The 44,850-nt window shown below is 42.0% G+C and carries 29 protein-coding genes and 1 pseudogene; 23 read left to right on the top strand and 7 right to left on the bottom strand.

The window, feature by feature from the left end; all coding sequences use genetic code 11:
* The first annotated feature begins 7 nt into the window (after positions 1–7).
* Positions 8–4,396 (top strand): Ig-like domain-containing protein, encoded by a 4,389-nt coding sequence (locus RHS_RS31220; RefSeq protein WP_395022717.1) that lies wholly within the window; start codon positions 8–10, stop codon positions 4,394–4,396.
* Positions 4,397–4,626: 230 nt separating this feature from the next.
* On the opposite strand, the gene RHS_RS16725 is transcribed toward RHS_RS31220, so the two are convergent.
* Both RHS_RS16725 and RHS_RS16720 read right to left on the bottom strand, forming a co-directional pair.
* Complete coding sequence (locus tag RHS_RS16725; protein WP_044293241.1) at positions 4,627–6,231, bottom strand: CTP synthase; 1,605 nt, start codon at positions 6,229–6,231, stop codon at positions 4,627–4,629.
* 247 nt (positions 6,232–6,478) lie between these two features.
* On the bottom strand, positions 6,479–7,957 hold the full coding sequence (locus RHS_RS16720) for a DUF1846 domain-containing protein (RefSeq protein WP_027293252.1): 1,479 nt from the start codon (positions 7,955–7,957) through the stop codon (positions 6,479–6,481).
* A gap of 196 nt (positions 7,958–8,153) precedes the next feature.
* On the opposite strand from RHS_RS16720, the gene ftsH reads away from it, so the two are divergent.
* The 4 genes from ftsH to RHS_RS16700 all read left to right on the top strand — a co-directional run bounded on the left by ftsH (position 8,154) and on the right by RHS_RS16700 (position 14,105).
* On the top strand, positions 8,154–10,235 hold the full coding sequence (gene ftsH, locus RHS_RS16715) for an ATP-dependent zinc metalloprotease FtsH (protein WP_081998763.1): 2,082 nt from the start codon (positions 8,154–8,156) through the stop codon (positions 10,233–10,235).
* Positions 10,236–10,317: 82 nt separating this feature from the next.
* Complete coding sequence (gene uvrC, locus RHS_RS16710) at positions 10,318–12,165, top strand: excinuclease ABC subunit UvrC (RefSeq protein WP_027293253.1); 1,848 nt, start codon at positions 10,318–10,320, stop codon at positions 12,163–12,165.
* A gap of 59 nt (positions 12,166–12,224) precedes the next feature.
* The gene (gene hprK / locus RHS_RS16705; RefSeq protein WP_027293254.1) at positions 12,225–13,166 is read left to right on the top strand and encodes an HPr(Ser) kinase/phosphatase; all 942 of its coding nucleotides are present in this window, start codon (positions 12,225–12,227) and stop codon (positions 13,164–13,166) included.
* 6 nt (positions 13,167–13,172) lie between these two features.
* On the top strand, positions 13,173–14,105 hold the full coding sequence (locus RHS_RS16700; RefSeq protein WP_044293240.1) for an ROK family glucokinase: 933 nt from the start codon (positions 13,173–13,175) through the stop codon (positions 14,103–14,105).
* Positions 14,106–14,210: 105 nt separating this feature from the next.
* Here the strand turns inward: RHS_RS16700 and RHS_RS16695 are convergent, their stop codons facing one another.
* Positions 14,211–15,266 (bottom strand): BtrH N-terminal domain-containing protein, encoded by a 1,056-nt coding sequence (locus RHS_RS16695; protein ID WP_047833822.1) that lies wholly within the window; start codon positions 15,264–15,266, stop codon positions 14,211–14,213.
* Between the two features lie 219 nt (positions 15,267–15,485).
* On the opposite strand from RHS_RS16695, the gene RHS_RS16690 reads away from it, so the two are divergent.
* The 5 genes from RHS_RS16690 to RHS_RS16670 all read left to right on the top strand — a co-directional run bounded on the left by RHS_RS16690 (position 15,486) and on the right by RHS_RS16670 (position 22,318).
* A complete protein-coding gene (locus tag RHS_RS16690; protein ID WP_027293257.1) occupies positions 15,486–17,015 on the top strand; it encodes an ABC transporter substrate-binding protein in 1,530 nt (509 codons plus the stop codon).
* A 124-nt stretch (positions 17,016–17,139) separates the two neighbouring features.
* On the top strand, positions 17,140–18,009 hold the full coding sequence (locus RHS_RS16685) for an ABC transporter permease subunit (RefSeq protein ID WP_044289842.1): 870 nt from the start codon (positions 17,140–17,142) through the stop codon (positions 18,007–18,009).
* 19 nt (positions 18,010–18,028) lie between these two features.
* Entirely contained in the window at positions 18,029–18,922 is an 894-nt protein-coding gene (locus RHS_RS16680) for a carbohydrate ABC transporter permease (RefSeq protein ID WP_027293259.1), read from the top strand.
* 80 nt (positions 18,923–19,002) lie between these two features.
* Complete coding sequence (locus RHS_RS16675) at positions 19,003–20,757, top strand: sensor histidine kinase (protein WP_047833821.1); 1,755 nt, start codon at positions 19,003–19,005, stop codon at positions 20,755–20,757.
* A complete protein-coding gene (locus RHS_RS16670) occupies positions 20,735–22,318 on the top strand; it encodes a helix-turn-helix domain-containing protein (protein ID WP_047833820.1) in 1,584 nt (527 codons plus the stop codon). The genes RHS_RS16675 and RHS_RS16670 overlap by 23 nt, the downstream gene beginning before the upstream one ends.
* An 82-nt stretch (positions 22,319–22,400) precedes the next feature.
* Here the strand turns inward: RHS_RS16670 and RHS_RS16665 are convergent, their stop codons facing one another.
* A complete protein-coding gene (locus RHS_RS16665) occupies positions 22,401–25,241 on the bottom strand; it encodes a transglycosylase domain-containing protein (RefSeq protein WP_395022710.1) in 2,841 nt (946 codons plus the stop codon).
* Between the two features lie 288 nt (positions 25,242–25,529).
* On the opposite strand from RHS_RS16665, the gene RHS_RS16660 reads away from it, so the two are divergent.
* The 3 genes from RHS_RS16660 (at position 25,530) to RHS_RS16650 (ending at position 27,576) form a co-directional block, all read left to right on the top strand.
* Positions 25,530–26,180 carry a YigZ family protein gene (locus tag RHS_RS16660; RefSeq protein WP_047833819.1) on the top strand — a complete coding sequence of 217 codons (651 nt, stop codon included), beginning with the start codon at positions 25,530–25,532 and terminating at the stop codon, positions 26,178–26,180.
* A gap of 108 nt (positions 26,181–26,288) precedes the next feature.
* Positions 26,289–27,113, top strand: coding sequence for a glutamate racemase (murI, locus tag RHS_RS16655; protein WP_027293263.1), 825 nt, complete (start codon positions 26,289–26,291; stop codon positions 27,111–27,113).
* Between the two features lie 10 nt (positions 27,114–27,123).
* Positions 27,124–27,576, top strand: coding sequence for a DUF1934 domain-containing protein (locus RHS_RS16650; protein WP_027293264.1), 453 nt, complete (start codon positions 27,124–27,126; stop codon positions 27,574–27,576).
* 73 nt (positions 27,577–27,649) lie between these two features.
* Here RHS_RS16650 and RHS_RS16645 read toward each other — a convergent pair whose 3' ends face one another.
* Positions 27,650–28,132, bottom strand: coding sequence for a hypothetical protein (locus RHS_RS16645; RefSeq protein WP_027293265.1), 483 nt, complete (start codon positions 28,130–28,132; stop codon positions 27,650–27,652).
* Between the two features lie 221 nt (positions 28,133–28,353).
* Between RHS_RS16645 and RHS_RS16640 the strand changes: the two genes are divergently transcribed.
* Positions 28,354–29,811: a polysaccharide deacetylase gene (locus tag RHS_RS16640; RefSeq protein ID WP_044293234.1), complete on the top strand. Its 1,458-nt coding sequence runs from the start codon at positions 28,354–28,356 to the stop codon at positions 29,809–29,811.
* A gap of 71 nt (positions 29,812–29,882) precedes the next feature.
* The gene (tig, locus tag RHS_RS16635) at positions 29,883–31,241 is read left to right on the top strand and encodes a trigger factor (protein WP_395022706.1); all 1,359 of its coding nucleotides are present in this window, start codon (positions 29,883–29,885) and stop codon (positions 31,239–31,241) included.
* An 84-nt stretch (positions 31,242–31,325) separates the two neighbouring features.
* Here tig and RHS_RS16630 read toward each other — a convergent pair whose 3' ends face one another.
* Positions 31,326–32,327: an AraC family transcriptional regulator gene (locus RHS_RS16630; RefSeq protein ID WP_027293268.1), complete on the bottom strand. Its 1,002-nt coding sequence runs from the start codon at positions 32,325–32,327 to the stop codon at positions 31,326–31,328.
* Positions 32,328–32,584: 257 nt separating this feature from the next.
* Between RHS_RS16630 and RHS_RS16625 the strand changes: the two genes are divergently transcribed.
* The 8 genes from RHS_RS16625 (at position 32,585) to RHS_RS16590 (ending at position 44,270) form a co-directional block, all read left to right on the top strand.
* Positions 32,585–34,312, top strand: coding sequence for an ABC transporter ATP-binding protein (locus RHS_RS16625; protein ID WP_027293269.1), 1,728 nt, complete (start codon positions 32,585–32,587; stop codon positions 34,310–34,312).
* Complete coding sequence (locus RHS_RS16620) at positions 34,312–36,072, top strand: ABC transporter ATP-binding protein (RefSeq protein ID WP_047833817.1); 1,761 nt, start codon at positions 34,312–34,314, stop codon at positions 36,070–36,072. Before RHS_RS16625 ends, RHS_RS16620 begins: the two co-directional genes overlap by 1 nt.
* Positions 36,073–36,168: 96 nt before the next feature.
* Entirely contained in the window at positions 36,169–36,723 is a 555-nt protein-coding gene (locus RHS_RS16615) for a TetR/AcrR family transcriptional regulator C-terminal domain-containing protein (protein ID WP_047833816.1), read from the top strand.
* A 172-nt stretch (positions 36,724–36,895) separates the two neighbouring features.
* Positions 36,896–38,629: an oleate hydratase gene (locus RHS_RS16610; RefSeq protein ID WP_044293231.1), complete on the top strand. Its 1,734-nt coding sequence runs from the start codon at positions 36,896–36,898 to the stop codon at positions 38,627–38,629.
* A 486-nt stretch (positions 38,630–39,115) separates the two neighbouring features.
* The gene (locus RHS_RS16605; RefSeq protein ID WP_047833815.1) at positions 39,116–40,837 is read left to right on the top strand and encodes a B12-binding domain-containing radical SAM protein; all 1,722 of its coding nucleotides are present in this window, start codon (positions 39,116–39,118) and stop codon (positions 40,835–40,837) included.
* A gap of 114 nt (positions 40,838–40,951) precedes the next feature.
* Complete coding sequence (gene nth / locus RHS_RS16600; RefSeq protein WP_027293274.1) at positions 40,952–41,605, top strand: endonuclease III; 654 nt, start codon at positions 40,952–40,954, stop codon at positions 41,603–41,605.
* Between the two features lie 154 nt (positions 41,606–41,759).
* Positions 41,760–42,473 (top strand): DNA polymerase III subunit epsilon, encoded by a 714-nt coding sequence (locus RHS_RS16595; RefSeq protein WP_047833823.1) that lies wholly within the window; start codon positions 41,760–41,762, stop codon positions 42,471–42,473.
* A gap of 129 nt (positions 42,474–42,602) precedes the next feature.
* Complete coding sequence (locus RHS_RS16590; RefSeq protein ID WP_052430666.1) at positions 42,603–44,270, top strand: VanW family protein; 1,668 nt, start codon at positions 42,603–42,605, stop codon at positions 44,268–44,270.
* Positions 44,271–44,615: 345 nt separating this feature from the next.
* On the opposite strand, the pseudogene RHS_RS16585 reads toward RHS_RS16590, so the two are convergent.
* Positions 44,616–44,850 (bottom strand): annotated as a pseudogene (locus RHS_RS16585) (transposase); the annotation flags it as partial.

Below are 44,850 nucleotides of genomic sequence, written 5' to 3'. Positions count from 1 at the left end.
AGCACCAATCGAAATCGGTGAAAGCGGACAGATTAAAGAATGGTACGATGAAACTACCCTGGGAAGCATTGGTGAAAGAGGACATCGCCATATGTCACATTTACTGGGACTGTTCCCGGGAGATTTGATTTCCGTAGACAATGATCAGTATATGGATGCAGCAATCGTTTCCTTAAAAGACCGTGGTATGAAGAGTACCGGATGGGGAATGGGTCAGCGTATCAATTCCTGGGCAAGAACAGGACAGGGAAACAGTGCTTATGATTTAGTGAAGACACTGTTCAACGATGGTATCAATCCAAACCTTTTTGATTCCCATGCTCCTTTCCAGATCGATGGTAACTTTGGTTATACCTCCGGCGTTAATGAAATGTTAATGCAGAGTAATATGGGTTACATCAATGTACTTCCTGCACTTCCGGATGCATGGTCCAGCGGATCAGTAAAAGGAATTGTAGCAAGAGGAAACTTTGAGACAGATATTAACTGGGAAGATGGAAAAGCAACCAGTGTGAAGATCCTGTCAAAGAATGGTGGAGATTGTGCGGTACAGTATACTGGAATCAGCCAGGCAAATGTAGTGGATTCTAAGGGTAAGCAAGTAGAATTTACAAAATTGTCCAGAGACAGAATCCAGTTTGTATCAACACAGGGTGAAACATATACCATTACTAATTTCCCGGAACTTGCAAAGGGACCGGAAAATCTGGAAGCAGTTTATACCGGAGCAGCAGGGGTAGAATTAACCTGGGATAAAGCAGCTTCCGAAACTGCAACTTACAATGTATATCGTAAAGAAGATGGTTCTTATGAAAAAGTCGCAGAAGGTCTGACAAAAGCAAACTATACAGATAAAACAGCGGTAAAAGATATTACGAAGGTTCGATATAAAATAACCTCTGTAGAAAATGGTGTGGAAAGTCTGTATTCGGAAACCGTCAGTGCACTGGATATTACGGTAAGAGGAATGGTAGATGATACGGATTCCAGAATTGAATATAGTTCCAGATGGACTATATATAAGGATGCTGCGCATTACGGCGGTGGAATTCATTTTGTAGAAACCAGCAGTGCAGATGATACAATTTCCTTTGTATTCTCGGGTAAAGGTATCCGCGTGTATGCAACTAAGAATGCCACCTGGGGAATCATGGACGTTTACATTGACGGAGTAAAAGCAGATTCTATTGACTTCTACGATCCGACACCACAAGGCCTGAAGCAACAGATGGTTTATGAAAAAGCAGGTCTTGAGGATACGAAACATACCATTAAATTGGTGGGAACAGGAACCAGGAATCCAGCCAGTACAGGAACGAAATTAGAATTTGATGCATTCCAGGTATTAGGCGACCAGCACACCATTACTTTTGAAAGTAATAAAGAAGGAGAAGGAAATCTTCCGGAGTCTATTACAGAATATGAAGGCAGCGCGATTACATTGCCGGAATGCGGTATTACAATTGACGGTATGACTTTTGCAGGATGGAGTGACGGAGAAACCACATATGCTGCAGGTTCTAAGTATCGTATTGAGAAGAGTGATGTTACGTTAACTGCTTTATGGGAAGAAACATCCAACAAGATAGCATCCAATAAAATGACGGCAGTAGCTGACAGCCAGCAAAGTGATACACCTGGAGCTTCCGATGGTCCAGCTTCTAATGCGGTTGATGGAAATGAAAGTACTATATGGCATACTGCTTATACACATGAACCAATGCCAGATATTGAAAATGGTGTAAATAACACTTTTACAATAACACTAGACAAATTATATCAAATCAACAAATTAGAATACGTAACTCGTTCACAAGAAAATGGAAGAATATTGGGTTATGATTTGTATTATAGCACGACAGAAGATGGAGATGATTTCCAGAAAATAGAAGGCGGAAGTGGTGAATGGGCTAATAATGTAAACAAAAAAATAGCTAAGTTTACACCTGTAAGTGCAAAAAGAATTCAAATCAGGGCAACAAAGACAGCAGGTACACCAGCAAATGACTTTATTTCAGCAGCAGAATTCTACTTATATGAAACAGGTCAGACAGTCACAGACCCGACAGCAGTAACCGGAGTCAGACTGACACCGGAAGAAGTTACATTAGTAGAAGAAACCACAGCAACATTAACAGCAGCGGTAATCCCGTCTAATGCAACAAATAAAAATGTTACCTGGTCATCAAGTGATGAAGAAGTGGCAACTGTAGTTAATGGTGTAGTGAATGCACTGAAACCAGGAAATGCGACTATCACCGTAACCACAGCAGATGGAAACAAAACGGCACAATGTGCAGTAACCGTTACGGAAAAAGTAGTGATTCCGGTGAGCTCTATTACCGTATCACCAAAAGATGCAACTGTTAAAACAGGAGCAAGTGTAACTTTAACCGGGGAAATACAGCCGGAAAATGCATCTAACCAGAATATGATCTGGACTTCTGATAATGAAGGCGTAGCAACGGTAGCAGGTGGTGTTGTAACCGGTGTGGCAGAAGGAACTGCTACAATTACAGTCACATCAGCAGAAAATGATACCATACGTGATACCGCTACAATTACAGTAGAAAACGGAGAACCTGAAATTGTAGAAGTAGAAAGTGTCAGTGTTGAGCCGGCAGAATTATCATTAATAGAAGAAGGAACAAAAAAATTAACTCATACAATTACACCTTCAAATGCAACAAATCAGAATGTAAGCTGGAGTTCTGATAATGAAGCAGTGGCGACCGTTTCCCAGGCAGGAGTCGTAACCGCAATAAAAGAAGGTACTGCAAATATTACAGTTACCACAGAAAGTAACAACAAAACAGCAATCTGTAAAGTAACCGTATCAAGAAAAGATATAGCAGTTACAGGGGTAACATTATTGCCTGAAGCACTGCAAATGAAGCTAAAAGAAACAGCAACACTAACAGCAGCTGTTCAACCAGCAAATGCAACGAATCAAAACGTTTCCTGGACATCAAACAATGAAGCTGTTGCTACTGTAGATGGCGGTATAGTTACAGCAGTTGCAGATGGTAAAGCTACGATTACAGTAACCACAGAAGAAGGCGGATTCACAGCAACATGTGAAGTAACTGTAAAGAGTGAACCAGAACCGGAAATCATAAAAGTAACTGGTGTAACCCTTGATAAACAAGCAATTAATATTGAAGTAGGCAAAACAGCTGTCATTAAAGAAAGCGTTCAGCCGGAAAACGCAACCAATAAAAATGTTACCTGGGATTCAAACAACAAAACAGTTGCAAGTGTTGACAAGGGTAAGATCACAGCATTAAAAGAAGGCATCGCAGAAATCATTGTTACTACAGCGGATGGAAATAAGACAGCTACCTGTACGGTAAATGTAATACCGAAGCAGATACCGGTTGAATCCATTAAGATAAACCCATCCAGTGCAGCAATGCAGACCGGAACGAAGGCTACCTTAAGAGTAGGATATACACCGGAAAATGCAACAAATAAAGCAGTAGTGTGGGCTACGGACAATGAAGCAGTGGCAAGTGTGAGTAATGAAGGTGTTGTAACGGCGAAAGCAGCAGGAACAGCTAATATTACAGCAACAACTGTAGATGGACAGAAGTCCTCATCCTGCACCGTAATTGTTACAGAAGCACCGAAACCAACACCGGATCCGGAAGTGAAAGAGTACACTGTTATCTTTGATACAGATGGCGGATACGTTTTACCGGCAGAAATCAAAGTACAGGAAGGCAAACCTTATGGTAACCTGCCTACACCGAAAAAAGGAAGCTACAAATTCCTTGGCTGGTATCTGGGAAATACACAGGTAAAATCAACGGATATCTGTAAGGGCGATGTGACCCTGAAAGCAAAATGGAAGCTGATGGAACCTGGAAAAGTAACTGGTGTAAAAGCATCGAAACAGACAACAAACAGCATTAAAATATCATGGAAGAAGGAAACAGGAGCAAAATCATATATTGTCAGCAGTTATAACTATTCGAAGAAAAAGTGGGAGAAAATTGCAACCACCAAGAAAACTTCTTATGTAGACAAAAAGAATAAGGCTGCGACAAAATATAAATACCGTGTAACTGCTGTAAACAAAGCTGGCAGCGGTTCTGCTTCTAAATCTATGATTACAGCAACACAACCTGTAAAACCGACCATATCCCTGAAACAGTCAGGAAAGAAAGTGAAATTATCCTGGAATAAGTTTAAGGCAGATAAGATTGAAATTTTCATGAAGACAGGAAATGGAAAATATAAGAAAATTTCCACAAAACCTGGTAAAAATACAGCTTACACGAAAACCAAACTGAAAAAAAGAACCTCATACAGATTCCGTATCCGTGGATACATGGAAAGAGGAGAGAAGGTTTATGGTGCATACTCTGCATCCAAGAGAATTACAATAAAGTAAGCAGAATACGTACAAACAGATCATAGAAAAAGCCGCTTCAGCAAAGGGAACTGCACCCGTTAGTCAGACCAGAGAGTTTAACTAGTGGGTGCGGACCGAAATTGCTGTGCGGCTTTTTCTACCTATATAAATGTAGTTCCAGACAGGGATAATCGTGATAATACATCTTTATATGCTAGGAATCCAAACAGATCTGTGCGTTACAGAAATTTATATAGACGCTGTTTTGCTTATTTTTGATAGCGCAAAGCAGCCTCAACCAATCCGCGAAAGAGCGGATGCGGCCTGTTTGGACGTGACTTCAACTCCGGATGTGCCTGGGTGGCGATGAAGAACGGATGATCTTTGATTTCAACCATTTCCACAATGCGGCCGTCGGGTGAGATTCCGGAAAGGGTTAAGCCATTGTCGGTCAATGCCTTACGGTAGTCGTTATTCACCTCATAACGGTGTCGGTGGCGTTCCTGTATAGTTTCTTCACCATATAGCTCAAATGCTTTCGATGACTTGTCCAGGATACAGGGATAAGAACCAAGTCTTAAAGTGCCCCCGATGTCTTCAATACCATCCTGGTCCGGCATCAGGGAAATCACGGGATGGGTAGTGGAAGCATCCAGTTCGATGCTGTGTGCATCATGGAAACCAACCACATTTCTGGCAAATTCAACTATGGCAAGCTGCATGCCCAGACAGAGCCCAAGGAAAGGGATCTCATGTGTTCTGGCATATGCAATCGCCATAATTTTTCCTTCAATTCCCCGGTTGCCGAAACCTCCGGGAACCAGAATACCATCCACATCTCCAAGGAGATCTGAAATATTGTTCTCATTTAATAATTCTGAATCAATCCAGCGTATATTAACTGTGGCGCGGCTGGCGATACCACCATGTTTAAGGGCTTCTACAACACTGATATAGGCGTCATGGAGTTGGATATATTTACCGACAAGAGCAATTTCTACTACTTTGGTTGGATGTCGCAGAGCATTTACCATGTCTTCCCAGTCTTCCAGATTGGGCTTTGGGCATTCCAGATTCAGACATTCACATGCCACCTGGGCCAGATGCTCCTGCTCCATTGCAAGAGGTGCTTCATACAGATATTCCACATCCAGATTTTGCAGGACGTGATGATTAGGGACGTTACAGAAAAGTGCGATTTTGTCTTTGATGCCTTGTTCCAACGGCAGTTCGGAACGGCAGACAATGATATCCGGGCGAATACCCATACCCTGTAATTCTTTTACACTTGCCTGGGTGGGTTTGGTTTTCATTTCTCCCGAAGCTTTCAGGTAAGGGATTAAAGTTACGTGAATCAGAATTGCGTTTTCCCGGCCTACGTCATGCTGGAACTGACGGATGGATTCCAGGAAAGGCTGGCTTTCGATATCTCCGACCGTACCGCCGACTTCAATAATGGCAATTCTTGTTTCATCGGATGTAAAATTCCGGTAAAAACGGTTCTTAATCTCGTTTGTGATGTGGGGGATGACCTGTACAGTACCTCCGCCGAAATCACCGCGACGTTCTTTTTGCAGTACGGACCAGTAAATTTTACCGGTGGTTACATTGGAATTCTTATCAAGGCTTTCGTCAATGAACCGCTCATAGTGTCCTAAATCCAAATCCGTTTCGGCACCGTCATCTGTAACAAATACTTCGCCGTGCTGGATAGGATTCATAGTTCCGGGGTCAATATTGATGTAAGGGTCGAACTTCTGCATGGTTACCTTGTATCCCCGGGCCTTCAGTAAGCGGCCGAGTGAAGCGGCAGTGATGCCTTTTCCCAAGCCTGATACTACTCCGCCTGTTACAAATACATACTTTACTGGCATAAATTTCCTCCTGTTTTCTCAAACACACTCTCGTGCTGGTCAAAAAATAACGAAAGAATTATACACCTTCAGAGTTAATAAATACAGTGTTTTTTACAAAAAAATAAAATTTGCGCCAAATAAACAAAGATTCATTTATTTGGCGCAGATATTTGTTTAATGTCATAAAGTTAATTACCGGGTTTTATAAAAAGGTAACAAATAATAATGTGACATACAGCCTGCCAAAAGCAATTTTAATTGTAATTTAGTGATAAATACGCTTGTCCTCATATACAGGTTCAGAAGTCAGCTGGACGGAAAGACGTTTAAACTGCTTTATATCTACCATAGACAGCATAACGGAAGTATGGGCCTGACATCCGGAAAGCTTGGGAAGCTGTTCCAGTGCAAGCTTGGCATTTTCACTGGTAGCAGCAGAAATGGAAAGTGCGATCAGTATTTCATCCGTATGGAGCCTTGGGTTTTTGCTGCCCAGATATGCAGTCTTCAGAGTCTGGATAGGTTCAATGGCTTCCGGTGAAATAACATGGGCTTTATGGTCGATGCCGGCAAGTTCCTTCAATGCATTTAGAAGAAGGGCTGCGGATGCTCCCAAAAGGTCAGAAGTTTTTCCGGTAACCATTCTGCCATCAGCCAGTTCCAGGGCAGCAGCAGGGGCGCCTGTAGCTTCTGCGCGGTCCAGTGCAATCTGTACCACCTTACGGTTCGCTGCGGTCAGATGAGCCTGTTTCATGATCAGTTCGATTTTAAATACTTCTTCTTCCTGCTTTGTACCTTCCGCAAGTCCGTTCAGTGCATAATAATAGCGGCGAAGGATCTCCTGGTTAGAGGCTTCTTTGCAGGCTTCGTCATCGAAGATACAATTTCCAGCCATATTAACACCCATATCCGTAGGGGATTTATAAGGGCATTCCCCAAAAATACGCTCGAAAATAGCACCTAAGACCGGAAAGATCTCAACATCACGGTTATAATTTACAGCTTTTTCATCGTATGCTTCCAGATGGAACGGGTCAATCATATTTACATCATTTAAATCGGCTGTTGCTGCTTCATAAGCCAGATTTACAGGATGTTTCAGGGGGATATTCCAGATCGGGAAGGTTTCAAATTTGGCATAACCGGCACGAATGCCATGTTTTTGCTCGTGGTAGAGCTGGGAAAGGCAGGTTGCCATTTTTCCGCTTCCGGGACCGGGTGCTGTGATCACGACCAGCGGTCTCGTTGTTTCAATATATTCATTTTTACCATATCCGTTATCGCTGACGATTAATGGTATATTGCTTGGATAGCCTTCGATGGCATAGTGGACATACACTTTACGTCCTAATTTTTCCAGTCTGGTTTTAAAGAGCTGCGCGCTGTTCTGACCGGAATACTGTGTAATGACAACACTACCTACGTAGAGCCCTTTTTCTTCGAATGCGTCGATCAGACGGAGAACGTCTGTATCATAAGTGATCCCAAGATCACCCCGGACTTTATTCTTCTCTATGTCACCGGCGCTGATGACGATTACAATTTCTGCCTGGTCGGAGAGCTGCATCAGCATACGCAGTTTACTGTCCGGTGCAAATCCTGGAAGAACTCTGGCTGCGTGAAAGTCATCAAAAAGTTTTCCACCGAATTCCAGATAGAGTTTGTTGCCAAACTGGCTGATTCTTTTTCTGATATGCTCAGATTGCATCTGTAAGTATTTCTCGTTATCAAATCCTATTTTCATTGGTTCACCGATCCTAAATTTTATGGTATGATTCTTTACTGAATTAGTATACTACAAAGTATCAGAGTTATGCCAGTCATTTTTTGAGGATTTTTATAAAAGTTTAAGAATTATGGAGGCTTTTTCACAAACTCGATATTGATTTCTGGGTGAAGTATCTTTATAATAGAGAGGACGTATCACGAGGAGGAAGATGATGGATAATAATCAACAGCCAGGAAATGGACCGAATAACGGATCCAATAATAATAATGGCAAGCCGTCTAAAAATGGGCAGACGATCATGATATTTTTAGTAGTAACACTGATAGCCCTGGTCGGTATGAGTATTTTCAATAATATGCTGAAGAATTCTACCGAAAAAGAAATCACATATAACAAATTTATGGAAATGGTAGAGAAGAAAGAAGTCAAAAAGGTTGACATACAGTCCAGTAAGATTGTTATTACTCCTAAGGAACAGCCATTCCCAGGGGTGACGATGACGTATTATACCGGCGTTGTACCCGACCCGAACCTGACCGAAAAATTAATTGCAGCAGGTGTGGACTTTAATGGAGCGATTCCGGACATGACATCTGCAATTCTCTATAATATTTTAAGCATTGCGATCCCGCTGATTCTGATCTGGGTTGTACTTGGATTTTTCCTGAGAAAAATGTCCAAGGGCGGCGGCATGATGGGCGGTGTTGGCAAGAGCAAGGCTAAAGTATATGTGCAGAAAGAAACAGGAGTCACATTCCGGGATGTGGCAGGACAGGATGAAGCCAAGGAGTCCTTGCAGGAAGTCGTTGATTTTCTTGAAAATCCAGGAAAATACACGAAGATTGGTGCCAAGCTTCCAAAGGGTGCTCTTTTAGTAGGACCTCCTGGAACAGGTAAAACACTTCTGGCAAAGGCAGTTGCAGGAGAAGCACATGCTCCGTTCTTCTCATTATCCGGTTCTGATTTTGTGGAAATGTTCGTAGGTGTCGGTGCATCACGTGTCCGTGATTTATTTGAAGAGGCGAAAAAGAATGCGCCATGTATTATTTTTATTGATGAAATTGATGCAATCGGTAAGAGCCGTGACAGCCGTTATGGCGGTGGAAATGACGAACGTGAGCAGACCTTGAACCAGCTGCTTGCTGAGATGGATGGTTTTGATACCTCGAAGGGATTACTGATTCTGGCAGCTACAAACCGTCCGGAAGTTCTGGATCAGGCGCTTCTGCGTCCCGGTCGTTTTGACAGACGTGTAGTTGTAGATAAGCCGGATCTGAAAGGCCGTGTGGATATTCTGAAAGTACATTCCAAAAATGTTCTTCTGGATGACACCGTAGATTTGGAAGCTATTGCACTTGCTACTTCAGGAGCTGTTGGTTCCGATCTGGCAAATATGATTAATGAGGCAGCAATTCTGGCAGTTAAGAAGGGCAGAAATGTAGTTTCCCAGTCTGATTTATTTGAGTCTGTAGAAGTTGTATTAGTGGGTAAGGAAAAGAAGAACAAGATCCTGAGCAAAGAAGAGCGAAGAATTGTTTCCTACCACGAAGTAGGTCATGCATTGGTAAGTGCGCTTCAGAAGGATTCTGAGCCGGTGCAGAAGATAACTATTGTGCCAAGAACAATGGGAGCACTTGGATATGTCATGAATGTTCCGGAAGAAGAAAAATTCCTGAATTCAGAAGGTGAGATCCGCGCAAAGATTATTGAATTTGTGGCAGGGCGTGCAGCAGAAGAACTGGTATTTAACAGTGTAACAACCGGAGCCGCAAATGATATTGAGCAGGCTACCAAGCTTACCAGAGCGATGATTACACAGTATGGTATGTCGGAAACTTTTGGAATGATGGGAATTGAAAGTCCTGAGAATCAGTATCTGGAAGGCAGAACAATGTTAAATTGCAGCGACAGAACGGCAGCCGAGGTTGACCGTGAAGTTATGAAAGTGCTCAAAGATGCTTATGTAGAGGCGAAGAGACTTCTCAGCAAACATAGAATAGCACTGGATAAGATTGCTGCATTCCTCATTGAAAAGGAAACCATTACCGGTAAAGAGTTTATGAAGATTTTCCACGAAGTGGAAGCAGAAGATAAGGCGGCCTTGGAAGGTTCTGCGGCAGGAGCTGTTGAAGGTGCCAGCCAGCCTCAGTTGGAAGCGGAAAGTAATCATCAGGTAAAAGCTGCAGAAATTGATGCATCGGTTTCTGGTGATAATGTGCAGCAGATACAAAAGCAGTCTGAAAATGTGGATACTGTGGATAAGAATCCCGATAACAACACTGTGTGTGAATAAATTCTTTAAAAGACAAGATAAAATACAGTAAATTTGTGAATAACAGATTTGCTGTATTTTTTTAGAAAGGGAGGTGGTATCGTTGTTTGATATCCAGGAGGAACTTAAGAAACTACCGGCGAAGCCGGGTGTATATATTATGCATGATGCAAAGGATGCCATAATCTATGTAGGAAAGGCAATCAGTCTCAAGAACCGGGTACGGCAGTATTTTCAAAGCAGCAGAAATAAGGGTGCTAAAATCGAACAGATGGTGACAAAGATCCGCCGCTTCGAATACATCATTACAGATTCGGAGCTGGAAGCGCTGGTTTTGGAATGTAATCTGATTAAGGAACACAGACCAAAGTACAATACCATGTTAAAAGATGATAAGTCCTATCCATTTATTAAGGTTACGGTACAGGAGGAATATCCCAGGGTTTTATTTGCACGGATTATGAAAAAGGACAAATGCAAATATTTCGGACCTTATACCAGTGCCGGAGCGATTAAGGATACGATTGAGCTGATTAACAAGCTGTATAAGCTGCGTACCTGCAACAGAAGCCTGCCAAGGGACATCGGGAATGAGAGACCCTGTCTGAATTACCATATTAAACAGTGCAACGCCCCCTGTCAGGGCTATGTTACCAAAGAGGAATACCGTAATCAGGTGAATGAAGCTATTGCTTTTCTGGACGGAAATTATGATCCGGTAATTAAAATGCTGGAGCAGAGGATGCAGGATGCTTCTGAACGAATGGATTTTGAAGCGGCAATCGAACAGAGAGAGCTTCTGAACAGCGTGAAACAGATTGCCCAAAAGCAGAAGATCACCATGAGTGATGGGGAAGATAAGGATATTATTGCAATGGCTTCCGATGATACGGATGCTGTGGTACAGGTGTTTTTTGTACGGTCGGGCAGGCTGATTGGAAGGGACCACTTCTATCTGAGAGTAGCTCCCCACGATACAAAAGGAATGGTTTTAGACAGTTTTATCAAGCAGTTTTATGCAGGGACACCATTTATTCCCAAGGAACTGATGATCCAGGAAGAAGTGGAAGACTGCGAGGTTATTGAACAGTGGCTTTCTAAGAAAAGAGGACAGAGGGTACATATCAAAGTTCCCAAAAAAGGCACGAAAGAAAAACTGGTAGAATTGGCGGCCAGAAACGCAGAATTGGTTTTAAGCCAGGATAAAGAAAAAATCAAACGGGAAGAAGGACGAACCATTGGCGCCATGAAAGAGATTGCAGGCCTGCTGGGGCTTGAGAATGTAGTGCGTGTGGAAGCGTTTGATATTTCCAATATCAGTGGATTTGAATCGGTAGGATCCATGATTGTATACGAAAAGGGTAAACCAAAACGAAGCGATTACCGTAAGTTTAAGATCCAATCGGTAAAGGGACCGGATGATTATGCCAGCATGGAAGAAGTGCTGACCAGAAGATTCAGCCATGGTCTTGCTGAGCTTGAGGAAGCGAAACAGGAGAAAGAATTCAGCAGTTTCAGCAGATTTCCGGATCTGATCATGATGGACGGCGGTAAGGGCCAGGTCAATGTAGCGCTGAGGGTTATGGATAATCTGAAAATGAACATTCCGGTCTGCGGTATGGTCAAAGATGATAATCACAGAACCAGAGGATTATTTTTTAATAATGTAGAAATACCAATTGAAAAGTCTTCGGAAGGTTTTCGTCTGATTACCAGAATTCAGGACGAGGCACATCGTTTTGCCATTGAATATCACAGGTCCCTTAGAAGCAAGCAGCAGGTACATTCTATTCTGGATGATATTGATGGAATCGGGCCTGCCAGGAGAAAGGCATTGATGCGGACATTTAAGTCTCTGGAAGCCATTAGGGATGCTTCCGAAGAGGAACTTGCCAAGGCGCCGTCCATGAATGCAAATAGTGCAAAAAAAGTGTATGATTTCTTTCATTGATGTTCGGGCATAATTATGATAATATTAACATATTAATTAAATTTTGAAGGAGAAGAGATATGGCAAGTGTAGCTTTAAGCAAGTTGGTTGAGAAACTGGATTTAAAGAATATGACTCCGGATGTGGATATGTCTGCTATTAAGATTACCCTCCCGGATATTAACCGTCCTGCATTGCAGCTGACGGGATATTTTGATCATTTTGATTCTGATCGCGTACAGATTATCGGATATGTGGAATACACCTATCTGGAACATTTAGACAGAGAAAAGAAGCTTCCGATATATGAGCAGTTTATTTCCAGTAAGATACCATGTATCGTATACACCACAAGGACAGAGCCGGATGCAGATATGATGGAACTGGCGAATAAATATAATGTTCCTATTTTCACTACCAGGAAGACTACATCCTCTTTTATGGCTGAGATTATCCGCTGGCTGAATGTGGAACTGGCTCCCTGTATTTCCATACACGGCGTTCTGGTGGACGTTTATGGTGAAGGGGTCCTGATTATGGGCGAAAGCGGTATTGGTAAGAGTGAGGCTGCATTGGAGCTGATTAAGAGAGGGCACCGGCTTGTTTCGGATGACGTTGTTGAGATCCGTAAAGTCAGTGACGAAACAATAATTGGTTCTGCACCGGATATAACCAGGCATTTCATCGAACTCCGCGGTATAGGAATCATTGATGTGAAAACACTGTTTGGTGTGGAAAGTGTTAAGAATACACAGTCTATCGATCTGGTAATTAAACTGGAAGAATGGGACAGAGAAAAAGAATATGACAGACTGGGATTGGAAGAGGAATATACAGAGTTCCTTGGAAATCAGGTGGTTTGCCATTCATTGCCGATCCGTCCGGGCAGAAACCTGGCTGTTATCGTAGAATCTGCTGCAGTTAACCACAGACAGAAAAAGATGGGTTATAATGCTGCGCAGGAATTATATAACCGCGTACAGAATAGTCTTGCAAAAAGACGCGGTCCAGAAGGAGAATAAAGAATTATGAAGAAATATTGTTTTGGAATTGATATTGGCGGTACATCCGTAAAATGCGGTCTCTTTGACGTGAAAGGGGAAGTTCTTGACAAATGGGAAATTAAAACAAGAACAGAGAATAACGGAATTAATATTATTCCGGATGTGGCAGGCGCTATCAATAATAAAATATTAGAAAAGCAGCTGGAAAGAGAAGATATCGCAGGCGTTGGTATCGGCGTACCGGGACCGGTTAACGAAGCAGGTGATATCCTGTGTGCAGTAAATCTTCACTGGGGCTATGTAAATCTCGTGGAACAGATGGAAAAGCTGATTGGTCTTCCTGTAAAAGCCGGAAACGATGCCAATGTAGCGGCTCTTGGAGAGATGTGGAAAGGCGGCGGCGCCGGATATCATAATGTAGTTATGGTAACTCTTGGTACGGGTGTTGGCGGCGGAATCATTATTAATGGACAGATCGTTACGGGTTCTCATGGAGCAGGCGGAGAGATCGGCCATGTTCATGTGGAAGACAGTATGGAAGAAGCATGCAACTGCGGTAACAAAGGCTGTCTGGAACAGGTAGCATCCGCAACCGGTATTGTCAGATTAGCCAATGCACGTCTGGCTGCTGATGCAGAGCCGTCTGTACTTCGTGATGGAGAAGTATCAGCTAAAACAGTATTTGATGCTGTGAAAGCAGAAGATAAAGTAGCAATGGAAATAGCAGAAAGTTTTGGTAAATATCTGGGCAGTGCCCTGTCTGTAATCGCAGGTGTGGTAGATCCGGAAGTCTTCGTTATTGGCGGAGGCGTTTCAAAAGCCGGAGATATTTTACTGGATTATATTCGTAAATACTATAATACATATGCTTTCAGTGCCTGTAAAGATGCTGTGTTTGCACTGGCGGAGCTGGGTAATGATGCAGGGATCTTCGGCGCAGCTAAGATGATCCTGTAGGCATACTTACAGAGGCATACAGTAAAAGGATTCATAATAGAAATAGACCACATTCCTCTAAAACATGCACAGGCAGGAATCTTATCCTGCCTGACCGGGCATATATCAGAGGTGCTGTGGTCTTTTCAAATCCAGAAGTTCCTGAAAAAGTTCTGTTTCCTGAGTATGGATGTATTCAACTTTGACAGATATGCCTGCCAGAAGATCAGTATCTCCGGTTTCGGACAGGGCCCACATCGCATCAGCCACAGTATCCCATTGATCAGCCACGGCTAAAAAGCGTACACCGATATCTTTTAAATTTTCTAAGCCAGTAACGTCAGCAGCTTCGATTAAAAAATCCCCATACATACTTCGGAAAATTCCACCACCGGTACCGCCGTCGGCGTGAATCATAAAATAATTCGTACTACCGGATCTTTTTCTTTTTTCTAAATCAAAATTTTTCCATTTCAAAACTTCTTTCGAAAACTTTTTAATTCCATTCAGTCCAAGGAGATGGGCAGGCGCATTTCGCATACTAAGGCAATTTTCCTGTATAGCGTCCAGTATCATTTCCTTTGAAACGGGACGGATGTGGGAGAAATCAAATTCCAGATATTTGTTATGTGCAGGAAACGGGCGATGATGGCTGGAACGTGCATTTTCTGTTTCTTCATAAGATACCAGGTGGTAATCCCGGGCAATGCTGCCTTTGGGAGTACGGATTGGATGATGGCTGCTGTCACGATCGCTGATATAGAATATCTTCTGATCATCGTTATATCCGAATAATACAACAGCATGGGCGCCAAAATGATAGTCCTCATCCAGGTTTAAATATTTTAAGTAGGGCATATCAACATAGATGAAAACGGGATGGTTCTGGTCGATGGAATTCCTGGCGGATGCAAATGCTTTCATATAATCCTTTTGCTGACGGCAGCGGATGGTTATATTCAGCCTGTTAGCCAGAATTTCTTCAAAGACAAAAGGTTTGATACGTCCGTTAATCATGGGGGAGGATGCCTGGTTCAGATAACAAAACGATATGCCGCAACCCAGACCAAGAAGCATTTCTTCTGACATCGGATGTCCATAGTAATTGAAAATTTGTTTTAGAGCATTTGTGATACAGTGTTTTCCGCCGCCGGGGGTAAAATCAGAAATTATTTTTTTCATATCAGATACCTTTCTGGAAAATAAATTTGTTTGGTAAGTATAGAATAAGGGGTGCCGCGCGGGGGAAAGTCAAGAGGGAAAGGAGAATTTACAGATAGTCGGATGGATAGTCCGAATTGTAACAGTACAAAGTCCTTATAGTTGTAGAAATAAAAATCCTGCTATTCTATAATACCCGTATCAAATAAAACATTAACGGAGGAAAAGGAGGATTATGATATGAAGTTTAAAAAAGTTATGGCGGGAGTACTGTGCACTGCACTGGCAGCAGGTATGATATCCGGATGCGGCGGAAACACTGAGGGAAGCAGTAGTGGTAACGGCAAAGAAAGTACAGCTGCAGCGGCGGATTCAAAAAGCGAAGAAACTTATAAGGTTACCATGGCATATATCGGCGATGCTTATGAAGAAGCAGAGCCTGCAGTTCTGGAGAAAGTGAATGAAATATTGAAAAAGGATATCAACATGGAGCTGGATCTGGTACCTTGTTCCTGGGGGACTTATACCAATGAATTGTCCCTGATGCTATCCGGAGACGAAGCTTTGGATATTGTTCCAATAATTGTAACCAATGCAGCGGGGTATGTAAGTAATGGACAGGTGCTGGACTTGACGGATTATATTGAAAAATATGGTACCAACATGAAGAAATATGTGGATGCAGATTTCCTGAAATCGCCCCGGATCGGTGATTTTACGTATGGGGTAACGACTATGCGGGAACAGATCACCTGGGAAGGAATAATGATGAGAACGGATCTTTTAGAGGAATCCGGATTCAAGGCAGAGGATATCAAAAGCGTGGATGATTTGGACAAGATTTTTGCAGCGGTAAAGGAAAAGCATCCGGATATGACTATGCTTGCAAGTACACAGGCAGGAACTCCGTTATTCAGATGGGAAACGGCAGATTTTCTCACAGATGGATTTGGAACGCTGATGGATAAAGGGCAGTCTACGGATGTTGTGAACCTCTATGAGACAGAGGAATTTAAAACATTTGCAAAGAAATTATATGACTGGAATCAGGCGGGATACATTTCCAAGGACGGTGCCACTACTACCGAAATACTGGTAAATCAGGTAAAGGCCGGAACGGCATTTTCCTATTTTACACCCCTCAAAGCAGGTGCCGAGGAACAGGATGAATTGTCAACGGGTTATGATTTAAGTTCTGCCTCGTTATTTGGTGATCCATATATCACAAGTTACAGTGTGAACTTTAATACCTGGGGAATTGCACGGAATTCAAAGAATCCGGATAAGGCGTTCCAGTGTCTGGACTATATCTATGGAAGTCCCGAGATTATGAATTTGCTGAACTGGGGTATTGAAGGAGAACATTATCAATTTGTGGATAAGGAAAAGGGGATCATCACTTATCCGGAAGGTGTTGATGCATCCAATAAGAAATATGGTTTGAATATTGGCTGGGAACTTCCGAATCAGACAATTGCCTATGTCTGGGAAGGGGAAGATCCATCAAAATGGGATACACAAAATGAATTAATCCAGAAGGCATCCAGATCAAAGGCGCTGGGATTTACCTATGATTCTACCAATGTGGCAGGGGAATTAACTGCATTGACAAATGCAAAGAACCAATTTTATGACGCCATTGGAACGGGGTCACTGGAGCCGGAAGCGGCAATCGGGCAGTTTAATGATGCGCTTTACAAAGCGGGGCTGCAGACTGTAATAGATGAGAAGCAGAAACAGTTGGATGAATGGCTGGCAGCGCAAAAGTAGGAAGGAGAACTTTATGGCATTTCGGAAGGTAAATGGTACAGAACAAGGTACGGCAGCCATTGCAGCAGCAGGGCGTAAAAAGAGCAAAAGAGTACAATTCAGAAAGTGGCTGCCGGTATTTATCATGATGGCGCCCGCACTGATTTATCTATTGATTAATAATTATCTTCCGATGCTGGGATTGGTAATTGCATTCAAAAAGGTGAATTTTTCCACAGGGATTTTTCAAAGTCCCTGGTGCGGGCTGGATAATTTTAAGTTTTTATTTAATACAAGTGATGCGTGGACCATAACCAGAAATACGCTGTTGTATAATTTCGCTTTTATCATTGTAAATACCCTGATGGGGATTCTGATTGCGGTTCTCATAAGTGAAATCCGGTCTAAAAAGGGGAAGACGATTTATCAAAGTTCGGTATTGCTGCCATTTTTGATGTCCTATGTAATCGTTTCCTATATTGTATACGCTCTGTTTAGCGGAGACAATGGAATGCTGAATAATACTATACTTCCGGCATTTGGCATGGAGCCTGTAAACTGGTATGCAGAGGCAAAGTATTGGCCGGTAATTCTGGTGGTTGTGAACTGCTGGAAGGGCGTGGGCTATGGAACCCTTATTTATATCGCTGCTATTGCAGGAATTGACAGTTCCTATTACGAAGCGGCAGCTCTTGACGGTGCAGGAAAATTAAAGCAGATTTTTTATGTAACACTTCCGGCACTGGTTCCTTCTATTATAACATTAACGCTGCTGAACATAGGAAGAATTTTTTATTCGGATTTCAGCCTGTTCTATCAGGTGCCCATGAACTCCGGGATGTTATATGCCACCACACAAACCATAGATACCTATGTATATAGGGGGCTCTTGACTCTGGGGGATGTTGGTATGTCTTCGGCAGCCGGATTTTATCAATCCTGTGTAGGATTTATTCTGGTCATGGTATCTAATCTGATCGTGAAAAAGATCAGCCCAGATAACGCACTTTTTTAGGAAAGGAGAGTCATAGATTATGATAATAAGTAAATCACAAAAGACTGCAATGGTCTTTGTACATATTTTTTTAACTGCTTTGGCGCTAATGATGATTCTGCCGTTTATACTGCTGTTTATCGGTTCTATAACGGAAGAAAATACGCTGATTGCAAATGGATACTCTTTCTTTCCAAAGGTATTAAGTACATCCGCTTATGAATATTTAATTCAAAGCTCGGGAGAGATTGGAAGAGCGTACATGATGACCATTCTCATCACGGTAGTGGGGACGGGGTTAAATATTTTGCTTTCATCTATGCTGGCTTATGGTTTGTCCCTCCAGAATCTGCCATTTAAACGGCTGATCTCCTTTTTTGTATTTTTTACCATGCTGTTTAATGGAGGTCTGGTTCCCACGTATCTGATGTATACCACTTATTTACATATCAAAGATACTTTTGCCGGACTGGTTGTTCCCCAATTCCTGGTCAGCGCTATGAATGTTATTATGATTCGGACATTTTTTACAAACAGTATTCCATCGGCACTTTACGAAGCAGCCAACATTGATGGAGCCGGGCATTTTCGGATTTTTAAAACTATTGTTCTGCCTCTTGGAAAACCGATTCTGGTATCTATGGGACTCTTTTCCGCTCTGACCTATTGGAATGACTGGACCAATGCGCTGTATTATATCCGGGATAAGAGAAGCCTGTGGGGGATACAGAGTCTGTTAAATAAAATGATTACAGATATCCAGTATCTTGCCCAGAACCCCAATGCGGGGGCTCAGGTGGATATGAGTAATATGCCAAGCGCATCTATGCGTATGGCAATCGCATTTATCGGCGTGCTTCCCATTCTTTGTATTTTCCCATTCCTGCAGAAGTATTTTGCAAAAGGTATTGCGGTAGGGGCTGTCAAAGGTTAAACTAAAACAAACGAATGATATAGGCAAGGCAGCCATCTGTTGGCGGAAGTTCAGAAGATCGTAATGGGGGGACCGGCAATATGTTATCAAAAGAAAAGCGTACTATGGAGGAGAAATTTCGGAAATATGATTTTGTCAGGTTACTGAAGTGGTTTTCTTTGCTGCTTATTCTAATGGTAATTATTAATGTCGGACTTAGTATGTATGCCTCCTATACGGTTTCAAAATACAGCCGTGACGGAAGAATTCAGGTTCTGGACAGCCAGATTCAGTGGATTCAGAATACCATGGATACAATAAAAGAAAATGTAGCCACAGAGCTTGGATATGATATCGAGCTGGAAAGGCTGGCTAGTGTCACAGACGAACGGGAATCCATACTGCTGCAAAGAAGTGTGAAGAAGCAGTTAAGCAAATGGAGCGTACAGAGTGATCATCTTGTAAACTATGCGGTATATCTTCAAAAAGGGGAGATTATGGTAAATGGATGTGCTACGGATTCTGCCTATGATAATTGGAGAAAGGCCGGAGGAAAGCTGCTTAAATTTGCCATAGAAGAAGCAGAAAAGGGCAGGTGGCTCATGCACGATTTAGATGGGGAAACTTACCTGATATATGTGCGCAGGAATAATGACATGTATATGTTTTCCTGGATGCAGTTAAACCAGCTGCTGCGCTCTGTTGATAACAATGCTTTTGGAGAGGATTATTATATCGCCGTCACCTCAAAGGAAAATGTAGTATACAGCGGAAGTGAAAAGCTGAAAGAGGATCGTATTGATCTGTCGGGGGTTTCAGATGATGAAGTGAGCGTAAGCCTATTAAAAGGGTATACGGTGATCCGGCGTCCCGGCACGGAAGATTATGACTTCACACTGGTGATTCATGAACAGAATGTAATGAATCTCTTGAAATTTCAGTTTGTTGCAGGCATGTCAATTACAATTCTCGGACTTTTTTTACTGATATTCCTTTACTTCTTGTATCGGACATTGGTACATCCGATTCAGACATTTACAGAGAACATTGACCGCCTGAACGAAGACGAGGGTTACTCGGTAGCTACTCATTACCAGATTAACGAACTTGGAAAGGCAAGTGAGATGCTTGCCAACCTGGTAAGCCGGATTAAGAATCTGAAAATTAATATCTACGAAAAGACGTTAGAACAGCAAAAAATCAAAATGGATTTCCTGACGCTTCAAATTGAACCGCATTTTTACTTGAATTGTCTGAACATTATCTACAATATGGCACAGATGGGAAAAGACAAAGAAATACAGGAGTTATCCAAAAATGTATCCGCATATTTAAGGTATATTTTTAAGAGTAATGAAAACATGGTATGTTTGGGTGAGGAACTTGAACACACCAGGAGATATCTTAAAATTCAGGAAATTCGTTATAAAGGAGGATTCCGTTCCGACATCCATGTAGAAGAAAGTGTTTTGGATGCAAAAATACCACCCCTGATACTGCAGACCTTTGTAGAAAATACAATCAAACATGCTATGACCTTTGATTACGAAACGAAAATTCTGGTGATTGTACGCAGAGTAAAAATACATGGTAAGTATAAGCTGGAATTGATTGTGGAAGATAACGGAGAAGGATTTCAGGCGGATATCATGGAAAAATTGAACCGGAAAGAAGATATCTCCCATGATGGCAAACAGATAGGGGTTATGAATGTGATTAAACGTCTGGGGCTTTTCTTTGGAAATGAAGCAGAAGCAGAGTTCTACAACAAAGAGGATCAGGGAGCAGGGGTTCGGCTGTATATGCCATTTATTTGGAACGAGGAGGAAAAGGATGAACTTATTACTTGTAGATGATGACGCCTATGTATTGGAAGCCGTTAAAAATACCCTGGACTGGAAACAACTTCAGATTGAAAATGTCTATACTGCCCAGAGTGTTAGAAATGCAAAAAAGATCATACTGGATGTACCGATTCATCTGGTGGTTTCCGATATTGAAATGCCACGTGAAAATGGACTGGAACTGATCTCGTGGATACGGCAGCAGGATCTTGTGATAAAGGATATCCTTCTCACCAGCTATGCGGAGTTTGAATACGCAAGACAGGCGGTGAAGCTGGGGTGTTTTGCTTATACGCTAAAACCAATTGATTATGGAGAACTTGAGGAGCTTTTGAGAAAGGCAGCAGCGGCAGAGCAGGAGGAACTGGAGCGGCTGGATTACCGCAGATACTATGATCACTGGAACCAGACAGAAAAGAGCCGGAAGGAATCTTTCTTTCGGGGGCTGATGCTGGAGCAGCAGATCCCAGGCCAAAAGGATCTGGAAGCTGCACTGGAGCGTTATATGCTTCGCTATGAAGATTCAGTCCGGTTTGTAGTAGCAGTCTGCCAGCTTTACGATTATGAATGGGCTTATAATGATCTGGGTATGGGAATGCTGGTATGGTCTATGAAAAATGTGTTAGAAGAGTTGTTTGACACTCCGGATACACATGTAGAATGTGTGCTTTCCCATACGGAATCTTCCTGCATTGTAGTGATTAAAACCATGGGAGAAGATGCACTTTACAAAATAGGGGAAAAAGGGAAAAACCTGATCGAAAATATTACAAGGCATTTTCGGTCAAATTGTTGTTTTGCAGTGGGAAATGTCTGCAGAATACTTCAAATACAGGAAAGCTTTGCAGATGTGGCACAGATGCTGGATCACTGTGCAGACGGGGAAGGACAGGTGGTAATGCAGCAGGACTTTGTGTATAAAGAAGCAGATTATCAGCCGCCCAATTGGCAGATCTGGGAGAGCCTCATGCAGGAGAGCAGTTCTATCATGCCTGTTGTGAATGAGTATTTAGACAACCTTGTAAAAAGAAAATCTGCAAATAAAGAGATACTCTCCAGATTCACACTGGATTTCGCCCATACATTCCGCCTTGCTTATCAAAAAGAAGGTATCAGCACGGAAGAATTGGAAGAAGCTGGATACCGTATACATAACTTAAAGGATGCCATACATTCCGTAAAGGAATGTAAAATATTTATTGAAAAGATGGTGGGGGAGGCCGCCAGGCTTCTGAATGAAAAGCAGCAGTCTAATTCAGTAGTAGAAAAGGTGAAAAGATTTATTGATGAAAATCCTGATCAGGAAATAACCAGAGAATCGTTAGCAGAAAAAGTATATTTGAATCCGGACTATCTGGCTAGAATTTTTAAAAAAGAGGTAGGGGAACCCATCGGTGTATATCTGGCAAATCAGAGAATCAGACTGGCTAAGGAATATTTGGAAAAGACGGAAGAACCGGTGAATCTGATTTCCATAAAAGCAGGATATGATAATTTTTCCTATTTTTCAAAGATGTTTAAAAATATGGTGGGGATGTCGCCAAAGGAATACCGCAGTCAATTTCGAAAATAAAGAGGATATACTGTAATAAAAAAATGGAGAAGAAATCTTATTATTTAGATTTCTTCTCCGTTTTTTACTGTATACAATGGTTTTATTGCGGTGGAGCATCAATTACTCCGTCGCCATTGGTATTCCCCCCCGGATAGGAAGGCGGTGTGGTCTGGCCTCCGTTTCCCTGGTTTTGATCACCCGGAGGTGTAGTTCCATTGCCCGTACCGTTTCCTGTTCCTTCTCCATTGCCCTCACCGGTTGTATCATCCGGAGTGTTGGTTCCGGGGTACGATGGTTTATTGGCATCTTCCGGATTCTGTGGTTTGTTTTCTTCTCCGTCCGGTGAAGTCTCAGATTCTTTTTTGTTTTTATCTTTATCTCCTTTTAGCAGATCAGATAATTTGTCCAGTATGGTGTGTCCGCTGCAGGTGCCGCCTGGTGGTGCATAAGCAGAATCGTCGGTAGTTCCTTCGCTTCCGGTCGGTCTTTGAACGAAGACCTTGGTTACAGGTTCACAGGTGCTGGTTGCTTTCAGTCCGGTCTTAGAACAGATCTTGACAGCTACGTGTACATCACATTCAGCTACCGGCTGTGTACCTCTTACATAGTATTCAGTGTATACCTGAGAGCCTCTTGGATCTGCACTGCAGACACCCGGTATTGCAAGCTTGCCGGATTTTTTACAAACCGAAGCGGTTACAATATCCTCCGGCTGTTCAAATTCTTTTACAGGAAGATCCTGGTGAATCCTCTGCATAATAGCGTTCCAGAGTACCTTGCTGTAGGAGTGGTAAATATCTCCGTCAGGAAGGGCTACATTATTGTCATAGCCGCCCCAGATACCGCAGGTATAATAGGGTGTATAACCTTCAAACCAGATATCCTTTGTATCATCCGTGGTACCTGATTTGCCGGCTACCGGCATATCACCCAGATTAATGGTTCCATATGCAGTACCTTCCGGTTTTTTAATAACATCTTCCATGGCACTTGTCAGCAGGAACGCAGTGGATTGCTTAACTGCACTGGAGCTGACAGGCGTGGTGTTATCAATGACGATATTTCCGTTCAGATCCTCAATCTTAGAATAAAATTTCGGCTCGATATACTGGCCTTTATTAGCAATGGCGGCGTATGCACCCGTAAGTTCCAGATTCACAACACCGTCCCGTACACCACCCAAAGCCAATGGCTGGTTAGCATCCGTCAGGACATCTCCGTTACTATATACATCATGGTTATAAAGTGTTGTGATACCAAATTTCTCGGCATAATCTATACCGGTCTGAGGAGATATATCCGTCAGACATTTTACGGCTATGACGTTGATGGACTTGGTAATGGCGGAGCGGATCGTTTCTAAACCGCTGTATCCATAATCGCTGTCCCAGTTCCGGACTTCCGGCCCGTTGGTATAATTATAAGGTGCGTTATCATAAACGGTGGAAAGTGTCATGCCTGCACGGTCAATTGCAGGACCATACACGGTAATCGGCTTAAAAGTAGATCCCGGCTGTCTTCTGGTAGAAGTAGCACGGTTTAATGTCAGGCTGGCTTCCTTGTTACCACGTCCGCCTACGATGGCTTTTACATAGCCGGTACTCTGATCAATAATTACCACGGATGCCTGGGGCTGTGGAATCAGTGAGATACGTTCTGAGAGCACCGTATCGCCGGATTTCATAACAGCCTGCTTATACTGGGCAGCATAGGAATTCGCGGTATCGGAATCAGGAAACATCATATTAAAGGATGCATCCTGTGCTTCAAAATACACTCTCATACTCTCGCTGTCATAGAAAGATGCCTCTCCGTCAGCGGATTCCAGAGTCAAAGCATAGTCCAGGCCGATTAAAGTTCCGGATGGGAAATTAGCAGGATTCGCAAATTCTTCATCACAAATCTGCTGAATATTTTTGTCCTGGTTGGAAAATACTTTTAAACCGCCGGAATACAGAGCTTTATAAGCCTGATTCTGGGTGTAGCCTTTGATTTCCATCAGGTCGTCCATAGCCTGGTCGATCAAAGCATCTTCATAATAACTGTAGATTGATGTCTCGCCGGTTTCCACATCGGTTTCCTGGATTCTGGAATAGACATCATCATTCAGAGCTTCATCATATTGTGTCTGATCAATGTACCCCTGATCAAGCATATGGTTTAATACTTTAACACGTCTTTTTGCATTCTCTTCCGGATAAAGGATTGGATTGTAACCGGAAGGATTCTGGGTAATACCTGCGATAACAGTACTTTCAGAAAGGGTAAGCTCCGATACATCCTTGTTGAAGTAGCGATGAGCGGCAGCCTGAACGCCATACGCACCTGCTCCCAGGTTAATGGTATTCAGATAATCTTCCAAAATCTGATCTTTTGTAAGGCTTTTTTCCAGCTGCAGTGCCAGGTACTGCTCCTGGAATTTACGCTTGAATCGCTCCGCAAGGGAAGATTCGCTGACCCAGTCGGGAAATACATTGTTCTTTAAAAGCTGCTGGGTAATGGTACTGGCGCCTTCGGAAAAGTTCCCGCTGCTGACGCCTACAACAAACGCACGGATAATTCCGCGGACATCAATACCGTTATGTTCATAGAAACGTTCATCTTCTACTGCAACTACGGCGTGCTGCAGGTCAATGGGTATTTTATCAATAGTAACCGGAGTTCGGTTAGAATCCGATGCAGTCAGCTTCTGGATGGGATTTCCATCGGTATCATAAATGTAAGTTGCCGCCTGGGTAGGTGCTACGCTCATACCGGAAATATCAGGCGCATTTTTTATCAGTCCATTGATCAGACCAAACCCAATGCATGTCCCACCAACGATCAGGGCAACGAAACATATTAGCAATACTTTAACAAAAGTGAAGCCAATTTTTTTGCCCACCTTCGCAGAAGTCTGTTCTTTTTGTTTTTTGGAAATTTCTTTTTTTCCATAATTCATAGGCACGGCCTCCTTAATACTTGCAAACAGCGGAATTGGATCCATAGACTTACAGAAATTCCACTGGTCTATGTATTATAACAAATAAAGCAGATGAAATAAAGGGTGAAGTAACAAGTTCATTTTTTTTTAAGTACTTCATAAAATATATAGATTGTGAAAATGGGCTTCTTATCTTATAATGTACGCAAAGAGAAATTTGTATACATCCCCTTTTAGCTGAAATTTGTGAAAAAACGGACACAAATAAAAAAAGAGGGCGTTACATTAAGAAAAGGATGATCAGTTATGAAAAATCTGAAAATAGTCTATTTGGGCGGCGAGGGAGAAATCAGTGAAAAAAAGTCCCGGTTTATCGCCACGGTTCAGCCTGTCATCAATGAAGAAGAGGCATTGGAATTTATTGCGGAAATGAAAAAGAAATACTGGAATGCTTCACACAATTGTTTTGCATTCGTTCTAGGGGAAAATCAGGAAATACAAAGATGCAGCGATGATGGGGAACCCGGCGGAACTGCCGGCAAACCTATGCTGGATGTTTTGCTGGGAGAAGAAATCCACAATGCAGTTGTAGTTGTGACCAGATATTTTGGAGGCACGCTGTTAGGAACGGGAGGACTTGTACGGGCTTATTCAAAAGCGGTCCAGGAAGGACTGCGGGAAAGCATTGTCATTACGAAGCAGCATGGGTGGATTCTGGAGATTAAAACAGATTATAATGGTATCGGCAGGATACAGTATTTACTGGGGCAGAGAAAGATCGCTGTCCTGGATTCGGAATATACGGATATTGTAATAGTCAAAGCATTAGTTCCGGGTGATGAACTTCTGGATCTGAAAGGGGAAATTACCGAGGGAACAAACGGCAAAGCGAAATACTTAAGTGAAACAGAGGTTTATTTTGCATTTATTGATGGGAAACCTGAGATTTTTTCCTGAGAAAACGGCAGCTTGCAGGGGTCCCGGTAATTCAGCACTTGAATTATTTGATGATTGCTAGTAGAATAGTGGAAGAAAAGCTTTAAAAATCAGATTGAGGATATAATAATGAATAATATAAATCAGAAACCAATCGGCATATTTGACTCAGGAGTAGGAGGTTTGACCGTTGCCAGAGAGGTCATGCGCAACAGCCCTCAGGAGAGGATTGTCTATTTCGGCGATACTGCGCGGGTGCCTTATGGCAGTAAATCAAAAGATACCATTTTAAAATATTCCAGGCAGATCATACGTTTTCTGCAGACACAGGAAGTAAAGGCGATTGTGATTGCCTGCAATACGGCCAGTGCATTTGCTTTAGAAGAAGTGCAAAAAGAACTGGATATTCCAATTATCGGAGTAGTAAAGCCGGGAGCCATGGTGGCATGCGAGACAACCAGAAATGGAAAAATCGGGGTTATCGGAACCGAAGGTACGGTAAACAGTCATATGTATCTGGATTTTATCTGTGGACAGAATCCGGATATTCAGGTGATCGGAAAAGCCTGCCCGCTGTTTGTGCCTCTGGTAGAAGAGGGGCTGTTAAAAGATCCGGTAACCGTAGAGATAGCAAACCGCTATCTGTCAGAATTAAAAGAACAGGACATTGATACGCTGATCTTAGGCTGTACCCATTACCCGCTGATTCGGTCTACAATCGGAGCGATCATGGGAGATAAGGTAACACTTGTAAATCCTGCTTATGAAACAGCAAGGGGATTAAAAGAATTATTACAGAAAAAGGGAATCGCCAATACAGAAAGCTATGGGGAAGATGAGACACCTTACCAGTTTTTTGTAAGTGATGCGGCGGACAAATTCAAACAGTTTGCCAATTCTATTTTACCATATGATATTGAAACCACAAAACAAATCAATATAGAAGAATTTTAAGGTGAGTACGATGACGGGAGAAGTGTTAATAAGTATCAAAGGAATGCAGACACTGGAAACCAGCGGTGAAGATCCGGTGGAGGTTGTGACTGCCGCGAAGTATCTGCAGAAAGACGGAAAACATTATATCAGTTACGAAGAAGTTATGGAAGGCATGGATGGAAAGATCCAGAATCTGATTAAATTAAAAGAGGATGGTCTGGAAGTTACAAAACGGGGACTGACCAATGTACATATGGTGTTTGAGCAGAATAAAAAAAATATGACGTATTATGATACACCATTTGGAAATCTCCTGATTGGAATTTCAGCTACCAGTATCCATGTGGATACGTCGGATGACAATATTGATGTGAAAGTGGACTATGCCCTGGAAGTTAATTATGAACATCTGGCTGACTGCTGTATTAATATGAATATTAAATCCATGGACAACAAGAGCTTTCAGTTAATGGGAAACTAAGAATGTAATATATGAATAAAGAACCGGTCAGAATGAAATAATATATTCTGACCGGTTCTTAATATGTAGATGCTTATTTTTTCTTTTTATCTTTGTCCTTGGTTTTGTTTCCTGTAATTTTGCTTTTCGCCTTCTGGAACCAGTTTTGCTTTTTCTGTGGAACTTCCAAAGGACCGCGAACACCTTTGACTTCGGTAATGTAGATACCGCTTACTACGGCTTTAACTTCTTTCTTAATCGGAACTACATCGTAGATTTTAGCATCACATACAAGAGTCATGATCTTAGGGCCGACTTTCGCTTTTACGATCGGAAGCTTTGAACCACGCATAAGTCGCGGGGTCTGGTCAATTACCATCTGCGGAAGGCCGGACTCTTTTATTTTTAGCCGCTTTTTATCGATTATCAGCATGGATACCGTTTGCTTGGCTGCCTCCATCTGTTCTTGTTGAATGGCTTGTTTTTTCTGTGCTTTTCGTCCAAAGAAGTACAGGACGCCCAATAATACGACCAGAACTGCTAAAATAATCAGCAGAACAGTTAAAAAAGTTGACATAGGTTACCCTCCTGAATAAAGTAGAATCGGTAGAATCAAATATTTTTCACACCTTGTTACATTCTACCATTCTTTCCTTAAAAGTGCAATATTTCTTTATTTTTTCTTAAAAAACTATTTTGAGGTAGATTTTAGTGCGGAATATGCTATAATATAACAGATGCAGTCCGCATAAAATATGAGGACTGGTAGATTTAACAATACATTGAGGGAGGAAGAGAATGGAGACAAACGGAAAAGATAATCGGGCAGAAGCCAGAAAAGCAAAACGCAAAAAACAAGTGCTGATGGGGAAAATCATTATTGCAGTATTAGTTTTGGTTATTGCGGCGCTTTGTTTCTTTTTAATAAAGGGTGTACTTGACAAAAAAAATAATACGAACGGAACTTCATCATCGGGTAATAAGCAGACGGAAAGTCAGTCTGGAGCAAGTGAAAAGCAGGAATCAGAGACACAAAAAGTAACCGAAGCACCGCAGGAAGACCTGGTAGCAAAAGCGGACAGGCTTGCAGCAATGTATGACTATGATGCAGCGATCGAGCTTCTTAAGAGTTCAGCAGGTTATGCCAATGATACAGCCATGCAGTCTAAAGTATCCGGATACGAAGCAACCAAGGCAACCTGTGTGGAATATCCCCTGGAAGAGGTAACTCACGTATTTTACCATTCACTGGTTAAAGATACGAAGCGGGCTTTCGGACCTGGTGACCACACTTCAGGCGGAATCAACCAGGTTATGACAACAATTGAAGAGTTTAACAAAATTACACAGTCTATGTATGAAAAAGGCTATGTAATGGTAAAGCTTTCCGATATGGCTACGTTTGATGAAAACGGCAACCTCGTAAAAGGCAAGATTATGCTGCCGCCGGATAAAAAGCCATTTGTCCTTTCACAGGATGATGTGAGCTACTATCATTACCAGGAAGGCTATGGTATGGCTGATAAACTGGTTGTGGATGAAAATGGGGAAGTGAAAACTTCTTATACGGAAGACGATGGTTCGGTGACGATTGGTAACGATGACATGGTACCGTTAATTGATGAATTTGTTAAAGAGCATCCGGATTTTTCCTATCGCGGAGCAAAAGGAACACTGGCAATGACCGGATATAACGGTGTGTTTGGATATCGTACGGATATCGTGTACAAGACCAGAGATCCGGAAAGTTTAGATACAGATCAGAAAGTTTGGCTGGACAAACACCCTGATTTCAATTATGATCAGGATGTGGCAGATGCAACGAAAGTAGCGGATGCAATGAAAGCCAATGGCTGGACATTTGCAAGTCATACCTGGGGGCATCAGCCGGTAGGTACGATTAGTCTGGACAAGCTTAAAGTAGATACGCAGAAATGGCTGGACACTGTAGAACCGATTTTAGGACCTACAAACATTATTATCTTTGCCTTCGGCCAGGATATTGGTCCGGTAGAGGGATATACAGCCGAGAATACAGACGGCAAATTTGAGTATTTGAAGAGTGTTGGATTTGATATCTATTGTAATGTAGATTCATCCCAGTACTGGGTACAGTTTGGTGATAACTTCATGCGTCAGGGCAGAAGAAACCTGGATGGATACAGAATGTATTATAATCCGGAACTGGTAAGTGATTTATTTGATGCGAATTCCGTATTTGATAAGTCCAGACCTACACCTGTCCCGCAAATGTAGTTGTTTATATTAGCAAAGAAATGAAAGAGCCGGAAGTAAAGCGGCGTAAAATCAGAGAGGATATTTATTTTATGAAGAAAAAAATTGTAGTTGTATTATTATTAAGCCTGAGTGTTTTGGCAGCAGGCTGCTCTAGCGATAAGAAGACAGCAGATACGTCAACACAGGCTGCAACAGAGGCAGCATCCGCTACATCAGAAGCCGGAAGTGAGAAGGCATCTGAGACGAAAGAAGGTACAGAAAAGACCTCTGAGAATGCAACAGAAGCAACTTCTGAGACCCAGAAACAGACAGAGCGTGCGAAATATGAAGCTCTGGATTATGTAACACTGGGAGAGTATAAAGGCCTGGAAGTTACACTGGAGACAGAAGAAGTGACCGATGAAGAAATCAATGAGCAGATCAAAAGTACTGTTACACAGCAGAATAAGATGGAAGAAGTAAAAGACGGAACAGTTCAGGATGGCGATATTGTAAATATTGATTTTGAAGGTAAAGTTGACGGAGAAGCAGTAGAGGGAGCAACGGATAAAGGATATGAATTAACCATTGGTTCCAATGCTTTTATCGAAGGATTTGAAGAAGGATTAATCGGAGTTAAATCAGGAGAAAACAAAGATCTGAACCTGAAATTCCCGGATAGCTATCAAAAAGAAGAATTACAGGGTAAAGACGTTGTATTTAGTGTTACCGTTAATTCCATCAAGAGATTACCTGAAATAACAGATGAACTGGTAAAGCAGATTTCAGATGCTAAGACAGTAGATGAATACAAAGAGCAGGTGAAAGCAACCCTGATGCAGCAGAAGGCACAGAGTCAGAGAACAGCAGAAATAAATGACCTGATCTCTAAGGTTTACAGCAATTCCAAGATTAATGATTATCCGAAGGAATTAGTAGACCAGAATGTTCAGAGTATGAAGACATACTATGAATCCTACGCAAAACAGTCAGATCAGTCCTTAGAAGAGTTTCTTCAGGCTAATATGCAGATGTCCGAAGATGATTTCATGAAAAAGGCAGAAGAAACAGTAAAGCAGGGATTGGTTCAGGAAATGTTATTAAAAGCAATTGCTGAAAAAGAAAAAATCACGATCTCTGATCAGGAATACAAAGATGGACTTACAAAATACAGCAAAGATTATGGTTTTGAAAGCGAAGATGAATTCCTGAAACAGTATGGAAAAGATATCATTGAATTAAGCCTGATCCAGGATAAAGTAGTTGAATTTCTGTTAGAAAATGCAAAAGTAACAAATGAAGAAGCAAGGGTAACCGAAGCTGCTACAGAAAAAACTACAGAGAAAGAAACTGGAAAAGAAGGATCAACGGAAGAAACCACGGAAGCAGGTTCAGATAAAACAACAGAAAAGACTTCTGACAAAGCAACAGAGAAGACAACCGAAAAAACAACAGAAAAATCAGAGTAGTCTGATTCCTGATAAAAATAAGCAGTCCCGAATAACGGGCTGCTTATTTTTATTGCGGAGAACATTAAAAAGTTGTTGTACTGATTAACGGCGGTGTTTCATCCGGTATTCTTTTGGGGAACAGCCATAGCCTTCTTTGAATTTCTTATAAAAAAAGCTGACATTTTCGTAACCTACCTGATTAGCGATGACACTTACCGGAGTATTCGTATTCGCAAGTAGTTTCTCGGAACTTTTAAAACGCTGCATCTGCACCAGTTCTTTGTAGGAGTACCCGGTATTTTGCTTGAGCAGGGTAGTCAGATAATTGGCATTTAAATTAAAAAAGGCAGCAGTAGATTCCAGGGTACAGGTTCTGAAGTTTCCTTCTATGTATCGAAGTATGGGGATCACAGTCCCTTTCAGTCCTTTTCGTTCACATTTACCAAGATCGTTTTCATATACGTTGATCAATTCTGAAAGGATGAGATTGAAAAGACTCTTGAGCATATCGGTAGAATTCAGTGACGGGTCATAGCATTCACAAAGAAATTCCCGGAAAAATATAGGAATGCGCCTGCTGTTTTGGGATTGAAATATAATATAGTGTATATCACTTGTATTTTCAACGATTGTATTAATGAAAAATTGAGAAAGAATGCTTCCTTTTGCAAGTCTGCTGAAAAAATTCATATTCAGATAATTTTTGTCGATAAGGAGGCTGATCATGATATCATTTTCACCGATCTTCCCCACGGAATGAGGGGTGTCTGAGTCTATGAAGATCACCTGATTTTCTTCTAAAATATGTGTTTCTTCGTTTATGATCTGGGCACAGGATCCGGAATACATATAATTAATTTCCACCCATTTATGTATGTGCAGGGGACAGGCCTGAAACCTGGAATGCTTACGCACAAAAAGACTGTTGGGAATAGCACAGATGTCATTTTCGCGGCTTCGGTTAATAAATATTTTATATATAGTTTTACCGTTCCGGATTTCCGTTGGGAAATGTGACCAGAAATGGCTTCGGATTCCCTGACGGTACTCTTGTTCTTTTTTTGTTAAATTTCGAAGATTAGCATCTAATGATGATAAATTCATTGTTCACTCCTGATTTCTCTTTGTAGGTTTTCTAAGAATAATAATTGCTAATTTAATTATAAGTGTCCGTATACGGACTGTCAATGACAAAAAACTGAAGTTTGGACAGTAAAGGAATGAATTTTTGGTAAAATGTATGGGTGTTTTGCTTACTTTATAAGTTACCCCTATAGTTACCCAAAACTACCTATACAGATTTCTGAAATCGTTGTATAATTGAATATAATTTTTAAATGAAGGAGATATGGAGTACACCAATGCGTAAACTAATAAAATATCTGAAGGGCTATGAAAAGGAAAGTATTATAGGGCCACTATTTAAGCTTCTGGAAGCGTGCTTTGAACTTCTGGTACCGCTGGTAATGGCGAGGATTATTGACATTGGAATTAAGAATGCAGACCTTCCATACATATTAAAAATGGGAGCGGTTCTGATTGGCTTTGGCATTTTGGGACTGACCTGTTCCCTGACAGCCCAGTATTTTGCGGCAAAAGCAGCTACAGGGTTTGGTACGGAGCTTCGAAAGGATTTGTTTGCCCATATTAATGGTTTGTCTTATACCGAACTGGATACCATAGGAACATCTACACTGGTAACCAGAATCACCAGTGACATCAATCAGGCACAGGCAGGTGTAAACCTGGTATTGCGGCTTTTTCTAAGATCCCCGTTTATTGTTCTGGGGGCTGTTATCATGGCATTTACCATCAATGTGAAATTGGCGTGGATATTTGTTGTTCTGGTACCTGTTTTGTCAGCTGTAATCTATGGAATTATGATGATCAGCATTCCCATTTACAAAAAGGTTCAGAACAAGCTGGATAAAGTACTGCTGATTACCCGTGAAAATCTTACCGGTGCGAGAGTTATCCGGGCATTCTCCAGACAGCAGGAAGAGATGGAAGACTTTGACCGGGAAAGCAGGCAGTTGATGGGAATTCAGCTGCGGGTAGGAAGAATTTCGGCGCTGTTAAATCCAATTACTTATGTAATCGTAAATGCTGCAATTATTATTGTGCTCTGGTTTGGCGGAAAAACTGTTTACAACGGGATCATTACCCAGGGAGAACTCATAGCACTGATTAATTATATGTCACAGATTCTACTGGCGCTTGTGGCGCTGGCTAGTCTCATTATTTCATTTACGAAAGCTTCTGCATCTGCAATCAGAATCAATGATGTATTTGAACAGAGATCTGATATGCAAGAAGGTGACCAGCCGGTTCAGCCAGAAAAAGGCGCTCCCAAAGTTTCCTTTGATAAAGTGTGTTTTGCCTATAAAGGAAATAAGGATTCTCTGACAAACCTGTCTTTTGAAGCAGCAAGTGGACAAACCATTGGAATCATCGGAGGTACAGGCTCCGGAAAAAGTACCCTGGTTAATCTGATTCCCCGTTTCTATGATGTAAGAGAAGGGGCAGTCAGGATGGATGGCATAAATGTTAAGGATTATCCTTTTGGGCAGCTTCGCAGAAAAGTAGGCGTAGTTCCGCAAAATGCAGTTTTATTTGCAGGGTCGATCCGTGAAAATATGAAATGGGGCAAAAAAGAAGCAACTGATGAAGAAATTTATCGTGCACTTGAGATTGCCCAGGCCAGGGAATTTATTGACGGAAAGCCGGAAGGCTTGGATACAAAGATTATGCAGGGCGGCAAGAATTTATCCGGAGGACAGCGCCAGAGGCTTACCATTGCCAGAGCGCTGGTTGGACAGCCGGAAGTGCTGATTTTGGACGACAGTGCATCGGCGCTGGATTTTGCAACTGATGCAAAGCTAAGAAGGGCGATTACTGAAAAAACAAAGGGAATGACCGTTTTTATCGTATCGCAGAGAGCTACGACAATACGGAATGCAGATCAGATTATCGTATTGGATGATGGCGGACTGGCTGGAATCGGCACGCATCAGGAATTGTTTGAAACGTGTGAAGTTTATAAAGAAATCTGTTTGTCACAGCTTTCGGAAAAGGAGCTGCGTGGATAATGAAAAAGCAGGGAAATAACAGAGAAACAGAAAAAAGAATATTGAGATTAATTAAACCTTACGGACACCTTCTCATTATGTCCTTGATCTTTGCGGTGGTCAGTGTAGTATTGACGCTTTATGCACCGGTAATTACAGGGCAGGGAATCGATCTTACTATTGATAAAGGACAGGTTGATTTTGCTGCTTTAATGCCTTTGCTGGTGAGGTTTGGGATCGTTGTGGGAATCACAGCACTTGCCCAGTGGCTGATGAATCTGTGCAACAATAAAATAACTTATCATGTAGTAAAAGATATCCGAACAGAGGCATTTGAGCATTTGGAAATTTTACCTCTTCGATATATAGACAGCAATCAGTATGGTGAAGTGATTAGTAAGGTCATTACCGATGTGGATCAGTTTTCGGATGGCTTACTATTAGGATTTTCACAGTTATTTACAGGAGTCATAACGATCCTGGGTACGCTTTTATTTATGCTGAGTGTTAACTTTAAAATAACCCTGGTGGTCGTCCTGATTACGCCGCTGTCTTTATTTGTGGCAAGCTTTATCGCCAGAAGGACATTTTCTATGTTTAAACTGCAGTCGGAAACCCGAGGTGAGATGACTTCGCTGGTAGAAGAAATGGTTGGAAACCAAAAGATTGTGAAGGCATTTTCCCATGAAGAAGAGGCAGAAGAGAAGTTCCGGGTTATTAATGAAGATCTCAGGAAATGCAGTCTGAGAGCAATCTTCTTTTCTTCCATTACAAATCCGGCAACCAGATTTGTAAACGGTTTGGTTTATGCAGGCGTCGGCATTGTAGGTGCTATTTCTGCTATTCGGGGAGTGATCAGCGTAGGGCAGCTGTCTTGTTTCTTAAGCTATGCCAATCAGTATACAAAGCCATTTAATGAAATTTCAGGAGTGGTAACGGAATTACAAAACGCATTGGCGTCAGCTACCAGGGTTTTTGCACTGATCGATGAAGAGCCTCAGACTCCCGATACTTCGGATGCTTTAGAACTAAAGCCGGAGATGGTGAATGGAAATGTGAAATTGAAAAATGTTCAATTTTCTTATAACCCGGAAGTATCCCTGATACAAGGATTGAACCTGGATGTCAAATCCGGACAGCGTATAGCAATTGTTGGGCCTACCGGATGCGGCAAGACAACGATTATTAATCTTTTAATGAGATTTTACGATGTAGACAGTGGGGAGATCTCGGTAAGCGGCCATCCGGTCAGAACGCTGACGAGAGACAGTCTGAGAACAAATTATGGAATGGTTTTACAGGAAACCTGGTTAAAATCTGGCACGATTGCAGACAATATAGCATATGGGAAACCGGACGCATCCAGGGAGGAAATAATGGAAGCGGCAAAATCAGCGCATGCCCATAGTTTTATCAAGAGAATGCCGGATGGTTATGATACGGTCATATCAGAAGCCGGAGGAAATCTGTCCCAGGGACAGAAACAGCTGCTCTGCATTGCCAGAGTGATGCTCTGTCTTCCCCCGATGCTCATACTGGATGAAGCAACGTCTTCTATTGATACCAGGACGGAGATCAAGATACAGAAAGCATTTGAAAAAATGATGCAGGGAAGAACCAGCTTTATTGTAGCGCACCGTCTATCTACTATTAGAGAGGCAGATATTATACTGGTAATGAAGGATGGGGCAATTATAGAACAGGGAAATCATGAGTCGCTGCTGGGAAATAATGGATTTTATGCGGACTTGTATAACAGCCAGTTTCAGCAGAATGCTTAGAGCGTGTCTTGAAATTGTTTTCTGGCAGCTGCAGGCAGCAATATGCAGAAGCTACAGAATCGGATGTAGCTTCCGGTAAGTTGGGAGGTGCGTTATATGGAATCAAATGCGAAAGCGGATATGGGCCAGGCATTAAAACAGCTTGCGAGGAAAAAGCCTTTTGATAAGATATCCGTATCGGATATTACCGCAGTGAGCGGCTATAACAGACAGACTTTCTACTATCATTTTCAGGATAAGTACGAACTTCTGAACTGGGTATACTATCAGGATATTTTTGCAGACCTGGTAAAAGGAATTGACTTTGATAACTGGGACGGACATTTGTGTAAGATGCTGATCAGGATAAGAGCGGAAAGTTATTTCTACCAAAATACCATCCGTTATGCACAGGATAACTTTCAGGAACATCTATTTCACGTAACAACAGAACTTTTCGGGGAAGCAATCGAAGCACTTGATACGAAACAGAGACTTTCCAAAGCGGATAAGAAATTCTATGCGGGATTTTTTGCCCACGGAGCCTGCGGGTCTGTGATTGACTGGATGAAACGTGGCATGAAAGAAGAACCGGAAGTATTTGTGAAGTTTATGAAGGGGCTTGTTCTGAGCAGTGAAAAAGCTGCTTATGATAGATACAGCAGTAATTAAATCGTTTTAAATTCCGTTACTGACCATAACCGGAGATTTAGACAGGCAGTTCAAAGTGTCTAGTTACATTTTGAATTGCCTGTTTTATAATTTAGCCATAAGGGAACAATAAAAGAAAAAGAGAAAACAAAGTAAATTCAAACTGGCAAAACAAAGAAATGAGGTAATGATTATGGCTAAGAAAACATGGAAAAAATTAGTGAAAACAGGCGTTATCATAGGAGGTGCAGCAGTAGCAGCAACCGCTTATAAGAAATCCAGAGATCAAAAAGAAGAGAACAAACAGCAGGAAGACTATGAATATGATTTTAATGAAGAAATAGACCATGGTGATAAACAGATTCACTTTGTAGGCGGCGGGCTGGCTTCTATGGCAGGGGCAGCTTATGCAATCAGAGACGGACATTTTAAGGGTGAGAACATCCATATCTACGAAGGAATGCACATTCTTGGAGGCAGTAACGACGGAATCGGTACACCGGCAGGAGGATTTGTATGCCGTGGCGGACGTATGTTAAATGAAGAAACTTATGAAAATTTCTGGGAATTATTTAAAAGTATTCCATCTCTGGAGTATCCGGGGAAGAGTGTAACCGAAGAGATTTTAAGCTTTGACCATGCGCATCCGACCCATGCTAAGGCACGTCTTATCGATAAAGACGGTGTAATTCAGGATGTTAAGAGTATGGGATTTAACAATGACGACCGTATGACTCTTGGAAAATTAATGATCACTCCGGAAAGTGAACTGGATGACATGACCATTCTGGAGTGGTTCAAAGACACGCCGCATTTCTTCGAAACGAATTTCTGGTATATGTGGCAGACGACATTTGCATTCCAGAAATGGTCCAGCTTATTTGAATTCAAACGCTATATGGAAAGAATGATTTTTGAATTCCCAAGAATTGAGACATTGGAAGGTGTGACCAGGACTCAGTTTAACCAGTATGATTCTGTTATCCTGCCGATTCGCTCCTATCTGGAAGCACATGGTGTGGATTTTGTAACCAATGCAACCGTAACGGATATTGATTTTGCAGAAGGGTATTCTATCACGGCTACTGCAATGCACATTTTGAAAGACGGAGAGGAAAGTATCGTAACCTTAAAAGAAGGCGATCTGTGTATTATGACAAACGGTTGTATGACGGATTGTGCAACACTTGGTGATTTCAATACTCCGGCAGAATATAAACCGGAGAATCCGATTTCCGGTGAACTGTGGAAGAAAGTGGCTGCAAAAAAGGATGGTCTTGGAAATCCGGCACCATTCTTCACAAAACCGGAAGAGACTAACTGGGAAAGCTTTACGGTTACCTGTAAAGGCAATAAGCTGTTAAAGATGATTGAAAAATTCTCAACCAATATACCCGGAAGCGGTGCGCTGATGACCTTTAAGGATTCCAACTGGTTAATGAGTATTGTCGTAGCAGCACAACCTCATTTCAAAAACCAGCCGGCCGACCAGACTATTTTCTGGGGATACGGACTGTATACGGATAAAGTTGGGGATTATGTACCAAAGGCAATGAGAGATTGTACAGGCGAAGAGTTATTGACCGAGCTGCTTCATCATCTGCATTTTGAAGATAAGATTGATGAGATTATGGAAGACGTTATAAATGTAATCCCATGTATGATGCCATATATTGATTCACAGTTCGAACCAAGAAAAATGACAGACAGACCAAAAGTAGTGCCTGGCAATTCCACTAATTTTGCTATGATCAGTCAGTTCGTTGAAATTCCGGAAGATATGGTATTTACAGAGGAATATTCGGTGAGGGCTGCAAGAACTGCAATCTATAAACTGCTGCGGATCAATAAGAAAATCTGTCCGGTTACACAGTATAAGAAGAACCCTAAGGTGTTGGCTGTGGCATTGAAGACGGCTTATAGATAAACTTTTGCTTTTGGGTTTTGTTGAGTAAGGGACGCTTAATGGAAATGCAGGGAGCGATGGCAATATTTGCAGTAAACCTCAAACGAATCATGAAAGTGATGGGGGAAAAATAAAGGAATCCCTGGGTCAGAATAAGGAATCATCCATAGAAAATACACACAAATCCACCAGAAAAATTTAAGGCTGGTGGATTTTGTGTTTTATTAATCAGGAAGGATTTAAAAACCTATGTTTCCCACTCCCATCTTTCCGTACATTACCCAACATAAAGAGTCCCCTTTTCGCATCTCCCCTCTCAAAAAGTAAATTTGCACCCGCATAAATACTCATTTTTTGTCGTTTCTTCCAGTTGAAAATCCATATGAGTATGTTATACTAAAAAGGTATGAATAAATCTCAGGAGATAAAGTGTGAAAGAAAAGCGCTTTCAAACTACTTATTAAGACAGTATCACAGGCAGGCCTGCGATATGCAGGAGGTATAACTATGAAGTTACTTTTAGCTGCAATCAATGCGAAATACATTCACTCTAATCTGGCTGTTTACAGTCTGCGGGCTTTTGCAAGGGAGTTTGAGGAGCATATTGAAATTGCAGAATATACAATAAATCATTATACGGACGATATTCTTCAGGATATTTATAAGAAAAAACCGGATGTTATCGCTTTTTCCTGCTATATCTGGAATCTGGAATATGTGAAGATTTTAATGGAAGACCTGGCAAAAATTCTGCCGGATACCAGGATTTGGGCAGGGGGGCCGGAAGTTTCTTTTGATGCGGTAACGTTTCTGGAAGCATATCCCCAGGTGAGCGGTGTTATGATTGGGGAAGGGGAGCAGACCTTTTACGACTTGACAGCGTATTATGTGCGGGGCGGTGAGCTTGAGCAGATTAAGGGGATTGCATACCGTAATAAGCAGAATAAGATTATTCAAAATCCGTCCAACCCGATTCTGGATATGGATACTTTGCCGTTTATGTACGGTGACATGAAGGATTTTGCCAATAAGATCGTTTACTATGAAAGCAGCAGAGGCTGCCCTTTTTCCTGCAGCTACTGTCTTTCTTCCATAGATAAGAAGCTGCGGTTTCGAAGCCTTTCCCTGATAGAGAAGGAACTGCAGTTTTTTCTGGATCATAAGGTACCCCAGGTTAAATTTGTGGATCGTACTTTTAACTGCAACCACAGACATGCCCAGGGTATATGGAATTATATCCGGGAGCACGACAATGGAATTACAAATTTTCATTTTGAAATCGCAGCAGATTTATTAAATGAAGAAGAGCTGCAGCTGCTTGGAACTCTGCGCCCTGGCCTGGTACAGCTGGAGATCGGCGTACAGTCTACGAATATGGAAACGATACAGGAAATCGACCGTGTCATGGATTTTGAAGCTTTAAAGCAAATCGTGGGGAGAATCCGCAGGGGGAAAAATATTCATCAGCATCTGGATCTGATAGCCGGGCTGCCCTATGAAAATTATGATAGTTTTGTTCGGTCTTTTAATGATGTCTACGCACTGAAACCGGATCAGTTCCAGCTTGGATTTTTGAAGGTATTAAAGGGATCGAAAATGCATCTGAATGCCGAACAGTATGGTATCTCTTATAAGACACGCCCTCAGTATGAAGTGCTGAGTACAAGATGGCTTTCTTACGAAGAAGTACTAAAGCTGAAGGCAGTGGAAGAGATGGTAGAGGTCTATTATAACAGCCTTCAGTTTGCGAACACGGTTCAATTTCTGGAAAGGGCGTTTGGCTCCGCCTATGAAATGTTTGAGCAGCTGGCATTATTTTATGACCGAAACGGACTGGGAGGACAGAAACATTCCCGCATGGCTAGGATTGAGCATCTAAGAAATTTTGCCAGAGAACAGGATGAAAAAAATGCCGGGCTATATGATGAATTGCTTTTGCTTGATCTGTATCTGCGGGAAAACAGTAAGAGCAGACCTTCCTGGGCAGATGATCCGGGAGACTATAAAGAGCGTATTTACGAATTTTATAAAAAGGAAGCAGAGAATCCCTCTTATTTAAAGGGATATGATGGATATAATTATAAGCAGTTATCGAAGATGACACATTTTGAAGTGTTTCATTATCATGTGCTGGATCAGTTGCAGGAGGGGTGCTTTGGGGTGGTATTTGATTACCGCAGCAGAAATCCATTGAGTGATGACGCATCTGTTTCTGTAATTGATTTTTGAACCAATAAGATGAAATGCTGTATCAGATAGGAGTAAGTTTGAAAGAAAAGCGCTTTCAAACTACTTATTAAGGCAGTATCGCAGGCAGGCCTGCGATATGCAGGAGGTATAACAATGACAAAAAGGACAAAAGCCATCCTGGATAAACTGGATGAAGTATACACAAGAGAGTATAAATGTTATCTGGACCATGAAACACCGTGGCAGCTGTTGATTGCAACCATGCTCAGTGCCCAGTGTACGGATGCCAGAGTTAATATAGTGACTAAAGAATTATTTAAAAAATATGATACCGTGGAAAAGTTCGCCAATGCGGACTTAAAAGAATTAGAGCAGGATATTAAGCCAACCGGTTTTTACCATAACAAAGCGAAAAATATCATATCCTGTACCAATACGCTGATGGAAAAATACAATGGAGAGGTGCCGGATTCTCTGGAAGACCTGACAGCTCTGGCTGGAGTTGGAAGGAAAACGGCAAACGTAATCAGGGGAAATATCTTTAACCAGCCTAGTATTGTAGTGGATACCCATGTAAAGCGTATATCCAAAAGGCTGGGGCTTACAAAGGAAGATGACCCGGAAAAGGTAGAATTTGAGCTGATGAAAGTCCTCCCCAAGGATCACTGGATACTTTATAATATACAGATTATTACATTTGGAAGGCAGATCTGTTTTGCAAGAGGCCCAAAATGTGAAGAGTGTTTTCTGACGGATTATTGTCTGGAATACAAAGAAAAGAACAAAAAGAAAAAAATAAAGAAGTAATATACAGCATACCGGAGTGTGCGTGAAAATGCTCCGGTATGCAGGAGTATAAGTTGAAAGAAAATTGAAATCATAGAAAGGAAGCCACGATCTTTCAACCTGTTTTATTGTGGCAGTATTGCAGGCAAGACTGCAATATGCAATGGGACTAAAGATGAGTGAAAATTATGTTGCGCTGGATCTGGAAACTACCGGATTAAATCCTAACCGGGACAGAATATTGGAAATCGGCGCTGTGAAGGTAATAGGTGGGGAAGTTACGGATACATATGAAACGTTTGTGGATTGTCAGATGCGTATTCCGGAGAAAATAACAGCATTAACGGGAATTGATGATTCTATGATGAAAGGCGCAGAGTGTACGGAGACAGCAGTAAGGACTCTGGTGGACTTTTGTGAGGGATTGCCGCTGCTGGGGCACAATGTGATATTTGATTACCGTTTCATCAAACGTCAGGCGGTTAATTATAAATTGTCATTTGAGAAAAAAGGAATTGATACCCTGAAGATTGCAAGGCAGTGTCTGGACGATGTACCGAGCAAAAGCCTCACTTCTCTGTGCTGCCACTTTGGGATTGGGCAGGAGCGGCATCACCGTGCTTTGGATGATGCGATTTCATCAAGTGAGCTGTATAAGCTGCTGGCAGGTGAGTATGCCAGGGCGATTCCCAGGGCATTTGTGCCTCAGGAACTGATATTTCAGGTAAAAAAACAGAATCCGATTACAAATTCTCAAAAAGTTTACTTGATAGATTTGGTAAAATATCATAAAATAGAACTGGACGTCACAATCGAGAGCATGACCAGAAATGACGCCTCTAGATTGATAGATAAAATAATACTAGAATATGGAAGGATTAAGAGGTGATTTCCTATGATGAATTTTCACAATAATAAGACAAAGCGTATTATTGCAGCAGCTATTATTGTAGTCATTGTGTTGGCTATGGTGGTACCTATGGTTTTGGAATTATTTATTTAAGAAGGGGAAATGAAGATGAATAAGTGGAATAAGGTGGTTTTGCCGGCTGTAGTTCTGACAGCGGTATTGGCAGCCGGGGGTAGTATCCTGTCCGCCAATGCGGAACAGTCCGACGGAACGATTAACAAAGGCGTGTATATTGGTGATGTTGACGTATCCGGAATGACAAAGGATCAGGCAGAAGAAGCAGTAAAAGGAGAAGTTGCAAAAATGGAATCGGCTTCTATTACGCTTCAGGTAGGCACAGATACGGCAACGGCAACAGCAGGGGAGCTGGGAGCTAAATGGGCGAATACAGATGTGGTGGAACAGGCATTAGAACTGGGAAAAGCCGGTAATCTGATTAAGCGTTATAAAGAAAATAAAGATTTGCAGCATGAGCCTGCAAAATTTGAACTGGAATATACTGCGGATGCTTCTACTGCCCGCAATTATGTAGAGACAAAATGCAAAGTATTTGAAAAAGAAGCGCAGGAGGGCAGCCTTACCAGAGAAAATGGCGAGTTTGAGGTTGTACCCGGTGTCATCGGACAGAAAATCAACGTTGAAGATTCGGTATATGCAATTACCAATTATATGAACAGTGATTTTAAGGGAGAATCGGGAACGGTTACACTTTCCGTGAATCAGGATAAGCCTAAATTTTCAGATGAAGAATTGTCAAAGGTAGAAGATGTTCTGGGAACTTATACTACATACTATGGTTCTACCACAGGAAGAAACCAGAATGTAGAAAGAGGAGCGGAACTGCTGAACGGACATTTGCTTTATCCGGGAGAAAGCTTCTCTGTTACAGATGCAGTGGTACCGTTTAATGCTGAAAATGGATATGAGATGGCACCTTCTTATGAGAGCGGCAGAGTAGTAGACAGCTATGGCGGAGGTATCTGCCAGGTTTCCACTACGTTATACAATGCATTGCTGCTGGCGGAGTTGGATGTAACGGAAAGATCGAATCACACAATGATTGTTACTTATGTAGAACCGTCCATGGATGCAGCTATTGCAGAAGGATTGATGGATCTTGTATTTGTAAACAATACGGATGCACCGATCTATCTGGCAGGATCGGCATATGGCGGCGAACTTACTTTTACGATTTACGGTCATGAGACAAGACCTGCTGACCGGGTGCTGGAATATGTAAGTGAGACAGTGAAAACTTTTAGTGCAGAAGGAGTTGCACTGTATGCCAATCCAAATCAGAATGTCGGATACCTGCAGCAGACCCAGAGTGCACTTACCGGTAAGGAAGCAAAACTTTGGAAGTATGTTACGGAAAACGGAGAAACTACCAAGACACAGGTAAACTCCAGTTACTATCAGGCAGCCCCGTTAGGTTATGAAGTTGGTACAGCTACGGCGGACCCGAATCAGGCAGCAGCGATCAGCAATGCGATTGCCGCAAATGATTTAAATGCGGTTCAGGCAGCGATCAGCGGCGCGGCGTCCACGCCTCAGACACAGCCGGCCAGTGAGCCCCAGACACCATCTACGGATCCGAATCAGACACCTACAACGGATGCACCTCAGACAGAGCCAAACCAGACGCCTTCCGACCCGCAGACACCTCCGGATCCGAATCAGCCGCCTGTAACGGAGGCGCCCCAGCCGGATGCAAATGGACAGCCGCCGATTGAGGCACCAACAGATCCAAATACGGCGAATGGAGCAGCACAGTAAAGACGAGAAGATCAATGATGGGAAGATCAATTACGGGAAGATAAAAGCAGCTTGACAGCAGGCGTAATAAGATAAAAGCAGAAGAAAAGAAATCATATGAAGAAATAATCGGCAGCTACATATTTGTGGCTGCCGATTTTGCCGGTTTATGCCGGAATGATTACGCTATGACCAGAAATGATATACCGGTGATGACTGTGGGACTATATGGCGGCTAACAGTTGCAATTGCACTTAAGTTGTATTAAAATCCTGTCTTTGACAGTTGAATACGTAAAGAACGGCTGTATCCCCTTGTTTTATGAGGGATGCAGCCGTTTTACTGCGTGTCACAGACTATAGTAATTTATTCTCTGCCCTTGCTTTTTTTCTGGATAGTTTTCATCTGACTTTTTGTGATGAATTGATAATCCGTGCGGAAATTACAGGCATTATGAAGGTCATCCGTGATCTTTTGACGCTTGTACAGGGGCATAAATCCCTGCTCTTGGATTTCAGCAAAGTTCATTGCTTTTAATGTTTCTAAAATTGTTTCGCAAGTGTACTTATTATCCATTTTCCTCTCAAGTAAGCGATAAAAG

Origin of the sequence: Robinsoniella sp. RHS, from assembly GCF_001029355.1 — a bacterium.
GTDB classification, from domain to species: Bacteria; Bacillota; Clostridia; order Lachnospirales; family Lachnospiraceae; genus Robinsoniella; species Robinsoniella peoriensis.
The sequence above is the reverse complement of the archived record's forward strand: the minus strand, read 5'-3'. Positions and strand labels throughout refer to the sequence as shown.

What these genes read in the sequence shown, in the direction of transcription:
- nth (WP_027293274.1), top strand. Translation starts at nt 40,952, where the DNA reads ATGACAAAAAGGACAAAAGCCATCCTGGATAAACTGGATGAAGTATAC.
- RHS_RS16645 (WP_027293265.1), bottom strand. Translation starts at nt 28,132, where the DNA reads ATGTCAACTTTTTTAACTGTTCTGCTGATTATTTTAGCAGTTCTGGTC.
- RHS_RS16675 (WP_047833821.1), top strand. Translation starts at nt 19,003, where the DNA reads ATGTTATCAAAAGAAAAGCGTACTATGGAGGAGAAATTTCGGAAATAT.
- hprK (WP_027293254.1), top strand. Translation starts at nt 12,225, where the DNA reads ATGGCAAGTGTAGCTTTAAGCAAGTTGGTTGAGAAACTGGATTTAAAG.
- RHS_RS16650 (WP_027293264.1), top strand. Translation starts at nt 27,124, where the DNA reads ATGACGGGAGAAGTGTTAATAAGTATCAAAGGAATGCAGACACTGGAA.
- RHS_RS16660 (WP_047833819.1), top strand. Translation starts at nt 25,530, where the DNA reads ATGAAAAATCTGAAAATAGTCTATTTGGGCGGCGAGGGAGAAATCAGT.
- RHS_RS16695 (WP_047833822.1), bottom strand. Translation starts at nt 15,266, where the DNA reads ATGAAAAAAATAATTTCTGATTTTACCCCCGGCGGCGGAAAACACTGT.
- RHS_RS16685 (WP_044289842.1), top strand. Translation starts at nt 17,140, where the DNA reads ATGATGGCGCCCGCACTGATTTATCTATTGATTAATAATTATCTTCCG.
- RHS_RS16630 (WP_027293268.1), bottom strand. Translation starts at nt 32,327, where the DNA reads ATGAATTTATCATCATTAGATGCTAATCTTCGAAATTTAACAAAAAAA.
- RHS_RS16605 (WP_047833815.1), top strand. Translation starts at nt 39,116, where the DNA reads ATGAAGTTACTTTTAGCTGCAATCAATGCGAAATACATTCACTCTAAT.
- RHS_RS16665 (WP_395022710.1), bottom strand. Translation starts at nt 25,241, where the DNA reads ATGAATTATGGAAAAAAAGAAATTTCCAAAAAACAAAAAGAACAGACT.
- RHS_RS16590 (WP_052430666.1), top strand. Translation starts at nt 42,603, where the DNA reads ATGAATAAGTGGAATAAGGTGGTTTTGCCGGCTGTAGTTCTGACAGCG.
- ftsH (WP_081998763.1), top strand. Translation starts at nt 8,154, where the DNA reads ATGGATAATAATCAACAGCCAGGAAATGGACCGAATAACGGATCCAAT.
- RHS_RS16620 (WP_047833817.1), top strand. Translation starts at nt 34,312, where the DNA reads ATGAAAAAGCAGGGAAATAACAGAGAAACAGAAAAAAGAATATTGAGA.
- RHS_RS16640 (WP_044293234.1), top strand. Translation starts at nt 28,354, where the DNA reads ATGGAGACAAACGGAAAAGATAATCGGGCAGAAGCCAGAAAAGCAAAA.
- RHS_RS16720 (WP_027293252.1), bottom strand. Translation starts at nt 7,957, where the DNA reads ATGAAAATAGGATTTGATAACGAGAAATACTTACAGATGCAATCTGAG.
- RHS_RS16680 (WP_027293259.1), top strand. Translation starts at nt 18,029, where the DNA reads ATGATAATAAGTAAATCACAAAAGACTGCAATGGTCTTTGTACATATT.
- tig (WP_395022706.1), top strand. Translation starts at nt 29,883, where the DNA reads ATGAAGAAAAAAATTGTAGTTGTATTATTATTAAGCCTGAGTGTTTTG.
- RHS_RS16610 (WP_044293231.1), top strand. Translation starts at nt 36,896, where the DNA reads ATGGCTAAGAAAACATGGAAAAAATTAGTGAAAACAGGCGTTATCATA.
- RHS_RS16625 (WP_027293269.1), top strand. Translation starts at nt 32,585, where the DNA reads ATGCGTAAACTAATAAAATATCTGAAGGGCTATGAAAAGGAAAGTATT.
- RHS_RS16670 (WP_047833820.1), top strand. Translation starts at nt 20,735, where the DNA reads ATGAACTTATTACTTGTAGATGATGACGCCTATGTATTGGAAGCCGTT.
- RHS_RS16700 (WP_044293240.1), top strand. Translation starts at nt 13,173, where the DNA reads ATGAAGAAATATTGTTTTGGAATTGATATTGGCGGTACATCCGTAAAA.
- RHS_RS16725 (WP_044293241.1), bottom strand. Translation starts at nt 6,231, where the DNA reads ATGCCAGTAAAGTATGTATTTGTAACAGGCGGAGTAGTATCAGGCTTG.
- RHS_RS16595 (WP_047833823.1), top strand. Translation starts at nt 41,760, where the DNA reads ATGAGTGAAAATTATGTTGCGCTGGATCTGGAAACTACCGGATTAAAT.
- RHS_RS16690 (WP_027293257.1), top strand. Translation starts at nt 15,486, where the DNA reads ATGAAGTTTAAAAAAGTTATGGCGGGAGTACTGTGCACTGCACTGGCA.
- murI (WP_027293263.1), top strand. Translation starts at nt 26,289, where the DNA reads ATGAATAATATAAATCAGAAACCAATCGGCATATTTGACTCAGGAGTA.
- RHS_RS16615 (WP_047833816.1), top strand. Translation starts at nt 36,169, where the DNA reads ATGGAATCAAATGCGAAAGCGGATATGGGCCAGGCATTAAAACAGCTT.